Annotated in this window: 56 protein-coding genes (1 of these 56 cut by a window edge); 25 read left to right on the top strand and 31 right to left on the bottom strand. The window is 66.4% G+C overall.

The window, feature by feature from the left end; all coding sequences use genetic code 11:
• Window positions 1–166 carry the 3' end of an MFS transporter gene (locus tag MKW15_RS19335; protein ID WP_240860982.1) on the top strand. The gene continues 1328 nt to the left of window position 1, outside the view, so the window shows 166 of its 1494 coding nt (coding positions 1329–1494); its start codon lies off the left edge, out of view; the stop codon is at window positions 164–166.
• On the opposite strand, the gene MKW15_RS19330 is transcribed toward MKW15_RS19335, so the two are convergent.
• Complete coding sequence (locus MKW15_RS19330) at window positions 142–1053, bottom strand: oxygenase MpaB family protein (protein WP_240861008.1); 912 nt, start codon at window positions 1051–1053, stop codon at window positions 142–144. The two genes, MKW15_RS19335 and MKW15_RS19330, sit on opposite strands and share 25 nt — an antisense overlap.
• 84 nt (window positions 1054–1137) lie before the next feature.
• On the opposite strand from MKW15_RS19330, the gene MKW15_RS19325 reads away from it, so the two are divergent.
• Window positions 1138–1728 carry a TetR/AcrR family transcriptional regulator gene (locus tag MKW15_RS19325; protein WP_240860981.1) on the top strand — a complete coding sequence of 197 codons (591 nt, stop codon included), beginning with the start codon at window positions 1138–1140 and terminating at the stop codon, window positions 1726–1728.
• Between the two features lie 5 nt (window positions 1729–1733).
• On the opposite strand, the gene MKW15_RS19320 is transcribed toward MKW15_RS19325, so the two are convergent.
• Genes MKW15_RS19320 through MKW15_RS19310 form a run of 3 tightly spaced genes read right to left on the bottom strand, consistent with a single transcriptional unit; the run spans window position 1734 to window position 5007 of the window.
• A complete protein-coding gene (locus MKW15_RS19320) occupies window positions 1734–3071 on the bottom strand; it encodes a hydroxysqualene dehydroxylase (RefSeq protein WP_240860979.1) in 1338 nt (445 codons plus the stop codon).
• A 16-nt stretch (window positions 3072–3087) separates the two neighbouring features.
• Entirely contained in the window at window positions 3088–4080 is a 993-nt protein-coding gene (locus MKW15_RS19315; protein WP_240860977.1) for a Gfo/Idh/MocA family protein, read from the bottom strand.
• 30 nt (window positions 4081–4110) lie between these two features.
• The gene (locus MKW15_RS19310; RefSeq protein ID WP_240860975.1) at window positions 4111–5007 is read right to left on the bottom strand and encodes an extracellular catalytic domain type 1 short-chain-length polyhydroxyalkanoate depolymerase; all 897 of its coding nucleotides are present in this window, start codon (window positions 5005–5007) and stop codon (window positions 4111–4113) included.
• 249 nt (window positions 5008–5256) lie between these two features.
• On the opposite strand from MKW15_RS19310, the gene MKW15_RS19305 reads away from it, so the two are divergent.
• Window positions 5257–5685: a MarR family winged helix-turn-helix transcriptional regulator gene (locus MKW15_RS19305; protein ID WP_240860972.1), complete on the top strand. Its 429-nt coding sequence runs from the start codon at window positions 5257–5259 to the stop codon at window positions 5683–5685.
• Here the strand turns inward: MKW15_RS19305 and MKW15_RS19300 are convergent.
• The 11 genes from MKW15_RS19300 to MKW15_RS19250 all read right to left on the bottom strand — a co-directional run bounded on the left by MKW15_RS19300 (window position 5678) and on the right by MKW15_RS19250 (window position 17876).
• A complete protein-coding gene (locus MKW15_RS19300; RefSeq protein WP_240860970.1) occupies window positions 5678–6541 on the bottom strand; it encodes a hypothetical protein in 864 nt (287 codons plus the stop codon). The genes MKW15_RS19305 and MKW15_RS19300 overlap by 8 nt on opposite strands.
• Before the next feature lie 18 nt (window positions 6542–6559).
• Window positions 6560–7825 (bottom strand): glucarate dehydratase family protein, encoded by a 1266-nt coding sequence (locus tag MKW15_RS19295; protein WP_240860968.1) that lies wholly within the window; start codon window positions 7823–7825, stop codon window positions 6560–6562.
• 13 nt (window positions 7826–7838) lie between these two features.
• A complete protein-coding gene (locus tag MKW15_RS19290) occupies window positions 7839–8774 on the bottom strand; it encodes a 5-dehydro-4-deoxyglucarate dehydratase (RefSeq protein ID WP_240860966.1) in 936 nt (311 codons plus the stop codon).
• 28 nt (window positions 8775–8802) lie between these two features.
• Complete coding sequence (locus MKW15_RS19285) at window positions 8803–10398, bottom strand: aldehyde dehydrogenase (NADP(+)) (RefSeq protein WP_240860964.1); 1596 nt, start codon at window positions 10396–10398, stop codon at window positions 8803–8805.
• Between the two features lie 163 nt (window positions 10399–10561).
• Window positions 10562–11563 (bottom strand): 2-hydroxyacid dehydrogenase, encoded by a 1002-nt coding sequence (locus tag MKW15_RS19280; RefSeq protein ID WP_240860963.1) that lies wholly within the window; start codon window positions 11561–11563, stop codon window positions 10562–10564.
• Window positions 11560–12294, bottom strand: a complete 735-nt coding sequence (locus MKW15_RS19275; RefSeq protein WP_240860961.1) for a sulfite exporter TauE/SafE family protein — start codon at window positions 12292–12294, stop codon at window positions 11560–11562. The genes MKW15_RS19280 and MKW15_RS19275 overlap by 4 nt, the downstream gene beginning before the upstream one ends.
• Window positions 12291–13319 carry an ABC transporter ATP-binding protein gene (locus MKW15_RS19270; RefSeq protein WP_240860959.1) on the bottom strand — a complete coding sequence of 343 codons (1029 nt, stop codon included), beginning with the start codon at window positions 13317–13319 and terminating at the stop codon, window positions 12291–12293. The genes MKW15_RS19275 and MKW15_RS19270 overlap by 4 nt, the downstream gene beginning before the upstream one ends.
• Window positions 13312–14328, bottom strand: a complete 1017-nt coding sequence (locus MKW15_RS19265) for an ABC transporter ATP-binding protein (RefSeq protein ID WP_240860957.1) — start codon at window positions 14326–14328, stop codon at window positions 13312–13314. The genes MKW15_RS19270 and MKW15_RS19265 overlap by 8 nt, the downstream gene beginning before the upstream one ends.
• Complete coding sequence (locus MKW15_RS19260) at window positions 14325–15323, bottom strand: ABC transporter permease (protein WP_240860955.1); 999 nt, start codon at window positions 15321–15323, stop codon at window positions 14325–14327. Before MKW15_RS19260 ends, MKW15_RS19265 begins: the two co-directional genes overlap by 4 nt.
• Before the next feature lie 18 nt (window positions 15324–15341).
• The gene (locus MKW15_RS19255; protein ID WP_240860953.1) at window positions 15342–16268 is read right to left on the bottom strand and encodes an ABC transporter permease; all 927 of its coding nucleotides are present in this window, start codon (window positions 16266–16268) and stop codon (window positions 15342–15344) included.
• A 33-nt stretch (window positions 16269–16301) separates the two neighbouring features.
• Window positions 16302–17876 carry an ABC transporter substrate-binding protein gene (locus MKW15_RS19250; RefSeq protein ID WP_240860951.1) on the bottom strand — a complete coding sequence of 525 codons (1575 nt, stop codon included), beginning with the start codon at window positions 17874–17876 and terminating at the stop codon, window positions 16302–16304.
• Window positions 17877–18243: 367 nt separating this feature from the next.
• Between MKW15_RS19250 and MKW15_RS19245 the strand changes: the two genes are divergently transcribed.
• Window positions 18244–19284 (top strand): 2-hydroxyacid dehydrogenase, encoded by a 1041-nt coding sequence (locus tag MKW15_RS19245; protein ID WP_240860950.1) that lies wholly within the window; start codon window positions 18244–18246, stop codon window positions 19282–19284.
• On the top strand, window positions 19284–19679 hold the full coding sequence (locus MKW15_RS19240; RefSeq protein WP_240860948.1) for a universal stress protein: 396 nt from the start codon (window positions 19284–19286) through the stop codon (window positions 19677–19679). Before MKW15_RS19245 ends, MKW15_RS19240 begins: the two co-directional genes overlap by 1 nt.
• Before the next feature lie 12 nt (window positions 19680–19691).
• Here MKW15_RS19240 and MKW15_RS19235 read toward each other — a convergent pair whose 3' ends face one another.
• Together MKW15_RS19235 and gudD are read right to left on the bottom strand one after the other, a co-directional pair.
• Window positions 19692–20585 carry a LysR family transcriptional regulator gene (locus MKW15_RS19235; protein WP_240860946.1) on the bottom strand — a complete coding sequence of 298 codons (894 nt, stop codon included), beginning with the start codon at window positions 20583–20585 and terminating at the stop codon, window positions 19692–19694.
• Between the two features lie 171 nt (window positions 20586–20756).
• Window positions 20757–22106 (bottom strand): glucarate dehydratase, encoded by a 1350-nt coding sequence (gene gudD / locus MKW15_RS19230; RefSeq protein WP_240860943.1) that lies wholly within the window; start codon window positions 22104–22106, stop codon window positions 20757–20759.
• A gap of 244 nt (window positions 22107–22350) precedes the next feature.
• Here gudD and MKW15_RS19225 point away from each other — a divergent pair, with 244 nt between their 5' ends.
• Both MKW15_RS19225 and MKW15_RS19220 read left to right on the top strand, forming a co-directional pair.
• Window positions 22351–23025 carry a FadR/GntR family transcriptional regulator gene (locus MKW15_RS19225; protein ID WP_240860941.1) on the top strand — a complete coding sequence of 225 codons (675 nt, stop codon included), beginning with the start codon at window positions 22351–22353 and terminating at the stop codon, window positions 23023–23025.
• Window positions 23022–24227, top strand: coding sequence for a CynX/NimT family MFS transporter (locus tag MKW15_RS19220; protein WP_240860940.1), 1206 nt, complete (start codon window positions 23022–23024; stop codon window positions 24225–24227). Before MKW15_RS19225 ends, MKW15_RS19220 begins: the two co-directional genes overlap by 4 nt.
• Before the next feature lie 485 nt (window positions 24228–24712).
• Here the strand turns inward: MKW15_RS19220 and msrA are convergent, their stop codons facing one another.
• Both msrA and msrB read right to left on the bottom strand, forming a co-directional pair.
• Window positions 24713–25255 (bottom strand): peptide-methionine (S)-S-oxide reductase MsrA, encoded by a 543-nt coding sequence (msrA, locus tag MKW15_RS19215; RefSeq protein ID WP_240860938.1) that lies wholly within the window; start codon window positions 25253–25255, stop codon window positions 24713–24715.
• Window positions 25252–25737: a peptide-methionine (R)-S-oxide reductase MsrB gene (gene msrB, locus MKW15_RS19210; protein ID WP_240860936.1), complete on the bottom strand. Its 486-nt coding sequence runs from the start codon at window positions 25735–25737 to the stop codon at window positions 25252–25254. Before msrB ends, msrA begins: the two co-directional genes overlap by 4 nt.
• Window positions 25738–25858: 121 nt before the next feature.
• Between msrB and MKW15_RS19205 the strand changes: the two genes are divergently transcribed.
• From MKW15_RS19205 to MKW15_RS19195, 3 genes are all read left to right on the top strand, one after another.
• The gene (locus MKW15_RS19205) at window positions 25859–26494 is read left to right on the top strand and encodes a DUF1345 domain-containing protein (protein WP_240860934.1); all 636 of its coding nucleotides are present in this window, start codon (window positions 25859–25861) and stop codon (window positions 26492–26494) included.
• 66 nt (window positions 26495–26560) lie between these two features.
• The gene (locus MKW15_RS19200; RefSeq protein ID WP_240860932.1) at window positions 26561–27061 is read left to right on the top strand and encodes a DUF2231 domain-containing protein; all 501 of its coding nucleotides are present in this window, start codon (window positions 26561–26563) and stop codon (window positions 27059–27061) included.
• 3 nt (window positions 27062–27064) lie between these two features.
• Complete coding sequence (locus MKW15_RS19195) at window positions 27065–27754, top strand: response regulator transcription factor (protein WP_240860930.1); 690 nt, start codon at window positions 27065–27067, stop codon at window positions 27752–27754.
• Here the strand turns inward: MKW15_RS19195 and MKW15_RS19190 are convergent.
• Entirely contained in the window at window positions 27739–29196 is a 1458-nt protein-coding gene (locus tag MKW15_RS19190; protein WP_240860928.1) for a sensor histidine kinase, read from the bottom strand. The two genes, MKW15_RS19195 and MKW15_RS19190, sit on opposite strands and share 16 nt — an antisense overlap.
• A gap of 103 nt (window positions 29197–29299) precedes the next feature.
• Between MKW15_RS19190 and MKW15_RS19185 the strand changes: the two genes are divergently transcribed.
• Window positions 29300–30010: a phosphatase PAP2 family protein gene (locus MKW15_RS19185; RefSeq protein WP_240860926.1), complete on the top strand. Its 711-nt coding sequence runs from the start codon at window positions 29300–29302 to the stop codon at window positions 30008–30010.
• On the opposite strand, the gene MKW15_RS19180 is transcribed toward MKW15_RS19185, so the two are convergent.
• Complete coding sequence (locus tag MKW15_RS19180) at window positions 29937–30947, bottom strand: iron-containing redox enzyme family protein (protein ID WP_240860924.1); 1011 nt, start codon at window positions 30945–30947, stop codon at window positions 29937–29939. The genes MKW15_RS19185 and MKW15_RS19180 overlap by 74 nt on opposite strands.
• A gap of 83 nt (window positions 30948–31030) precedes the next feature.
• On the opposite strand from MKW15_RS19180, the gene MKW15_RS19175 reads away from it, so the two are divergent.
• Window positions 31031–31267 (top strand): CDGSH iron-sulfur domain-containing protein, encoded by a 237-nt coding sequence (locus tag MKW15_RS19175; RefSeq protein WP_240860922.1) that lies wholly within the window; start codon window positions 31031–31033, stop codon window positions 31265–31267.
• A gap of 26 nt (window positions 31268–31293) precedes the next feature.
• On the opposite strand, the gene MKW15_RS19170 is transcribed toward MKW15_RS19175, so the two are convergent.
• Together MKW15_RS19170 and MKW15_RS19165 are read right to left on the bottom strand one after the other, a co-directional pair.
• Window positions 31294–35550 (bottom strand): amino acid adenylation domain-containing protein, encoded by a 4257-nt coding sequence (locus MKW15_RS19170; RefSeq protein WP_240860921.1) that lies wholly within the window; start codon window positions 35548–35550, stop codon window positions 31294–31296.
• Window positions 35551–35649: 99 nt separating this feature from the next.
• The gene (locus MKW15_RS19165; protein ID WP_240860919.1) at window positions 35650–36702 is read right to left on the bottom strand and encodes an alpha/beta hydrolase; all 1053 of its coding nucleotides are present in this window, start codon (window positions 36700–36702) and stop codon (window positions 35650–35652) included.
• A 140-nt stretch (window positions 36703–36842) separates the two neighbouring features.
• On the opposite strand from MKW15_RS19165, the gene MKW15_RS19160 reads away from it, so the two are divergent.
• Window positions 36843–38018, top strand: a complete 1176-nt coding sequence (locus MKW15_RS19160; protein WP_240860917.1) for an MFS transporter — start codon at window positions 36843–36845, stop codon at window positions 38016–38018.
• Between the two features lie 8 nt (window positions 38019–38026).
• Here MKW15_RS19160 and MKW15_RS19155 read toward each other — a convergent pair whose 3' ends face one another.
• Both MKW15_RS19155 and MKW15_RS19150 read right to left on the bottom strand, forming a co-directional pair.
• Window positions 38027–38860: an SDR family NAD(P)-dependent oxidoreductase gene (locus MKW15_RS19155; RefSeq protein WP_240860915.1), complete on the bottom strand. Its 834-nt coding sequence runs from the start codon at window positions 38858–38860 to the stop codon at window positions 38027–38029.
• Between the two features lie 51 nt (window positions 38861–38911).
• Window positions 38912–39691, bottom strand: coding sequence for an alpha/beta fold hydrolase (locus MKW15_RS19150; RefSeq protein ID WP_240860913.1), 780 nt, complete (start codon window positions 39689–39691; stop codon window positions 38912–38914).
• A gap of 159 nt (window positions 39692–39850) precedes the next feature.
• Here MKW15_RS19150 and MKW15_RS24485 point away from each other — a divergent pair, with 159 nt between their 5' ends.
• Entirely contained in the window at window positions 39851–41284 is a 1434-nt protein-coding gene (locus MKW15_RS24485; RefSeq protein ID WP_276615182.1) for a fatty acid desaturase, read from the top strand.
• Here the strand turns inward: MKW15_RS24485 and MKW15_RS19135 are convergent.
• Window positions 41260–42450: a PucR family transcriptional regulator gene (locus tag MKW15_RS19135; protein WP_240860911.1), complete on the bottom strand. Its 1191-nt coding sequence runs from the start codon at window positions 42448–42450 to the stop codon at window positions 41260–41262. The genes MKW15_RS24485 and MKW15_RS19135 overlap by 25 nt on opposite strands.
• 141 nt (window positions 42451–42591) lie before the next feature.
• Here MKW15_RS19135 and MKW15_RS19130 point away from each other — a divergent pair, with 141 nt between their 5' ends.
• The 3 genes from MKW15_RS19130 (at window position 42592) to MKW15_RS19120 (ending at window position 44976) form a co-directional block, all read left to right on the top strand.
• Complete coding sequence (locus tag MKW15_RS19130; RefSeq protein ID WP_240860909.1) at window positions 42592–42786, top strand: ferredoxin; 195 nt, start codon at window positions 42592–42594, stop codon at window positions 42784–42786.
• The gene (locus tag MKW15_RS19125; protein ID WP_240860906.1) at window positions 42786–43970 is read left to right on the top strand and encodes an NAD(P)/FAD-dependent oxidoreductase; all 1185 of its coding nucleotides are present in this window, start codon (window positions 42786–42788) and stop codon (window positions 43968–43970) included. Before MKW15_RS19130 ends, MKW15_RS19125 begins: the two co-directional genes overlap by 1 nt.
• Before the next feature lie 91 nt (window positions 43971–44061).
• The gene (locus MKW15_RS19120; protein WP_240860904.1) at window positions 44062–44976 is read left to right on the top strand and encodes a hypothetical protein; all 915 of its coding nucleotides are present in this window, start codon (window positions 44062–44064) and stop codon (window positions 44974–44976) included.
• A gap of 7 nt (window positions 44977–44983) precedes the next feature.
• Here the strand turns inward: MKW15_RS19120 and MKW15_RS19115 are convergent, their stop codons facing one another.
• Both MKW15_RS19115 and MKW15_RS19110 read right to left on the bottom strand, forming a co-directional pair.
• Window positions 44984–45421 carry a PPOX class F420-dependent oxidoreductase gene (locus MKW15_RS19115; protein WP_240860902.1) on the bottom strand — a complete coding sequence of 146 codons (438 nt, stop codon included), beginning with the start codon at window positions 45419–45421 and terminating at the stop codon, window positions 44984–44986.
• Window positions 45422–45645: 224 nt separating this feature from the next.
• Entirely contained in the window at window positions 45646–47433 is a 1788-nt protein-coding gene (locus tag MKW15_RS19110; protein ID WP_240860900.1) for a sugar phosphate isomerase/epimerase and 4-hydroxyphenylpyruvate domain-containing protein, read from the bottom strand.
• 78 nt (window positions 47434–47511) lie between these two features.
• On the opposite strand from MKW15_RS19110, the gene MKW15_RS19105 reads away from it, so the two are divergent.
• The 7 genes from MKW15_RS19105 (at window position 47512) to pcaC (ending at window position 53647) form a co-directional block, all read left to right on the top strand.
• Entirely contained in the window at window positions 47512–48156 is a 645-nt protein-coding gene (locus tag MKW15_RS19105; RefSeq protein ID WP_240860898.1) for a TetR/AcrR family transcriptional regulator, read from the top strand.
• A 289-nt stretch (window positions 48157–48445) separates the two neighbouring features.
• Complete coding sequence (locus MKW15_RS19100; RefSeq protein WP_240860895.1) at window positions 48446–49315, top strand: shikimate dehydrogenase; 870 nt, start codon at window positions 48446–48448, stop codon at window positions 49313–49315.
• A gap of 34 nt (window positions 49316–49349) precedes the next feature.
• Window positions 49350–50696: an MFS transporter gene (locus MKW15_RS19095; protein ID WP_240860893.1), complete on the top strand. Its 1347-nt coding sequence runs from the start codon at window positions 49350–49352 to the stop codon at window positions 50694–50696.
• A gap of 36 nt (window positions 50697–50732) precedes the next feature.
• Window positions 50733–51512 carry a protocatechuate 3,4-dioxygenase subunit beta gene (pcaH, locus tag MKW15_RS19090; protein WP_240860892.1) on the top strand — a complete coding sequence of 260 codons (780 nt, stop codon included), beginning with the start codon at window positions 50733–50735 and terminating at the stop codon, window positions 51510–51512.
• Window positions 51513–51519: 7 nt separating this feature from the next.
• Window positions 51520–52074 carry a protocatechuate 3,4-dioxygenase subunit alpha gene (pcaG, locus tag MKW15_RS19085; RefSeq protein WP_240860891.1) on the top strand — a complete coding sequence of 185 codons (555 nt, stop codon included), beginning with the start codon at window positions 51520–51522 and terminating at the stop codon, window positions 52072–52074.
• A complete protein-coding gene (pcaB, locus tag MKW15_RS19080; RefSeq protein ID WP_240860890.1) occupies window positions 52071–53273 on the top strand; it encodes a 3-carboxy-cis,cis-muconate cycloisomerase in 1203 nt (400 codons plus the stop codon). The genes pcaG and pcaB overlap by 4 nt, the downstream gene beginning before the upstream one ends.
• Entirely contained in the window at window positions 53270–53647 is a 378-nt protein-coding gene (gene pcaC, locus MKW15_RS19075; protein WP_308221073.1) for a 4-carboxymuconolactone decarboxylase, read from the top strand. Before pcaB ends, pcaC begins: the two co-directional genes overlap by 4 nt.
• A 5-nt stretch (window positions 53648–53652) precedes the next feature.
• Here pcaC and MKW15_RS19070 read toward each other — a convergent pair whose 3' ends face one another.
• The gene (locus MKW15_RS19070) at window positions 53653–54522 is read right to left on the bottom strand and encodes a universal stress protein (RefSeq protein WP_240860889.1); all 870 of its coding nucleotides are present in this window, start codon (window positions 54520–54522) and stop codon (window positions 53653–53655) included.
• A gap of 123 nt (window positions 54523–54645) precedes the next feature.
• Here MKW15_RS19070 and MKW15_RS19065 point away from each other — a divergent pair, with 123 nt between their 5' ends.
• Entirely contained in the window at window positions 54646–54819 is a 174-nt protein-coding gene (locus MKW15_RS19065) for a hypothetical protein (protein WP_240860888.1), read from the top strand.
• 88 nt (window positions 54820–54907) lie between these two features.
• Here MKW15_RS19065 and MKW15_RS19060 read toward each other — a convergent pair whose 3' ends face one another.
• Window positions 54908–56215: an MFS transporter gene (locus MKW15_RS19060; RefSeq protein WP_240860887.1), complete on the bottom strand. Its 1308-nt coding sequence runs from the start codon at window positions 56213–56215 to the stop codon at window positions 54908–54910.
• Window positions 56216–56245: 30 nt separating this feature from the next.
• Window positions 56246–56641: a tautomerase family protein gene (locus MKW15_RS19055; RefSeq protein WP_240860886.1), complete on the bottom strand. Its 396-nt coding sequence runs from the start codon at window positions 56639–56641 to the stop codon at window positions 56246–56248.
• Between the last annotated feature and the right edge of the window lie 207 nt (window positions 56642–56848).

Here is a 56848-nt window from a genome sequence, read left to right as displayed (position 1 = left end):
CCGCGACTTCCCCGACCAGTCAACCTTCCACTGGTGCTTCGTGATCGCCGCCGCGGCAGCGTTCATCGGTGTCGCGATCACCCTGTGCATCCCGACCGCACGTCCGACAGCCGGCCCCCAAGCCGTGCGCCTCGCAGGCGATCAGCGCGTCGCAGCCGAGGCCTGAGATTCGACGGCCGTCTCCGACGGGGTGTGCTGCACGGGGCAGCCTTTCGCAAAGGTGCCCATCTTGTCGATCTGGAAACCGTTGGGGTAGCTCCGGATTCGCGGCATGTCGTGCACGTACTGCGGCTTGCGGCGGGACGGCAGGAACGACAGCAGCCGCGCCCTGGCCTTCAGTGCGCCACGCGACACCTTCCGTGCGATCTCGCCGGGTTCCCGATAACCGAACGCCTCGATCAGGGGTTCGTCCATCAACGACCGGCTAAACACGTCGACGCCGCGTGCGGCGAAGCCGGGATAGAACGACGCCATCAGCTCCATCGTCGCATCCGCCACCCGCCGCGCGCCGGCGTCGAAGGCGAAGTGTTGCGCCTCGTAGGTGTCCATGAAATCGGCGAAGTCGTCGTAGGTGGTCGGGATGTCCTTGATGCCCATGTGCTTTCCCAGCGACTGGTAGTAGCGCACGGATGCCAAGATCTCGCCGTCGGTGAGGTCGCGCCAACCGAAATCGGCCAGCCACCTGCGCGGTACGACCACGAATGTGGACAGGACGTAACGGAAGTCGTCGTTGGAGATGTCGTACATGTGGTGCATCTGGTTGATCCGACGGATGGCGCTCTTTCCGCGCGCACTGTCGAATCCCTCGATCAGCGGCACCTCGAGCAGGATGCTCGTGTCGTCGTAGCGCTTCTGGGTGGACTCGGTGAAGGCGGCGGTCTCGTCGAGCAGTCGGCCGATGCTCGGTACGGCGTAGGTCCGGAAGAGCGCAAAGCTGAGTGCCTGGTTGATGTCCCACGGGAACTCGAGCGTCGACAGGTTGCGATAGATCTCGGTGTAGTCGGTCTCGGGATTCAACCCGGCATTCGGATGATTCTTGCGGGGATTCACCATGCGCACTGCGGTCTCCTTCGTCGCGTCCACAAAGCGTAAGTGAACTTATTGTTTTGTGCAACAGGTCACATCTACACTGAGTGGGTGGAATCGACGGAACGGCGGCGGACGACGCCCTCGCACACTGCCAAGGTTCGCTACCTCGAGGCCGGGCTGCTGATCCTCGCCGAACAGGGGCATGCCGGGCTCAAGCTCGCGACGGTCTGCGGTTCGGTGGGCGCAACGACCGGGTCGTTCTATCACGCTTTTCCCAGCTGGGGCACGTACACCGCGGCTCTGATCCGATACTGGCGCGCCGAGAAGAGCCAACGATTGATCGCCGACGCGACCTCCGTCGCCGACCCGCTGGAACGTCTCACCTTCCTCACCGGCATCGCGTTGCGATTGCCCCACGACACCGAGGCCGCCATCCGCGTCTGGGCCGACCGCGACCCCGAGGTGCGCGCGATCCAGGCCGAGGTCGACGAGGAACGCCGCAGCTACATCGCCGACACCCTGGCCGCCGTCACCGGCGATCGGGAGCAGGCCGAACTGCACTCGAGAGCCGCCATGTACCTGCTCGTCGGCTACGAGAACGGCTCGCAACGATCCCTCCGGGCACTCGACTGGGCCCTGCAGAGCCTGCTCTCCCAGGTGCTCGCCGAATCCGGACTGACTGCGGCCCCACCCCAATAGGTCGCCTATCGCCCGAGGATCACGTCGACCGCGCGGGCGGCGCTCTGGCACGCGCCCTCCATGGTCGTGGTCCAGTCGGTCCGGGTCCAGTCACCGGCCAGAGCGAGACCGCGTACCGCGGTGCGTTGGTCGGGACGAATGCCCGCGGTGCCGGGTCGTTGCGCGAATGTCGATTTCGGCATGCGCACCACATGGCTGTGAATCACCTTGGCGCCCTTGGCACCCGGATAGTATTTGCGCAGCATGTCCATCTGGATGTCGGTGATCTCGACATTGGACTTCTGTGTCAGCTCGTAGGCGGCCGACACCGTCGTCGAATAGAAGTGGTTCTCCGTGGCGTCGCGGCCATGCATCCGCTGGCGGTCCCAAACCTGTTCCAGGACAACCTCTCCCCCGTAGAGGATCTCGCCCCAGTCCGACATCCCGATCGAGCGGTCGAGGTAAAGATTGACACTCACGATCGGCACCGGAGTCAGGGCTTGCGCTGCGGCATAGATCTTTTCGTGACCGGGCACCTGGTCCAGCAGACCGGCGATGTTCCAGACCGGGACCGCGCAGACGACGGCATCGGCAGCGATGTGTTCGCCGCCGACCAGCGTCACACCGGTCACGGCCCCGTCGGCGACATCGACGGACGAGACGACGGCCCGGTGTCGGACGTCGACACCCGCGTCGGCAAACTTCTTCTCCGCGCCATCGATGAACAGGGTGTCGAGATCGACTGTGGGATAACCGATCGAGATCGGCGTCTTGGTTGCACGGGCCCGTCGCATGCCGGTCACCAACAGGTCTGCGGGCACCTTGGCCGAGGAGATGTCGGGCTTGTCGCCGGTCAGTCCGATCACGATGCCGTCCCACAGCGCGTCGCGTGCCGATTGGGGCATACCGATGCGGCGGAACCATTCGTCGGCGGTGACGTCGTCGAGCCACGCCGGTTGTCGTAGTGCCTGCCGGATCAGTGTCGCCTGCGCCCGCGCGGTCCGCAGTTTGTCCAACCCCTTCACACCCGGCAGGTCACCGAGCGCCGTCCGCAGGCCGGACACTCCCGAGAACGACGACGTGCGGGTTTCCCCGCCGGGCATCCGCATCGTCATGTGACCCGGAAACGCCACATGCTTGCGGGTGCCGACACTGTCCAGATACCGCATCAGGTGCTCGTAGCCGCTGGCGAAGACGTGTTGCCCGTTGTCGGGTACGTCGTCGACCGCGGCCAGCGGCATCGAGATGGTTCGACCACCGAGCGATCCCCGACGCTCCAGCAACGTCACCCGATGACCGGCTTCGGCGAGCCACACCGCCGACGCCAGACCCGCCAGTCCTCCACCCACGACCACACAATGCATGGACCGAGGGTAACCGTCAGGCGTGACCGAAGCGAGACGAACCGGTATGAATCGTCTCAACCACTCGAAGGGTCGCCCTGGTCCCGGCATGATCGCGTTCCGGGGTGTCGGCGCCGGAGATCAGATCGGCGAATCGTCGTATCTCGTGCTCCATGTTGTTGTGCGGCACGTCGAGCTCGTAGTCGCGCTGCACACCGTCGAGGCTGGTCACCGTGGCTGTTCGCGGTTCGGCGACGTGGTCGAAGGTGATGGTGCCGCGCTCTCCCTGAATCTCGTTGACGCGGTTCGACGCGGTGATCTTCGAGTAGGACAGATCCACGATGAAGCCGTCGTAGATTGCGAGCGCGGCCCCTGCTCCATCTGCACCACCGGGAATGGGGATCGCTGCACCGAGCACCCGGTCGGGTTCGCCGAAAAGGTGGATCATCGCGGCGATCGGATACACCCCGAGGTCGTATAGCGCACCGCCGGCCAGCGCGGGGTCGAAGATGTTGACGCGCTCACCGGCGAGTACTTTGTCGTAGCGCGCCGACCGCTGGCAGTAGGCAAACGATGCTCGACGCAACACGCCGATCTCGGGAAGCAGTTCGGCCAGCGCAGCCATTGCCGGGTCGTACACATTGCGGATCGCCTCCAGCACGATGACGTCTGCCGCCGACGCCGCCGCCGCCAGCTCGTCGAACTCTGCGACGGTCGGAAATGCGGGCTTCTCGACGAGGACGTGCTTGCCCGCACCGATCGCCTGGAGCGCCTGGTCGTGATGAATGCCGTTGGGAGAGGCGATGTACACGGCGTCGACGTCGGCCGACGCGAGCAATCCGTCGAGATCGGCACTCGACTGCGCAATCCCCGTCTCGGCGGCGAACTGCGCTGCGTGTTCGGAGTTGCGCGAGTAGGCGGTCGCGACCTGCACTGCCGGCACCTGCGCAGCAGCGTCGAGGAAGGTACGGGTGATGGTCGACGTCCCGATGGTGGCGATGCGGATCATGTGGTCAATTGTTGCCCTCACGAGGCCGACACTCACCGACGTTCTCCGAATTCAGCGCACGCCCAGCCCGAAGAAGTCGGCGATCGCGGCGGTGGCGTCGAGTGCAGCGGGCTGCGATGCCGATCGAGAACCCGGCCATTCGTGCCCACCACCGGCAACGGTGATGAGCTCGACCGTACGTCCGGCACGGCATCGCGCCGTCGAGATCGTCAGACGTCCCGACCTGCCGATCCTCGGGGGCGCGCACCGATCGGCGTTGCGCCACAACGCATTGTCGGCAGCCACGGACAGTCCGTTCACCCGAGCCCCGCCACCTCCGAAGGGCAGTCCCGGTCCGCCGCGATACGGGACCCGTGGGTCGGCATCGCCATGGATGTGCAGAACGGATGTCGGGGCGGGTGACGAGCACCGGCTGACGATGGTGCCGGCCACGACAGCCACGGCCGCAAACAGATTGGTCTGGCACGCAAGGCGATAGGTCATCATGGCACCGTTGGACATGCCGGTCACGTAGATGCGCCGCGGGTCGATCGAGGTCCTCTTGGACACGTCCGCGACGACCGCACGAATGAATCCCACGTCGTCGACGTTGCGCTGTTGCGCAGGACCACAACAGGTTCCGGCATTCCACGACCGTCGGAATCCGTCGGGATAGGCAACCACGAATCCCCGACGCTGCGCCTGTGAGTCCCACCCATAGGCCCGCTGCGCCTGGCGGGCCGAACCGTATCCGCCATGCAGCACCACGACGAGCGGTGCGGCACCTGGGCGCGATCGGGGCACGAACAGCTGATACTGACGCTCGAGCCCACCATGATTCAGCTGGTGCGACGAGCGGCCGGTCGGGGCGGCAGCCGCGTTCGACGGAACCATCAGGAGTGCCGCAAGCACGGCGAGGCAGACCACGGCGCAAGCATGGCGAGATCGGGTGAGGACCATACGAACCATTTTGACAAGATACTTGCCTAAATGCAACGCCTCTCCTGAGCCGAGGTGCCCCTACCGCTCCCGGAGGTGCGAGGAGCGAAAGCGACGAGCCTCGAAGGGCTGGTGAGACAACAATGTCGTCTCACCAGAGGCTTCGAGGCTCGCAGGCTCGCACCTCAGCCATCGGGACGGCCCTGCTCAGCCAGCGGGAGGGCGCGGATGCATCTAGGAGGCGGCGGAGACCTCTTCCCGATTTGAAAGACTGATCGCATGCAGTTGCCCCCGCGTACGACACCGGCGCTCGTCCAGGCGCTGGCGCGTCGTGCCGGGCCACGGGTTGCGGCGGCATTCGCCGAAGCGGGACTCGACGGCGTCACCCCTGCGCAAGCGGTCGCGCTGGTTCCGCTGGTGGAGTCGCCGCGTCATGCGTCGGATCTGGCCGAGATCAACGGGGTCAGCCGGCAAGCCGTCGCCCAAGCACTCACCGCACTCGAGAAGGGCGGCTACGTCCGGCGGATCACCGACCCGGACGACGCGCGCGCAAAGCTCATCGAACTCACCGAACGGGGATGGCTGGCTCTGCGCACCATGCGTCGAACGGCATTGGAAGTGGAGCGGGAGTGGGAGGCGACGCTCGGAGCCGAGGACGCAGCCACGTTCCGGGCCCTCCTGAGTCGCTTGCTCGACACGTCTACGTGAAATACGACGCGTACTGCGCATACGGGACCTGCCCAGTGGCGCTCGCCTTGATCGCACGGGCCACGGCCGGCGGGATCGGGGCCCAGTACGCGGGCATCGCCGCTGCGATGTCGGGCTTCACGATGTAGAGCAACACGAAGTTGACCAGCCACAGTGGCGGCGCCATCGACATGCCGACGGTCGCGGTGCGAACGTTCTTGGTGTTGGCGACCAGCTGCGCCTCACCCGAGATCTGCTGTGCGACAAACCCGAACGGTAGTTCTGCCGTGTAGGCCGACCGATAGAGCGCTTCCAGGGAGCGCCGCGCACCATTCGCCCGCATCCAGTTCCCGACATAGCCGCCGGGCGCGATGAGCGTGTTCACCTGGCGAGTCGGAGCACTGGCATTCGCCGGACTCTGCAACATGCCGCTCTTGGTGACGTAGAGGCCGTAGCTGCCCAGGATGGAACCGCCGAAACCGGGGCGCCCGTTGGTGTTCGTCAGGATACCCAGACAGGCATCGATGATCTTGGCAGACTGCTTCGACCCACCCACGCCGCTGCCCGTGACGAAATCGCGATACTGTTTCTCGCTCAACGCGTCGGCCGGCGTCAATCCCAGGCCGCGTGCGATCCGTTCCGCGGCCTGACGACCCACGGGTCGGTTCAGCTGACCGGGCGACGTCAACTTCGCCGGCGCGTAGGGAAGGTAGCGCTCCGGCCCGGCGAATGGTTGCGCAAAACCTGTGTCCTGCGTCTGCGCACGAGGCGGTGCCCCGTGCGCCGACGGAGAGATCACGAGGGGAATCGCGCACATCGTCATGATGAGCGGGACGATGATGACACTGCGAAGTCTGCGCGACGGGCGAACTGGCATGGCGAACCATACCAACGCTCACCAACGCGGACAGGTGTTCTCGAAACTCGGGTCGATCGACTTCATGTAACCGGTGTCGTCGCGATCGCGCACACCGCAATCCAGGTACTGCTGATGCAGCCGCTCCAGCGCGGCCTCGTCGACCTCGACACCGAGCCCAGGGCCGGTCGGCACCGGCACCGCCCCGTCGACAAAACCGAGCACACCCGGCTTCACCACATCCTCGGTCTTCCACGGCCAGTGGGTGTCACACGCATAGGTGAGATTCGGTGTGGCGGCGGCCAGATGGGTCATCGCGGCCAGGCTGATGCCGAGATGGGAGTTGGAGTGCATCGACAGGCCCATCCCGAAGGTGTCGCAGATTCCGGCGAGCAGTCGCGATCGCTGCAGACCACCCCAATAGTGATGATCGGACAGCACCACCGACACCGAATTCTTGCGCATGGCCGGCTCGAGATGATCGAAGGCGACGACGCACATGTTGGTCGCGAGCGGCATCTTGGCCTCGGCGGCCACCTCGGCCATCCCGTCGAGTCCCGGTGTGGGGTCTTCGAGATACTCGACCACGCCGTCGAGTTCGGCGGCCACCCGGATCGACGTGTCGACGGTCCAGGCCGCATTGGGGTCGAGTCGCAGCGGCACATCGGGGAATTCAGCGGCCAGGGCCTTGATCGCCGCAACTTCCTCATCCGGCGGGAACACGCCGCCCTTGAGTTTGATTGCGGTGAAGCCGTACTCGTCGATCATGCGATGCGCTTGGCGGATCAGCCCACCGGGCTCGATTGCCTCACCCCAGCTGTCCTCGACTCCGCCGGGATGCCCCGCCCACTTGTAGAACAGGTAGGCGCTGAACGGAACCCGATCGCGCACCGCACCTCCGAGCAGGTCGCTGACCGGACGGCCGAGGCTCTTGCCCTGGACGTCGAGGCAGGCCACCTCGAACGGCGAGAACACACGATCCGTCGTGCTGGCGGTGGTGATCATGCCGGCGACGCCGTCACCGCCGGTCACCGACAACTGTCCGATCCGCTCGTCGATCGTGGTGCGGATCAGGTTGAGGGAGAACACATCCAAGCCGACGATGGCCTCGGCGGCGGCTTCCATCCGGGTGATGTGCGCAGTATCGGCATACGTCTCGCCGACTCCCTGCAGACCGCCGGCGGTATCGATTCGGATGATCGCCCGCAACGCATACGGCTGGTGCACACCAACGGTGTTCAGCAATGGCGGGTCGACGAATGCCACGGGTGTGACGGTGACGCCGGTGATGACTGTCGGTTGCATGGGACCGGCTGCCTCAGACGGCCGCGCTGGTGGCCAGCGAACCGGCCAGGACGGCACGACCAGCGGCGGTGATTCGTTCGAGTTCCGCGCGATGCTCGTCGGTGAGTCCGACGAGAGGTGCGCGTACTGGTCCGGCGTCGATACCTTCCATGGTCACGCCCTCCTTCACCAGCGACACCGCATACCCGGGAACCTTGTTGCGCAGGCGCACGAGTGGGTGGAAGAAGTCCCGCAGCAACGCCTCGGTGAGTTCGGTGTTGCCGGTTTCCAGCGAGTTGTAGAACGCGAGGGCCAGTTCCGGCGCGAAGGCGAAGGTCGCCGACGAGTACAGGGTCACGCCGATGGCGCGGTAGGCCTGCTGGGTGATCTCGGCGGTCGGCAGGCCGTTGAAGAACAGGAACTCCTTGCCGGAATCTGCCAAGGCAGCCTTCACGGCGATCACGATCCGCGACACGTTGTCGAGATCGCCTGTGCCGTCCTTGAATCCGATGACGGTGGGCAGCTGGGCGACCTTGATCGCGGCGGCTTCGTCGAAGACCGCGTTGCCACGGTTGTAGACGATGACCGGCAGGTCGGTGGTCGATGCGACGGCGCGCGTGTACTCGACGAGTCCGGCCGGCGGCATGGTGACGAGATACGGTGGGAGCAAAAGGATTCCGTCGGCACCATTCGCCTTGGCACTGGCCGCGAATTCCTTGGCCTGGACCAGCGAACCGCCGGCACCGGCGAACACCGGCACCCGACCGCCGACGGTCTCGACGGTGCGGCGCACGATCTCGCCGAACTCGCGCAGGCCGAGCGCATGGAATTCGCCGGTGCCGCAGGCGACGAAGACGCCGCCGGGGCCGGCTGCGACACCGCGGTCGATGTGCTCGACGAGACGGTCGTAGTCGACCTCGCCGTCGGGGCCGAAGGGTGTGACGGGGAAGAACAGTACGCCGTCAAGCATGGTGAGCTCCTTGAATTTCTGTGTGTGGTCAGTCGCGGGTGAGTTCGCCGTCGATGCGGCGCCAGATGTGTTCGGGGTTGCCGTCGGCGATGGCGGCAGGCCGCAGGGCGTCGGGGACGTCCTGATAGGCAACGGGTCGCAGGAATCGTTCGATCGCCAGCGATCCGACGGAGGTGGTCCGGCTGTCGGAGGTGGACGGATAGGGTCCGCCGTGCACCATCGCGTGCCCCACCTCGACACCGGTGGGCCAGCCGTTGAACAGGATTCGACCCGCCTTGAGTTCCAGATCGCCGACCAACTCGGCGGCGTCGTCGTGATCGGTGTCAGCGGCGTGAACCGTAGCGGTCAGTTGTCCCTCGAGCTTCGCGGTGACCTCGCGAACCTGCTGCTGGTCACGGCATTTGACGATCAGGCTCGACGCCCCGAAGATCTCCTGTTGCAGCTCCGTCGACGCGAGGAAGGTGTCGGCGTCGGTGGCGAACAACGCCGCACGGCACGCGTTGGGCCCCTCGGGACGCTCACCTCGCGCCACCACCGTTGCCGCCTTCTCGAATTCGTCGACACCTCCGGTGTAGGAGCGCGCGATGTTGGGAGTCAGCATCGGGGTCGGGGTGCTGCCGGACACGGCTTGGGAGGCGGATTCGATGAAGGTGTCGAGGTCGGGGCCGTCGACGGCGATCACCAGCCCGGGGTTGGTGCAGAACTGTCCCGAGCCCATCGTCAGCGAGCCGACGAAGGCGCGTCCGAGTCCGGCCGCGTCGGCGCGGAGTGCGCCCGCAAGTGGATACACCGGATTGATCGAACTCATCTCGGCGTAGACGGGAATCGGCTCCGGGCGGGCGGCTGCCGCACGAACAAGAGCCGTGCCACCTGAGCGGGAGCCGGTGAAGCCGACGGCCTTGATGTTCGGATCGGTCACCAGGGCAACGCCGAGTTCCGAACCCGCGCCGTACAGCAGGGAGAAGGTGCCCGCGGGCATGCCGCTGGCCACGATGGCGGCGGTGATGGCCTTCCCCACCAGCTCCGAGGTACCCGGATGCGCGTCATGTGCCTTCACCACGACAGGGCATCCGGCCGCCAGGGCCGAGGCGGTGTCGCCGCCGGCGACGGAGAAGGCGAGCGGAAAGTTGCTGGCGCCGAACACCGCCACCGGCCCGAGGGGGATGCGGCGCTGGCGGATGTCGGGACGGGGCAACGGCGTCCGGTCCGGCAGCGCCGGGTCGATACGTGCGCCGTGCCAGCTGCCCTCCCGCAGCACGCTCGCGAAGAGCCGCAACTGCCCGCTGGTGCGGCCGACCTCACCGGTGATCCGGGCGGCGGGGAGTCCGGTCTCGGCGGTTGCCCGCTCGACCAGCTCGTCGCGTGCCGCGTCGACGTTGTCGGCGATGGTGTCCAGGAAGTGCGCACGGTCGGCCGAGGTGGTGTTGCGGTACGGGCCGAACGCCTGCCACGCGGCCGCGGTCGCGCGTTCGACGTCGGCGGCATCGCCATGCCCGTACGCGGGCGTCAGCAGTTTGTCGGTTGCCGGATTCACGGCCTGGATCGCCCGGCCGGTTCCGGTGACGTACTCACCGGCGATGATCATCTGCCCGGTCAGTGTCCCGGTCCGTTCTGCGGTCGTCATCTGTGTCTTCCTTCGCCGATTCGTCGACTGTGCGGTGGTGGAGTGGCGCCGATCGCGGTGGGGATCGCTCGCCGCGATCGGTGCCATGTTCTGACGGTAAGTCCGGTTATCCATTCATGTCCAAGTCAAATTCAGTGCCCATCGATGCTTACACCGTATCGACCTAGGTCGCAGGGTTACTACCCGCCGGCGGCCACACAATTCGATCCAGCGGCCGGCCGTCGACGAGGCGTCGGATGTTGTCGGCGACATCGTGTACCCGCCCGACGAACGTCTCGGCACTCACTCCCGAAGTGTGCGGCGTCATCAACAGATTCGGCAGCTGCGCGAAGGGCAGGTCCGACGGTTCGGCGCGATCGCCACCGGCGGGGTATCGATACCAGACGTCGATCGCCGCGCCTCCGATGACGTTGTCTCGCAACGATTCGTACAGATCTCGTTCAGCGATGAGGGGCCCGCGACCGACATTGATCAGAATCCCGTCGGACCCGAGACAGGACAGTTCCTCGGCGCCGATCATGCCCTCGGTGCGTTCGTTCAGCGGCGCCGAGACCACCACCACGTCCGACTCGTGCATGAGCCGCTTGAGCTCGTCGGTGTTCGAATACCATTCCAGGCCAGCAGGTTCGGTGATACGACCGGACCCGGTGACTGCACAACCACGGGCAGCGAAGGCAGCGAACAACTCCGCGCTGCGCCGGCCGATGTGACCAAAGCCCACATAACCGATCATCGCGTTGCGCAGCGTGTGTGGCTGCGCCAGACCGTCGCGGTAGACCGAGGTCGCCCAGTTGTTCCTGCGCAGTTCTGCATCCTGGCGCAGGAGGCCGCGTCGCAGCATCACCGCGGACGAGACCACGTACTCGGCGATCGCATCCTCGTGATGAAACGTGTTGGCCACCATGGTGCCGGCCGGCAAGTCCGCGGTACTCACCTTGTCGGTGCCCGCCCCGACCGCATGCACGAGTCGCAGTCCCGTACCGGCTCTCGCCATGGCCGGAGTCACCCGCCCGCCGATGTACACATCTGCGTCGCCGATGTCGTCGACCAGACGGCTCTCGTCAAAACTCTCGTGCCAGGAGAACTCTAGATCTGCCGTGTCGAGCAGAGACAGAAAGAGTTCCTTGTGTGGCAGTACGTTTCGTTCACCAATGACGACCTTCACGGCAACTCCTTGAAGAATAGGATCTGCTGCCCGATGAGCAGCAACGCACCGATCGTCGACACCACGATGGACACGGTGCGCAACCGCTTGGCGTCGAGCAGGCGATTCACGTAGCGGGATGCGAAGTAGCCGACCACGACTGCCGGAATGAGTACGACAAACGCCACCGCGATCTCCCGATGGAGGTGACCCGCAGCCGCCAAGGCACCCAGCGACATGAGACTGCCCACCAGGAAGAACGCGCTCATATTGCTGCGCACGCGGGCACCTTCGGAGCCCGACATCACCAAGGCCATCGGCGGTCCGCCGATCGAGGTGGCGGTACCGAGCAAGCCCGACGCGGCCCCCGCGGTGGCCAGCGCACGCCGACGCGGACGCGGTTGCCAGCCCAGCGCGGCAAGGACCACACCGCCGAGCACCACACCGGCAAGCATCAGCGCCAGTCCGCGCTCGGGAAGCCAAACCAGCAGCAGTGCACCGGCGATGGTGCCCGGGATTCGTCCGACCAACGCCCATCCCGTGCCACGCAGGTCGAGCGCTTCCCGCTCTTTCACCACCACCATCAGCGTGACCACGGTGGCCGACGCGATGAGCGTGCCCGGCAACAACTCTGGCGCCACCAGGGCCACCACCGGCGCTGCGAGCATGCCCATGCCGAAGCCGATCGACGCCTGCATACACGCGGCGAGGCACACCGTCACGGTCACCACGGCCAGGATGGCCACGGTCATGCGACCGCGGGCGTCCCGAGGGCGACGCGACCACGCGGGTGATAGCACTCGGCGACGTGGCCGGCGTCGGCCAGATCGTCCACGATCGGCGGCAACTGCGTCGCGCAGATGTCGGTGGCATGCGCGCATCGGGTCCGGAATCGGCAGCCCGACGGCGGGTTCAGCGGCGACGGAACCTCACCCGACAACAGGATCCGTTCGCGACGGTGCGTCGCATCCAGTGACGGCGCCGCCGACATCAGGGCTTCGGTGTACGGGTGCGCCGGATGATCGAAAACCGATTCGGTGCTGCCGGTTTCGACGATCCTACCGAGGTACATCACAGCGACGCGGTCGGCGACGTGCCGCACCACCGACAGGTCGTGCGAGATGAAGATATAGGAGATGTCGAGTTCATGTTGAAGGTCGTTGAGCAGGTTGAGAACCTGCGCCTGTACCGACAGATCGAGTGCCGAGACCGGCTCGTCGCAGATGATCACCTCGGGGTTGAGCGCGAGCGCGCGCGCAATCCCGAGTCGCTGACGCTGGCCGCCGGAGAACTCCTGGGGGCTACGGTGTTCGTCGCTGGGTCGCAGACCGACCAGATGCAGCAGCTCGCGAACGCGGGCTGCGCGATCCCGCTTGCGCGGGTACAGATCTCGATGCGTACGCCACGGTTCGGAGATGATCTCGGCCGCGTTCATGCGCGCGTTCAGTGATGCGTACGGGTCTTGGAAGACCATCTGCACCTTGCGTCGTAGAGCAAGCAGGTCCTTGCCCTTGAGCCGGTACGGATCGGTGCCGTCCCAGCGCACGGTACCGCCGTCGGGCCGCTCGAGCATCATCAGAGTGCGTGCGAGTGTGGACTTGCCGCAGCCGGATTCACCGACCAGACCGAGGGTCTCCCCCTTGCGCAGGTCGAGGTTGATGCCGTCGAGCGCGCGGAGCTGCTTGCGCCCAGACTTTCCCGACACCGTGAATGTCTTGCCGACGTCACGGACTTCGAGGACCTGGGCTGGGTCGCGTTCAGACTGTTGTTCAGGCATTGCTGGTCTCCTCCGGGAAATGGCAGGCTGCTTTGCGGCCTTCACCTACCGATTGCAGAGTCGGTCGCTCTTGGACGCATCGTCCACGCGCCAGTGGGCAGCGCGCCTGGTAGACGCAGCCGGTCGGGATCGAGTGCAGGTCCGGCGGTGTCCCGCCGATGGACTTGAGATCGGCACCGCGCTCGGCGCTCACCGGGACCGAGTCGAGCAGCCCCTTCGTGTAGGGATGCTTGGGATTGCCGAACACCTCGGCAACCGTGCCGGTTTCGACGACGTTGCCGGCGTACATGATCGCCACCCGGTCGGCCTGTTCGGCCACCAGGGCCAGGTCGTGGGTGATGAGTACCACCGCCATGTCGTGTTCGGTGCGCAGCCGCGCGAGCAGCGCCATGATCTGCGCCTGGACGGTGACGTCGAGCGCGGTCGTCGGCTCGTCGGCGAGAAGTACCTTGGGGCTCAGGGCAACCGCCATCGCGATCAGCAGCCGCTGCCGCATACCGCCGGAGAACTGATGGGGGTAAGAGTCGATGCGCGTCTCCGGTTCCGGAATCCCGACGTGGCGCATCAGTTCGATGGCCTCATGGCGCGCCTGCTTGCGGCACATCTTGCGGTGGATGCGAAACGGTTCGGCCAGTTGGGTTCCCACCGTGTAGACGGGATTCAGTGCCGTGAGCGCGTCCTGGAAGACGATGGCCAGTTCGGTGCCGGCCATGTCGCGGCGTTTGCCGGCTGACGCGGTCACCAGGTCGACGTCGTCGAGGTTGATGGAGCCGTCGGAGATCTCCGCGATGGGGTCGAGCAGACCGACCAGCGCTTGCGCGGTCATCGACTTGCCGCAGCCCGATTCTCCGAGGAGAGCGAGGGTCTCGCCGCGTCGGGCCAGGAAAGAGACGTGGTCGACGGCCCGCACGGTCCCGGTCGGCGTGCGCAGATCGACGGTCAGGTCGGAAACCTCAAGGGCGACAAGTTCGTCCGTGCGCGATTTCCGGTCAAGGGTGGGTGCACTCATCGCACGGCCTTTCGTGAGGAGAAGAAGCGCTTACGGGCTTTGGGGGTGGTCAGGCGCCAGCGCTGACCGGGATCGGTGGCAATGCGAGCCCATGCCGCGAGGATCGTCGCCGAGACCGTCGTGACGACGATGGCCAGACCGGGGAAGAACGAGAGCCACCACGCGGTCTGTAGGTACGTCCGGCCCTGCGACACCATCAGACCCCAGCTCACCTCGGGCGGCTGGATGCCGATGCCCAGGAACGACAGTGACGATTCGGCGAGCATCACGTAGCAGAAGTCGAGCGTAGCCACGGTCAACAAGGTCGGCAGCAGGATGGGAAGCACGTGACCGCGCAGGATGCGCCCACTACTGGCGCCGAATGTTCGTGCGGCGTCGACGAAGACGCGGCTCTGCAGTTCGGCGGATTCGGCGCGGGCGGTGCGCAGGTAGATCGGGATGCGGGTGATGGCCAGGACCGCAACGATGTTGGCCGCGCTCGGCGAGAACACGTAGAGGATGACCACTGCCAGCAGCAACGACGGGAAGCTCATGATGACGTCTGCGACGCGCATGGCGAAGGTTTCCCGCCAGCCCCGGTGATAGCCGGCCCACATGCCGATCGCCGAGCCGATGACGCACGAGATCACCACCGCGGGAACGGACACCATCAGCGTGGTCTGGCAGGCCACCACCAACCGCGCGAACATGCTGCGGCCGAGGGGGTCGGTGCCGAGGAAGTTCATCGCGCCGGTGTCGAGGTTGAACGGCGGCAGATTCGACTCGTCGAGGTTCTGCTCGGTCGCGGCGTCGCCCACCAGCCATGGGCCGAAGATCGCCGTGAACAGGACGATCCCGAGGATCACCGCGGCCACGGTGGCGAGCTTGTCCCGCAAGAGAAGTCGCCACAACGGCAACTTGCTCGACGGCACCTTCTTGGCGGCGACCGAGTCGCCCATCGGGTCGGTCGACGCGACAGGGCTGGTCGGGTCGAGGGGTTCGGTGACGATCGACATCTGGGTCCTCCTAGACCTTTAGACCGTGGCCTTGTCACGAACACGCGGGTCGAGAAGCGCCAACCCGGCGTCGATGGCGATGTTCAGGATGAAAATGCTGACGGCAGTGAGCAGTACGGCCGCCTGCAGGACTGCGAAGTCGCGCTGCAAGATGGAGTCGATCATCAGCTTGCCGATGCCGGGCCACCCGAAGATGGCTTCCACCACCACGGCACCGTTGATCAGTCCGACGGCGAGGTCGCCGGCGACGGTCAGCGCGGGTGCGGCGGCGTTGCGCAGGGCGTGGTGGGTGACGACCCGTAGGTCGCCGGCGCCTTTACTGCGCGCCACCTTCACGTAGGGGGCCGACAGCGCCGACACCATGGCCCCGCGCACCACCTGCGTCAGCACGCCGAGCGGCCGGATCATCAGGGTCGCGATGGGCAGTACCCAGGCGAGCATCCCACCGGTGCCCGACGTCGGCAGCCATCCCAGCACGACCGCGAAGATCCAGATGCCGGTGATCGCGAACCAGAAATCGGGGACGCTCGCCGCGGTCATCGACAGCAGACTCGAGAAGCGGTCGGCCAACGAGTTGGGTCGGTAGGCGGCCCAGCATCCGATGATGACCGAACCGAGGATCGACAGCACCAGCGTCATGAAGGCCAGCTGCAGGGTCGCCGGAAATGCCTTGAGCGCCATGGCCGCGGCATCCTGGCCGGTCTTGAGGGACTCGCCGAAGTCGAGATGGAGGACGCCGGAGAAGTAGTCGACCATCTGTTGCCACATGGGTTTGTCGAGCCCATTGGCGGCCGCGAACTCGGCGCGCTGCTCGTCGGTCGCGGAGACCGGCAGGTAGAGATTGGTGGGATCGCCGGTCAGTCGCGCCATGAAGAACACGCCGAACAGGACGATGATCAGCGGGATGAGGCTGGTGAACATCCGGCGTCGGAGGAAGGTGAACATCGTGGGCCTTATCTTGTTCGTGACTGTCGCTGATCAGTCGTTGTCGGAATCGGCGTGGGTCATCTCGGCCAGACGCATCTCGTCACCGGTCGCCGAATTCGGCTTGTAGGAAACCTTTTTCGACTTGGCGAGGACCGCTTGCATGTGCGCGATGTAGGCGTACTGGCGGATCTGGATCGGTTCGTTGGCGAGGACCTGCGCCAGCGCGGCCTGTCGGGGCGGGCCGGTGAGTGCCTCCGCAGCGCGGATCTCCCGGTCGTAGGCGGCGGTGCCGAAGGTGCTCTGATACCCGTCGGACAGCATGTACTGATCGAGGGTGAACTGTGTGTCACCGGCCTGATTGCCGTGCATGATCATGAGCAGGACGGGTCCTGAGCCGGCAACGAACGGCCTTGTCTGGTACTGCATCTGACCGGAGGTGTCCATCATCTCGATCTTCACGTCGAGCCCGATCTTGGAGAGGGTGTATTGAATGTTCTCAATGGTCTCGTTGATCTTGGGGAACTGACCCGTGCGCCCGATCAGACGGATCTGCCGGTCGACGGGGACGCCGGCGGCACGCGCGTCGTCGATGAGACTCTTCGCCCTGTCGAGGTCGTATGGCGTCGGTGTCAACGTGTCGTTGTAACCGACGATGCCCTTGCCGACGAGTTGGGCGGCGGGCGTACCAAGATTCTGGAACAGCGCCTTGACGATCCCGGCGCGATTGATCGAGAGGTCGATGGCCTCGCGGACGCGGAAGTCGTTGAGCGGGGCGTCGGTGCCCTGCATGCGCAGTGCGGTGGTCTCGTTGTTGGTGTAGGCGATACCGAGGTCGCCCGCGCCGTCCTCGGGACCCAACTGGGTCGCGATGTCGGCCTCGTCGTTGGCGACCATCGCGGCACGCACGCTGCCCTCGGTACGCCACTGGTACACGGCCCGCGTGTATTGCGGCGCCTGTCCGTGGTAGTTCGGATTGGCCTTCAAAACGATTCGCTGGCCGGAATCCCAGAAGTCCACCATGTACGGCCCGGTGCCGACGGGTTCGCGGACCTTGTCACCGGCATCGGTGGTGCGCGGAACCATCTCGATGAACGAAACGCGCAGCGGCAGAATGGGGTCCGGCGCTTCTGTGCGGAGTTCGACGGTCTTGGCGTCCGGGGTGGTGACCTCGATCTTGCTGTCGTCGAACACATATCCATTGACGTCGCAGCCGATCGCACCGTTGAACGTCCGCTTGATCGAGAACGCCGCGTCCTCGGCGGTGAACGGAGCACCGTTGCTGAACTTCACCCCGTCGACCATGGTGAACCGCCACACATTGGGTTCGACCTGCTTCCAGGAACTCGCCAGCTTCGGCAGCAGCGTTCCGCTGTTGGGATCGCGCTCGATCAGCGGTTCGGTGATGTTGGACCGCACCACCACACCGGTCGCGGTGAGCGAGGCGTCGCACGGCTCCAGCGTCGGCGGCTCCTGCGGGAGCACGATGCGCAGCGTGTTGGGGCTCGCGCTCTCGCTCTGGGTCGTGTTGGCGACGCTGCAGCCACTGACGGCCAACAGCGCGACGGCTGCTGCCGCGGCGAGCACGCCGGCCTGGCGTCGCGAGGAGCGCTTGGACGCCATCTGCATGAGAACCTCCGATGAAGAGCTGTCGAGTGATTCGTGGGGGCTGAGGCCACGTTGTGTGACGGTAGACACACGCTAAGAGCGGTCGAACGGAACCGTCAACAGCACAAAACCCCTGCACATGGCCATTTCGGGGGTTACCGGGCGGTTCGGCGGACTCGACGTAGAGCATGATTCGGACCCCGAAAACCGGCCTGACCTGTTGGTTTCCCGACACGCCGATCGAGTCGCTGAATCGTCGCGGCCGAGTCAATGCCGTTTGGGCATCGATCCATGTTATTTGCGTGTTGGACAGGTATTCCCAGGCAGTCCTACCGTGGATTCATCAGCCCAGGACACCCATATGTCCGCAACCGGTCGAGGAGGACCGATGAGCAGCAGCCTCGCCAGTACGGACACATCCGAAGAAGTCGTTGCACGACAGCACTTTTCGTCGGACTCCGGCACCGTGCTGCGGGTCGGCCCGCTCAAGCCTTCATTGGAGGCGACGCTCTCTGAGCACTACGACGCGGATCTGCTGCCCGATGGGCCCATGCGGGCGCAGTTCCTGGCCGCACACGCCGACAAGATCACCGCAGTGGTCACCTCCGGCCGGACCGGCGTCGACGCCGAGTTGATGGCCGCACTGCCCAACCTGGGCGCGATCATCCACTTCGGCGTCGGCTACGACACCACCGACGTGGGCCGGGCCACGGAGCTGGGAATCGGGGTGAGCAACACCCCCGACGTCCTCAACGACTGCGTCGCCGACACCGCCGTGGGCCTGGTCCTCGACACAATGCGCAGATTCACCGCCGCCGACCGCTATGTCCGGGCGGGCCGCTGGCCGGTGGAGGGCAACGTGCCGTTGGCCCGCAAGGTGTCGGGCGCCCGCGTCGGCATCATCGGTCTGGGTCGCATCGGTTCGGCAATCGCCAAGCGGCTCAGCGCATTCGATTGCGTCATTGCCTACCACAACCGCCGCGAGGTCAGCGGTTCTCCGTACCGCTACGTCGGCTCGGCAATGGACCTGGCCCGCGACGTGGACGTGTTGATCGTGGCCGCCGCCGGCGGGTCCGGCACTCGGCATCTGGTCGGTCGTGAGGTTCTGAAAGCACTCGGCCCCAACGGTTTTCTCGTCAACGTCGCACGCGGGAGCGTCGTCGACGAAGACGCACTCATCGACCTTCTCCAGTCCGGGCAGCTGGCCGGCGCGGGCCTCGACGTCTTCGCGCGGGAACCACACGTGCCGGCCGCCCTGATCAACATGGACAACGTGGTGCTACTGCCCCACCTCGCAAGCGGGACGGTCGAGACCCGCGCCGCGATGGAAGCCCTGACCTTGCAGAATCTCGACACCTATCTGGAGATCGGCGACCTCGTGACCCCCGTCGTCGAACCGCGTCGTCCGACTGCCCGAAAGGACGCATGATGAGCGTCGTACTGAGTTACATGCCGACCGTCGAAGGTCGTGGCGCGCTGCCGTTCGGCTTCGCCGAGGCCCGCATGCGCAACACCGACGTGGTGGTGGTCGCCGACGGCGACAGCTCGTCCTCGACCGACTTCGTGGTCGACCTGGAAACCGCACGCAGTACCGCCGGTGCCGACGACGTCAACTACCGTGTCGCCGACAAGGACAACGGGTTGTCGCACGCCGACGCCCTCATCGACGCGTCCTACGACGACGACGTCGAACTCCTGGTGATCGGACAACGCCGCCGCTCCCCCGTCGGAAAGCTACTGACCGGCAGCGTGGTGCAGCGCGTCCTCCTCGACGCCCAGTGCCCCGTGGTCGCCGTCAAACCACCTGTGCGCGCTGCTGTTTGAGACACCCTCTCGTCAGATCCACTCCCGTTCCGGCAGAACATCTCTCATCAGTCGATGCAGTGCCGGGTTGGTGTTGTCGGCCCGCCAGGCCACGTTCATCTGAACCGGACGGTCGCGCACGGCTCGGACTTCCTTGAACACAACACCGTCAGGATGCATGGTCATCGCCGATTCGGGCACCAGCGCCAACCCCAAGCCGGAGTGCACCAGGACCAGCATCGTGTGCACCTGCGTGACGAACTGGACGTAGCGCGGCGACGCGCCCACCGCGGTGAAGGTACTGATCAACAGTTCGTTGAAATACCTTGCGTCCGTTGGTGAATACATGATGACCGGCTGAGCGTCGAAGTCCTCGATGGTCAGGTGCTCGACGTTTGCGAGGGGATGGTCGGCGGGCACGGCAGCGACCAGCCGTTCGTGATGCAACGGCCGCGTCAGGATGCCGGGCCGGGAGACGGGGGGTCGAACGATGCCGAGGTCGAGGTCGCCCCCGGCGAGACCCTCGATCTGGGCCGCGGTGACCATTTCCCGCAGCACGAGTCGGACGTCGGGGAGCTTCTCGCGCGCGTGCTGCATGAGTCGGGGCAGGACTGCACGTGCCGACGCGCCGGTGAACCCGATCGTCACCGTGCCCAGGTCGCCGGCGGGTACACGCTGGACGGTGAGCGCCGCACTCTCGGCGAGGGCGACGATGCGTCGGGCGTCGGGGAGAAAGGCCGATCCCGCGGCCGTCAGCGACACCGCGCGGCTGCTGCGCTCGATCAGCTGCACTCCGAGCTCGTGCTCGAGTTGCTGGATCTGTCGGGACAGCGGCGGTTGGGTCATGTGCAGACGTTCGGCGGCCCGGCCGAAGTGCAGTTCCTCGGCTACGGCGATGAAGCAACTCAGGCGCGACAGTGAGAACATCGATCCACTTCCGGCATCGTGACACCGCACGTCACGATGCCCGTTGGATCACACTAACGCAGCCGCGTCGGGAATCTGTACCGCTGCGCCAGACCAAGCGCAATGCGCACTTGGCCGGCCTCCCAGGTACAGACTTCCGCAGGGTCAGCCGGGTCGGCCACCGAACTCGGATCAACTCCGGTAGAGCGCGGGCTTCTTGCTGTCGAAGGTCCACCCGGGGATGAGGAACTGCATGCCCACGGCGTCGTCACGCGCTCCGAGGCCTTCACGCTGGTACAGCTCGTGCGCTTCGTGCACTCGTTCCATGTCGAGTTCGACGCCGAGCCCGGGCTTGTCGGGCACTGCCAGGTAGCCGTCGACGATCTCGTATGGCTCGACCGTCAGACGCTGGCCGTCCTGCCAAATCCAGTGCGTGTCGATTGCGGTCACGTCGCCGGGTGCAGCCGCTGCAACGTGCGTGAACATGGCCAGCGAGACGTCGAAGTGGTTATTGGAATGCGAACCCCAGGTGAGTCCCCACGCGTCACACAGCTGGGCGACGCGCACCGAGCCGACCATCGTCCAGAAGTGCGGATCGGCGAGCGGGATGTCGACGGCGTTGGCCCGGATGGCATGACCCATTTCGCGCCAGTCGGTGGCGATCATGTTGGTCGCCGTGGGCAGCCCGGTGGCCCGTTTGAACTCGGCCATCACCTCGCGGCCGGAGAACGCGCCCTCGGGTCCGACCGGGTCTTCGGCATAGGCCAGAACGTCTTTGAGCCCTCGGCCGATCTCGATCGCCTCGCTCAGCAACCAGCCGCCGTTGGGGTCGAGCGTGACGCGCGCCGACGGGAACCGTTCGGCGAGCGCGCGTACCGCGGCCGCCTCCTCCGCGGGCGCGAGCACGCCGCCCTTGAGCTTGAAATCCTGGAATCCGTAACGCTTCTGGGCTGCCTCCGCCAGCGCGACCACGCCTTCGGGTGTCAACGCCTCCTCGTGCCGGACGCGCATCCAGTCGTCGGCGTCGGTCGCCTCGTCGTCGGCGGACCGGTAGGCGAGGTCGGTCTTGGTGCGATCCGCGACGAAGAACAGATATCCCAGCGCTTGGACCCGATCCCGCTGTTGCCCGTCGCCCAGCAGCGCCGCCACCGGGACATCGAGGAACTGACCGAGCAGATCGAGAAGCGCGGATTCGACGGCCGTGACCGCGTGGACGGTGATGCGGAGGTCGAAGGTCTGCGCACCTCGACCGCCGGAATCGCGGCCCGCGAACGTCTTCCGAATGTCGCCGAGGATGGCGTGGTACGTGCCGACCGAACGGCCCACGATCAGCGAACGCGCATCTTCCAGCGTGGTGCGAATCGCCTCGCCGCCGGGCACCTCACCGACACCGGTCCGACCGTCGGAATCGGTCAGCACGACGAGATTTCGCGTGAAGAACGGCGCGTGCGCACCGCTCAGGTTGAGCAGCATGCTGTCGTGTCCGGCGACCGGGTACACGGCCATGTCGGCGATGACGGGCGATGTGGAGGTGATGGTCATGAGCTTCCGGATCGTCGAAGGATGAATACGGTCTACCCGTCCGACGCTACGTCCTGGGACGATGCGCGTCTAACACCAATTCCGCATGGATTGATACGGATGCGGCATGCATGCGTCGATGACATGCACCGGGTGTGTGCCGTAGATCGGAGTCACTGGGTGGCACAGATCTACGGCACTAATCGCCTGCGCTTCACCGCCTTCAGACACCGGAGACGTAAACATGGGATGTTAGGCTCTTTCAATGTCCCTGATCACACCGCCACCGCGCACGAGTTCGCTGGTCTACGACCGCATGCGCGAGCTCATCCGGAGCGGCGCCTGGGCGGTCGGGTCGCGGATACCGCCGGAGGGCGATCTCGTCCGCGACTTCGGCGTCGGACGCAACACGATCCGTGAGGCGGTTCGAGCACTCGAACACGCCGGGCTGCTGGTTCCCCGACGCGGCGACGGCACCTATGTGCGCAGCCGCAACCCACTGACCGCAGCCATCGAGCAATGCGCGCCGACCGTCGAACTGTCCGACCTGCTCGCCACACGACGCGCCCTCGAATCGGAAGCAGCAGCCGCCGCGGCTGTTCGTGCCACCACCGACGAGGTCGACGCCATTCGTGCCCATCTCACCGGAGCGCAGCAGGCACTGGATGACGGCGACCTCGACCGCCACGTCGCCGCCGACCTGCGGTTCCACACCGCGATCGTGGCTGCGTCGGGTAATGCGCTGCTGATCGAGTTGTACGACGGCATCGGTGAAGCGATGCGACGCAGCCACCCTTCGCTGGCCGCAGCGACGTCGGCACACGACGACTATCCGGAAGGCCACGCCGCCGTTCTCGATGCGATCGCCGACGGTGACGCGAATGCCGCCCGCGCAGCGGTGTTCCGCTATGTCGACGACGCGTTGGCGGCGATCGAATGACCACCCAGATCACCGCCACGGACGATCGGCAGACACGCGGATTCCTCACCGTCATCACGGCTGTCGGCGTCATGCTGGTGGCGGCCAATCTCCGTCCCGCCGTGGTCACCGTCGCGCCGCTGATCGACGACATTGCTGCCGAACAGCACTTCAGCAGTGCCGCAGCGGGTTTGCTCACCACACTGCCCGTGCTGTTCTTCGGTCTGAGCGCCCCCGTCGCCCCGCGTTTGGCAGCCCGATTCGGTATCGAGCGCACCATCTTCGGCTCGCTGCTACTGCTCGTCGCAGCCATGCTCCTGCGTTTTGTCCCCAACACGACTGCACTGTTCGTCGGCTCCGCCCTCATCGGGGCGGCCATCGGTGTGTGCAACGTGGTGCTGCCCGCGCTGATCAAGCGTGACTTCGCGCACCGCTCCGGATTGATGACCGGCCTGTACTCGATGACGCTGTCGGGTGGAGCGGCGCTGGCTGCCGGACTGACCGTGCCGATCTACGACGGGTTCGACGGAAACTGGCGACTCACCATCACCTCGTGGGTTGTGCTGGCATTCATCGCGATTGCGGTGTGGGTACCTCAGATGAGCCGCATACATCTCGAGACGCCGGCGGGCACCGGTCGCGTATGGCGCGACAAGGTCGCCTGGATGGTCACGGTTTTCATGGGCGCGCAGTCGTTGATCTTCTACACGTTCACCGCGTGGCTGCCGACTTTCCTGATGGACCAAGGCTATTCACGCGCGGACGCCGGCGGGCTCCTCGCACTCGGGCAGGTGGTGGCGCTGACCTGTTCGCTCGTCGTCCCGATCATCGCCGGACGCTTCGCCGATCAGCGCGCACTGACCTTCGCCGTGCTCGTCACGTGCGGCGTGGGGATGGCGGGACTGCTCACCACCGACGCCTGGACCGCGCTCTGGATCATCCTGGTGATGTCGGGACCCGGGTCGTCGATCGGACTTGCGTTGCTGTTCATGGTGTTGCGCAGCAACAACGCAGCGCAGACCGGTCAGGTGTCGGGGATGGCGCAGTTCCTCGGCTACATCTTGGCGGCATTCGGCCCGATCGCCGTCGGCGGCCTGCACGACCTCACCGGATCGTGGACCGTCGCCTTTTCCGTTCTCGCCATAGCCCTTGCCGCACAGATCTTCTCGACGACGGTCGCGGCCCGGGACGTGAAGATGGCCCTACGCCCTTCCGCTCCCTGAACCGAGGTGCGAACCTGCGCGCCGCGTACGGAGGTCGTCGGCGATCCGTCGAGCCCGGAAGTGTTGATCGGTCGCGGCGCAGGGTCGCCGCGATGGATGTGCTGTCCCAGATGACACCGTGGGGCATCGATACGCAGATATCCGCATCTGGGGGCTCAGCGGTGTCATCTGGGACAACGGATCTGGTCTCGATCGCTCCTGCCGGCGGTCGGGCGCTTGCGGGTCGACCGGTGAGAACCTCAGGCGTCATCACCGGCCGCCGTTCTCTGGCCGACGTACCAGTGCTGTCGAGCGACGCCGGCCCATCGGGCACAAAAAGTAGGGGAAGAAACTCTTCCCCTACCCTTGGTGTCCTCCCCGCAAATTATCTAGGGGACGACTCCGAACATCGGGGAAGAAACTTCCTCCCCTAGATTTAGTGGGACGGTCGCGGCCGGGTCCTAGCATTTCCGCAGGTCAGCGGGGCGGTCACCGAACTCTTCGAGTCAGCGAGCGGAGGGACTGCGCTTGGGCAACACCCAACCGGCCCTCGGGAAGTGGCACGTGTAGCCGTTCGGATACCGCACCAGGTAGTCCTGATGCTCCGGCTCGGCCTCCCAGAACGGCCCGACCGGCTCGATCGTCGTCACCGCCGGACCGGGCCACAGGCCCGACGCGTCGACGTCGGCGATGGTGTCACGCGCAACCTTCTCCTGCTCGTCGGTCAGCGGGAAGATCGCCGACCGATAGCTGGATCCGACGTCGTTCCCCTGCCGATCCCGCGTGCTCGGATCGTGGATCTGGAAGAAGAACGCGAGGATGTCGCGATACGACGTCTGCGTCGGGTCGAAGACGATCTCGACAGCCTCGGCGTGCCCCGGATGGTGGCGGTAGGTGGCGTGGTCGTTGCGTCCACCCGTGTACCCGACGCGGGTGTCGAGCACGCCGGGCTGACGTCGGATGAGGTCCTCGACGCCCCAGAAGCAGCCGCCCGCGAGGACGGCGGTCTCGGTGTCGGGGCGGCGGGTGATCTGTCCGGTGTCGGTCATGAGTTCTCCTCGGTGTCGGTGGTGTCGAAAAGCTGACGGAAGTCGCCGTATCCTTCGGCGTCGAGTTCGTCGACCGGGATGAAGCGAAGTGCCGCCGAGTTCATGCAGTAGCGCTGCCCGCCCGCGTCGCGTGGCCCGTCGTCGAAGACGTGCCCGAGGTGGCTGTCGGCGCCGGAAGAACGCACCTCGGTGCGACGCATCCAGAGCGTGCGATCGGACTTGGTGGTGACCGCGTCCGCGTCGATCGGTCGGGTGAAACTGGGCCATCCGGTTCCGCTGTCGTACTTGTCGGTGGACGAGAACAGGGGCTGTCCGGACACGACGTCGACGTAGATGCCGGCGTCATGGTTGTCCCAGTACTCATTGCGGAAGGCTGGTTCGGTGCCGTCCTGTTGCGTGACCCGGTACTGCGCACCGGTGAGACGCCCGACGGCGTCGGCGGTCTTGCGATACTCGGTTGACCTGCTGTTGTGGGAGCTCACGATTCCTCCTGTCAACGCCGCCGGCTGCGGCGTCATCACCATCAACGTCGGGGCTCCCCGATTTGGTCCCGGCCCACTACATCGGTCGATCGACACCGATTTCGGGGCGCACACTGTCCCCATGCCATGGATCCTGACCTCTCACCCGCGACTGCTCATCGCTCTCGTCGGCGGCACCCTCGCCGGCACCACCACCGGGTTTCTCGGAGCCGACGTCAAGTTCGGATTCCTGGTGGCGATCGCCACCACCGGAGCGGTGTTCGTCGTACTCGGGTGGAGTGTGCTCTGGCCGATGAGCGCAACACAAACCCGCCGAATGGCCCGGCGGGAAGACTTTCGCCCACTGGCCGACGAGATCATCATCGCCGTCGCGGCGGTGGCAGCGGTCGGCGGGATCGTCGCATTGTTGATGGAGGGCGGGACCCACGCACAGTGGCTGCCCGCAACGCTCGCTTTCGGGGGAGTCCTGATGGCATGGGCCAGCCTGCACCTCATGTATGCCGCCCGGTACGCCAACCGCTACTACGGACATGAGACCTCGGGCGGCATCGACTTCAATTCCGATGAGCCACCAGCGTTCCGCGACTTCTTCTACTTCAGCTACAACCTGGGCATGACCTACCAGGTCTCCGACACCAGCGTCTCCGACCCGACGATCCGGGCGATGGCGCTGCGGCACTGCCTCATCTCCTACGTCTTCGGCGCGGTCATCCTCGCCACCACCATCAACCTGGTCGCCGGCATCGTCAGCGGCTGAACCGATCTCGGTGTCGGCATGATCGTCTCAGCAGTGCTTCAGCTTGAAACCGATAGCGTCGCAGTCGTGGACACCATCAACGGCTTGCCGGTACATCCCCTGCTCGTGCACGTGGTCGTCGTCCTCGTCCCGCTGACCGCGCTGATGGCGATTGCCGTGGTGGTCTGGCCCGCGGCACGGCCTCGACTCGGAATCCTGGTGCCGCTCATGGCACTCGCGACCCTCATCGCCATACCCTTGACGACGTCCGCGGGCGAGGCGCTGGAGAAGAAGATCCCACACTCCGACGCCGTCGAACATCACGCCGAACTGGGCGAGACGATGATCTACTGGATGGGCCCGCTGTTCGCGCTGACCGTCATCTGGTGGGCGCTGCACAACGAGCGCATCGCGGCGGCGGCGGCGAGCAGGGCGCCCGTCCTGTCCGGGGATGGCGGTCGCTGGATCGGCATCGTCCTCGGCGTCGCCATCGTGGTGGTCGCCATCGGGTCGGTGGTGACGGTGATACTGATCGGCGAGAGCGGGGCACGCGCGGTGTGGGGCCCTCCCACGGATACCGCCCGCTGACTCATGCGCGTGTTGGTGATCGAAGACGATCCGCGTGCCGCCGAAACCCTGCGACGAACCCTCACCGCGGAGGGCTGGACCGTCGACAGCGCAGCCGACGGTGCCGAAGGCCTCGAAAGCGCCAGCATCAGAAGGTACGACGCGATCGTGTGCGACATCATGATGCCCGTTCTCAACGGCTACGAGACCGTGCGTGAGCTGCGCCGCCGAGAGGTGTGGACCCCGGTGCTCATGCTGACCGCCAAGGACGGCGAATACGACCAGGCCGACGCCTTCGATCTCGGTGCCGACGACTATCTGGTGAAACCGTTCTCCTTCGTCGTGCTGTCCGCACGGTTGCGGGCCCTCGTTCGGCGCGGCGCTCCGCAACGCCCGACGATCCTACGGGCCGGCACCCTGTCCCTGGACCCGGCAAAACGAGAAGTCCGGCGCTCCGATGAACTGATCCGGCTGACCGCTCGCGAGTTCGCCGTTCTCGAGTGCCTGATGCGACACCGAGGCGCTGTGGTGAGCAAGGCAGAGATCCTCGAACAGGTGTGGGACGCGCATTATCGAGGCGACGACAACATCGTCGAGGTCTATGTGGGCTACCTGCGCAAACGGATCGACGCACCGTTCGGCTGCCAGACGATCGAGACCATCCGCGGCGCCGGTTACCGACTGATCGACGACACAACTCACGCGGATTCGTGATCGGCGGGTGGCTTCGGCAGCGACACCATCATCGTGGCGCCACCGCCGTCGGAGTCGGCCACGGTGACGGTGCCTCGGTGGGCCCGGACGATCTCATCCACGATCGACAACCCGAGTCCGGTGCCCCCTGCTCCCGTGCCTCCTTCTCCTGTTCCCCCCGCGGATCGAGAGCGAGTGGGATCAAGGCGGACAAAACGATCGAAGACATGGGACCGGTCCGCATCGGGAATGCCGGGACCGTCGTCGGCCACCGCGACCGTGGCCACCTGCGGGTCGGACGTCATCGTGAGGTCGACGCTGGTGCGCGCGTGCCGGGCCGCGTTGTCGCACAGATTGCGCAGCACACGCGCCAGCTGATTGCGATCACCGAGCAGCCGCGCGGGCACGATGGTCGCGGTGATCGTGAGATCCGTCGTGAGGTCGAGACGTGCGACCTCGTCGTTGACCAGGTCGTCCAGATCCACCTCCTCGATGTCCGGGGTGAGTCCGTGCTCGTCGGCCCGGGCGAGCAGCAACATGTCGTCCACGAGGTCGCGTAGGCGAAACGCCTCCGGTAGCAGCAACGTCGACACGGTGTTGGCGTCGATCGGCTCACCGGTCCGGCGGGACAGCTCGAGCAGGCCGAGGATCGTCACCAGGGGGCTGCGCAGTTCGTGCGACGAGTCACCGACGAAGCGCAGCTGCTGTTCGCGCGCGAAGGCGAGTGCGTCGAGCATCTCGTTCATCGTCGTCGCGAGGGTGGCGATCTCGTCCTCGGTGGAGGGCACGTGGACCCGGCGTGCCTGGCCCGAGCGGGAGATGTCGGCAACCTCCGCACGGATCGATTCCACCGGGCGAAGTGTGCGGCCGACCAACTGGTTGGTGGCGACCACGGCCGCGACCATGATGATCGGGAACACCACGCTGAGCACCGCGAACACCGTCCACACCGTCGCGTGGATCGGCCCCTCGGCGGCACCCGCCACGATGGTCAGAGTCCTACCGTCGGGCGTCGCGACCCCTTGAACGGTGACGCGATACTCGGTTGGGCTGCCCGGGAACGCCGCGTCGACCTCGGTGCGGCGCTCGCCCGCCGTCAGTGGCGCGACGAGAGCCTCCTCATGGCGGTCGCCCGAGCTCGCCGCGACGACGGCCCCGGTCGAGTCGATGACCTGCACTACGTCGATGCTCTCGGTGTGTGACATCAGGGCCGGTTCGATGCCGGCCGCAGCCGACACCGCCTCGGCAACCTCGGCGACCCGCGTGGACGTCGCCGCATCGGCCGAGGAGGTCAACGCGCGGTATAGGACCAGTAGCACCACCGCCCCGGCGATCGCCAGAGCAACAGTCAGCAGGCCCGCACCCACAATGGTCAGCCGCGTACGCACACTCGTGCCGTGCCAGCGCGGCGAACCGACACCCATCCGGCGCCGACGCGTATGCCGGCAGCGGGAATCGCCCATGCCACGAATGTACGGCGCCCGGCGTCGACGCCCATACGTGTTCTTCAGCGGGGATTCAGCTCGACACAGCCCTGCCACAGCCGCACCGGTCCACGCTGTCGCCATGAAGCACGTTCCGTATGCGACGGCGGCCGCCCTGCTGGCGGTGATCGCACTCTTCGGGCTTGCCCTGGGCACCGGCCACAACCCACTCGGGCAGATCGACGAATCTGCGTTGCGCACCATGGTCGCGCACCGCCACGCCGCGCTCGATTCCGTCGTGGTCACCACAACCGCCCTGTTCGGGCCCGTATGGATCGCTGCGATGACGTTCGCCACGGCGGGTGTCGCCTACGTCGTCGACCGTTCGGTGCAGCGCCCGCTGATCGTCCTGTGCACGGTTGGTGCCGCCGGCGCGGTGTGCGAACTGTTGAAACTCGCGGTCGCGCGTGCACGCCCCCCGGCCGTCCTGCAGATCTCGACCGTGGAGACCACCGGCTCCTATCCCTCGGGACATGTCGCGGGAACCGCGGCGCTGCTGCTGGTGATCGCCGTCCTCACCACCAGGTCGCGGCGCGCGCGTGCCCTGACCATCACGGCCGCCCTGGTGGTGACCGCGTTGGTCGCCGCCACTCGCCTGTACATGGCAGTCCACTGGCTCACCGACGTCGGTGCGGCCGTCGCGCTGGGAGCCGCAGCGGTCCTGGTGGTCCCACCTCTGGTCCGGGCCGGGGTCGCCGATACCACCGAGCGCGCCAGAGTCACACCGCCCAGGACCGAAGCAGATGCCGTCCGACATCGGCATCGAGCATCAGCGCCGCACGAAATCCGATGAGCAGGTCGACGGAGAGGTCCGGTTCTTCGACCAGGAGGGGAACCGCCATGTCGTGCATCGCGATCTGCTCGTGCACGGCGTCGGCCTCTACGTGCTCGTCGAAGAAGCGGGTCGCACCGTCGCCGTAGCCGAGTCGGCTCAGCCCCTGTGAGTACTTCTTGTTGGGTATCGACGAGGTGCACTCAAGCGCGAGGAGATGACCGACGACCGCCGCCCGCCATTGCCGACGGGAGGCGAAGAGTGTCAACGCGTTCGACCACGCCAAGGTGACCGCGGGCAGGTCCGCGGCATATGCCGCGTATTCGGCGGACAGCCCGAGCGCCCGCAAGGTGCCGGCGAAGAGTGTCGAGTGCATCCGCTCGACGCGGCCCGCGCCGTACTCGTCGCTCTGGATCTCCACGAGCCCGGCTTTGGCGCGACCGGTCAACCGCGGAATCGCCGTCGTGTGCGGATCGGCCTCGCGCAGGTGATAGATCGAACGATGCCGAAGGAAGTCACGATACTGTTCGACGGTCCCGTCGACGGCGAGGTGACCGGCGAGCGAAGGCGCGTCGAGCGAGTCGAGTTCGGCTCGCACCCGGTCCGGCAACCCGGCTGCCGAGCACCCAGCGACCGGCCCCACGCGATCCCGAATTGCCTCGGCAAGCGCGTCACCCATCGATCGGCGCAGCGTCGCGACCGCAGGATGCTCGTTCCACCGGTCGTCAACCCCACAGACGCCGTGACCGTCGAGTTCGGCCAGGACAAACCAGGCGCGCTGCATGTCGAGGTCGTCGAGCAGGTCGACCCCCGCCGACCTCGGGACCACCCGCTCGACCGGCGGGCCCGGTGTCGGGTCACACGGGTCGCCGGACAACAGTTCCACCACAATCGAACTCAGCTCACCACAGGGTTCGGGCATCGGGCAGCGAGCCGAATGCGTTGCCGAGCGGCTCATCATCACGTCGATCCTCTCGCTCGCCCCGGCGCGTCGCGGACGGGGTGGTCGCGCCGGCGGCATCCGACGAGCACCATGGAGGAATGGACACGCCTGACGCTCACCCGCCACCGACAGGCCGACGCACCCCGGCGCACATCACCGTGACCCCCGGCGGTCCCCTGGTGGTGCGCGGCGACGTCGAGATCGTGGACATCAACGGGAACCCGATACCGCGCCACCGTTCGACCTTCGCCTTGTGCCGCTGCGGACGGTCGGCGATCCAACCCTTCTGCGACGGCAGCCATCGGTTGGGCCGGTCGCCCATCAACGGCGAGTGAACTCGGCCGTGTGTGTGTCGTCGCTGTCATGACGCCTCCAGACCGCCGAGCACTGCCCGCAGGAGGCTCTCGGCTCTATCGTCGCCGAACACTTCTCGGCATCCGGTCACCCGCACGCCGAGTTCCCCGGTGGGATGCGGCTCGCCCTGGATCTGAAGCATCCAGCGGGTGTACGACGGCCCGAACACATACGCCCTGCCCGCGGGCATGGTGGCCGCAATCGGCGGGGACCAGCCGACGAGAACCGGTACGGGAAAGAGGCTTTCGGCCACGGCGGGGTGGCCGATGAGATCGAGAACGGTTTCGGCCGGCAGGGTCGCGGCGGCACGATACTCACGCGCCATCTCCGCGGCCCGCCGGGGCGCGATGTCCGCGTCGAGCGGTAGCAGCGCGCTGAGCACGTAGTTGCCGACGACGCCCTCGTCGTCAGCGGGTCGAATCGAGTGCGGGGTTGCCGAGATCACCCGCCGGTCGCCGGTGGTGTCCGCGAGAGCCGTCGCGACGACCGTGCGGAAGGCCTCAAACGGGGTCATCCCCAGCCGCGCGGCGCGGGATTGGAAGCGACGGAACGTCTGCGCGGTGACCAGCGCCGAGCGGCGCACCGCACGGCCCGGTGCGACGGTCGTGGGCGAGATTCCGGCCAGGGTCCACGACGAGTCCGGCTCGCGACCCAGGTGATCGATCCAGAAGCGGTGGTCTCGAGCATCGTGGCGACTCTCGCCCGGTGATCGCGTGGGCGCCGGGGTCAGCGGTTGGCCGCGCGACAGCGCGGCCGCGTCGGATGCGAGGATCGCGAGCGAATGACCATCGACCGCAACGTGGTGTACGACAACGACGACCGCCCGGACCGTATCGTCGTCGGTGACAACAGCAACGCCGACCGGCGGCGACTTCCGCACGTCGAGGCGCGCCGCCAGCCGATCGGCGAGCGATCCCAGCGCGTTGCGGTCGGGAGCGATCGCGTGGACAGATATCACCGATTCCTCCGGCCTAGCCTGTCCCACAAGCTGGATCGCCCCTCCCGGTACGTCCGGATAGGTGGATCGCAAGGCGGGGTGCCGATCGAGGAGCGTGCCGACCATCGCGCGCACATCCCCGACCGACGGGGCGCTACCAGGTTCGGGAACCCACGCGAAGCGCATCAGTTGCGCTCCCGGATCGCCGGGCGTGCGCGAAACCGTCAGCTCCGCGGGCGCGAGCCTGCGTGCTGCGTCATCGTTGCCTGTCGCTGGGAGCGCCGGCGGGATGTCCAGGTTGTCGCTCATCGTCATCGAAGCCGCGATGTCGGCCGGCGACGTTGCGGCGAGCACGTCGCCAGGTCCGATCTCCGGATGCCCGGCCGCGGCGAACAGATGTGCCGCGCGCACGACCGCGAGCGAATCTCCACCGTTTTCCACGAAGCTCGCGTCCGGATCGATGGTCACGTTGCCCAGCACCTCGCCGAGCACTCGGAGCACCAGTGCCTCAGCGGGTCCCGTCGGCCCGCGCACCTGTCCCGGACCCGGCAGGGCATGGGATTTGAGCGCACGCACGTCCAGCTTGTCGTTGGCGGTGCGCGGCAGCTCGTCCAGAAACACGATCGCCGACGGGATCATGTACGTGGGCAGGCGGATCGCGAGCTGTCTGCGCAATTCGGCAGCGGATGCCACAGAACCCTCATCGAGCACAACAAAGGACACGAGTCCTGTTCGCCCACCGAAGGTCTCGCGCAGCAGTGTCGCCGACGTCCGGACTCCTGCAGCGTCGCCGAGTGCGGCATCGACCTCGCCGAGTTCGATGCGCAGTCCGCGGAGTTTGACCTGCTGATCGCGCCTGCCGAGGATACGCACCTCACCGTCGGGGGTCCACGTCGCGAGGTCACCGGTGCGATACATCCGCGCGTCGTCGGCGAAGGTGCAGTCGCCGAAGACCTCGGCGGTGAGGTCGGGTGCGTCGAGATAGCCGTCGGCGACTTGTGGCCCGGCACAGTACAAGATGCCGAGTGCGCCCGGCGGCTGGGCACGACCGTGCCGATCGAGGATGGCCTCGGTGACACCGATCATCGGTGGACCGACGGTCAGCGGGCGTCCGGGGCGGAGCGGCCCGGAGAAGTTGATGCTGCATCGTGTCTCGGTGGGGCCGTACGCGGTTCGCAATGGCACGCGGTTTCCCCAGTGGGCGACGAGTCGCGGACCGACCGGCTCGCCACCGAGCACCACCTGCCGCAACCGGTCCGCGAGGTCGATCGGGAGGGTGTCGAGCACCGACGGGGTCACGATGATGTGGGTCACGCGATGCGCCTCGATCACCTCGGCAAGCCGATCTCCGCTGTGCGCCGCCACCGGTGCGACGACGAGCGCCGCGCCGGTGGCGACGGCAGAGAGCAACTCGACGATCCCGGTGTCGAAGGTCGGCGACGACGCGTGCAGCATGCGGGCATCCGCGTCGAGGGCGTAGGACTCGCGGATCTCGGCGACGAGCGCCGGGATCCCCCGGTGCGGCATGTCGACACCTTTGGGGTGACCGGTCGAACCGGAGGTGAACAAGATGTACGCGCGGTCATCGGGGCCGCGGGACAACCCGGGTGGCCACCAATCATCTTGCTGCCCGGGCAGATCGGTTGGACGCCCCGCAGCGGTGGGCCCCGTCTCGACCCACCGCACGACCGGCGGCCCCGGCTTGCCCGGCGCGCAGAGCCCCACCTTGGCATTCGTGCGCTCGATGATCTCGACCGTCCGCCCTTCCGGCGAGAACTGGTCGCCGACCGGCACCCAGACGGCACCCGCACGCATCACCGACCAGAACGCGACGACCGATGCCGCCGACCGTTCGATGCAGACCGCGACGGGGTCGCCTGGAGTCACCCCGGCGTCGGTCAGCATGCGCGCGCCCCGATCGGCCCACCGGACCAACTCGGCGCGGGAAAGCGACAATTCTCCGTCGATGACTGCCTCGGCGTCCGGATCGGTGGCTCGGTAGTCATCCAGAAGTGCTGCGGTAGTGGAGAATCGGGGTGCCGGTGGACCGGATCGACATCGGAAGCGTTCTGTTTCGCCGGACAGGAACACCGCGCCGTCGGGAACGGGCTTCCCGTTGTCGAGTTCGTCGAGGGTGGCGTCGAGATACCGCTGGAATCGTGTGGCCCAACGCGTCAGCTCTTCCGTGTGGACACTGCTCGCGGGTGCCTCCCAGGTGATCGCCCCGCGGCCGTCGTCGTCGTCGGGGTGCAGCGTCACGGCCAGATCGGTGACCGGTCCGGTCCGAAGCACTTCGACATGCCAATGCACTCCGTCGACGGTCGGGAGCGACACGGTGGGCAGCAGGTTGACGACTGCTCCGAAATCGGTGAGATCGTCACGCGTGTTCAGCATCTCCTCCCGGCGGTACAGCTGGTGGCGCAGGGCACCGACGACCGCGGTCTCCAATTGCTCGAGGGCACCCGCCGCGGTGGCGTCGCCGATACCCTCGAGGGTCAACGGCACCACGTTGGACAGCGGCTGCACCGCGTCGCGCCGCAACCTGGACGTACGGGCCGCTACGGGTAACGCCAAACCCACATCGGGGGTGTCGAGCATGCGAGCACAGAATGTGGCGATCGCGCTCACCGCCTCTGTGGACGATGAGCGCCGAATTCCGCACAGCGGTCTCGTGATCCGGGTGATGTCCGAGGTCGGTTCGGGCGAGCCACCCGTCATCAGGGACGGCTCGTGACGGTCGAGCATCTCTTCCCAGTACACCGCGTCGGTCCGGTGCCGCGGCGAGTCGAGATACGCCTGCTCGGCCGACACGAGGTCGGCATCGCTCGTGACGACGAGATCCGCCGGCAGCGCACCCGACCGGTAGACGTCCCCGATGTGCCGCATCACCCGCAGCGCACCGGCCCCGTCGGTCAGCACGTGGTGCACACGCACGATCCACCGGTGCCGGTCCGGTCCGAGTCTGTGCAATTCGCTGCGCCACAGCGGGGCGTCCAGATCGGATCCGGCGGGCGACGAGATGAAGGCAGCCGCGCGCCGGTCGCTGTCCAGGCGCGGATCGGGATTCGCGGACAGGTCGACGAGATCCACCGCGGCACAACCCGTCCGGCCCGGTCGGAACGGATCGAGGCACGAGGGATCGGCCGGGGAACACGCTGCCGGGATGTGGATGTCGCGCCAGCCGACGTGGTCGAGGACATCGCCGGCCGCGTCGATCAGGCGCGAAACATCAAGGGGCCCAGCCATGGTCACGCCAAACGCGATCACGTAAGATACGTCGGGCCGCAACAGCTGGGCCAGCCACAGAGCCCGCCGTGCGAGAGTCATCGGCAGACGGTCCCAGCCACGGCCCACGGTACGTTCTGATCGCCCCACACGATGTCAGACGGTATCGGCCGCCAGTTGAATCCCCGCTGAAAAACCTGGTCAGCGCCCAAAAGCCCGAGCAAACATCGGCCACGACCGGTGCATCTGATCCTGCCAGTAGCCCCACGAGTGGGTTCCGGTGGCGGGCAGTCGCACGGTGGCGGGTATGTGCAGGGCCGACAGTCGTCGAGCCAAGTTGACGGTGCAGTAGCGCGCCGCCGCCTCGTCGAGCCCGCCGATGGTCACCTGTTCGGCGAGTCGACCGGCATTGCCGGCGATGGTGCGGTCACCGAGGTTGTCGTGCGCGCCGGGCAACCCGGTGGCGGCGCTGATCCACAGCGCAGGAGTGCGGCGGGCGAGCTTGTACGCGTTGATCACCGGGTCCTGTGCCACCCACTGGGGATCTCCCGGCGGGCCGTACAGATTGCTCGCGTCGGCACCACCGGGCACGAAGGCGACGGTGCGCAGGATCAGCTGCCCCTGCGGCGACGCGGTCTCCGCGCACCCCGAGTAGGCGCCCACCGCGCGGTAGAAGCCGGGGTGATTCTCGGCGAGCCGGATGACGGACTGACCCGACATCGAGATCCCGGCGATGCCACGGGGTCCCGAGTTGCCATGTGCCCGCGCGAAGGCAGCCGGGAGTTCGCCGGTCAGAAAGGTTTCCCAGCGCAGCGGACGCGACGTGCGCACACCGAAGCGGAAGTTCGCGGCCGGGTCGACATGCCGCCAGTTCGCGTAGTAGCTCGCCGCACCGCCCACCGGGGTGAGCGTCCAGACATTCTTACCGGCGTAGAACGCGTTGGCGTCGGTCGCATGCGTCCAGTCGTCGTTGTCCTCGCCACCCGTCGACCCGCTGAGCAGGTACATCACCGGAGTCGACGGGCCGGGCCGGGCCGGACGCCCGATCAGCACGGGCACCTGCGTCTGCATCGACGCCGACCACACGGACGCGAGAACGATGCGGCCTCCGATCGGTGTCTCACGGTAAGGGACACCCGCGGTGGCGTGGGCATATCGGATGCCGTGCAGGGTGTCTGCGCCGGCTTGTGCGCCACTGTCGGCGAGTACCGACCCGGCGACGACCACCAGCGCCGCACAGAGTGCGGTGATCAAACGATTTCCTGAGCGATGTCGAGAGTTCACGACGGCCTTCCGGTTCGGCACGCGCCCCATGTCCCCCGCCGGGCTCTGCCATAGTAAGCACACGAATCGTCCGCGGCGAAAGGCATTGTGGCCGCATGCCAGGAGGTGACATGACGACGTCCGGCGGATCGACGGGACACCGAACGCCGAGAGTCGCGGTGCTCGTACTGGCATTCACCCAGTTCGTCATCATCGTCGACGAGACCGTCGTGTCGCTGCTCGGCCCCGCCGTGGCCGACGAGCTCGGGCTCGGCGGCGAAGCCCGGCACGTCCTCGTGACACCCTTCGCCGCGGCGTTCGTCTGCACGCTCCCACTGGCCGGTGTGTTGCTGCGGTGGGCGGACCCTCGTATCGTCGTGGCACCCGCGACACTCGCGTTCGCAGTCACAGCGGGATCGGCCGCTCGCGCACAAACCCTCACCGAACTCGTCGCCTCCCGCGCAGCCCAGGGGGTGGCGGGTGCCGTCGTCACCACCGGCGTACTCGCGTCGCTCCACCTCGTGACACGCGGGTATCGGCGCAGAGTTCGCGCGTTCGCGGTCTTCTCGCTGATCTCCGGCTCGGGTTCTGTCACAGCGCTTCTCGTGGTCGCCCCGTTGGCGACCCACTCGTGGCGCTGGTGCTATTGGGCCATCGCCGCCGCCGCACTCGTCTGCGCGGGCGGGTGGGTGATGGCCGCGCGACGCACGGTTCGGAGCGAGCCCGAACAACATGTGGAACCTCATCGAGACCACGTCGATCCGCTGACCGCCTGGACGTTCTCCGCGACCGTCGGCGGCAATGCGGTGTTGGCGGCCACGGTGATCACGGCGAGTTTCGTACTGCAGCAGGATTTCGGTTGGACGCCGACCAGCGCGGGTCTCGGCTTCCTTCCGCTCAACGGCGCGGCAGCACTGGGTGCGGCCGTGGTCGGCGCCGTGAGCCCGGCTCGGGCAGTCGGCCGTCTACTGGCGGTGGGGACCGTACTCCTTGCCGCGGGCTGTGTCCTGTTCGCGGTCGTCACACTGACGCCTATTACGTTGCTGGCCATCACGATTCCGGTTGGTCTCGGCATCGGCGTAGTCTTCCCGCTCGCCAATCACGCAACGCTGGCGACGGCAACCGAACGACCCGTCGCCCGCGCCGCCGCGCTCGGGACGGCGCAGCAGGCGGGGCTCGCGGGCGGTGCACTCATTGCGGCCACCCGTTCGGCCGTCGTGTTCGCCGCCATGGGAGCCGTGCTGGTGGCCGCTCTGGCGCTGGCCGCTCTGTCGTCGACCGCGACTCCGCCACGCGACGGGCAGTGACGGTCTCCTCAGGCGACTCCCACCAACTCGGCAGAGCGCTGCCACAGACCATCGATCAGGGATTCGTTGCGGGCCTGCGGATTCTGCAGCCCGTTGGCCTTGTGCCGACTGAAGTACACCCCGTTGATCGTCGGGTCGGCGCCACGCTGTGCGAGTTCGATCAGCGGTGCCGCGCCCTGGTCGGGAGTGATCGTCACGAATCGCGTCAGCGGTGAACGATAGGCGAGGCCGATGAACTTCGAGTCGCGGCCGAAGCTGGTTGCTGCGGGGCCGGGATGTACTGCAGCCGAATAGATCTTGTCGTCGGACCACCGGTTGGCGATGCCGCGCGTGAACAGTATGTTCATCAGCTTCGCCGTGCCGTAGGCACGCAACCCGAAGGCACGTCGCTTCTCGAAGTCGAGGTCGTCGAGGTCGATGCTGCCGGCGAGATTGCCGACACTCGAGGTGTTCAGCACCAACGACGATCCCGCAGCGGCCAGCCGCTCGCGGAGCAGGTTCGTCAGCAGAAACGGTGCCAGATGGTCGATCTGGAAGTTGGGTTCGTGCCCGTCGGCGGTGCGGTTCTTCGGATCGAACGTGCCACCGGCGTTGTTCATCAGCACGTCGATCGAGTCGACTGCCGACGCGATACTGTCGGCCAACTCACGCACCTGCGCGAGTTCCGAGAAGTCCGCGGTGAACGATCGCGCACCGGTTTCCGATGCGATGGGCGCCAGCTTGTCCGCCGACCGTCCCACGAGGATCAGGTCGGTTTCGGGTCCGGCGAGCTTGCGTGCCGCCACCGCCCCGATTCCGTCGCTCGCACCGGTGAGGACGATGGTTCTTGTGGTTTCGGGCACGCGGTCTCCTGGTCCGTTCGTCGTTGACTTCCCCTCCGCTACGCTACGCCGTCAACCGTGAGTAGCAGCCGGGTCGCCGAGAAAGTCCAGGATGGCCGCGTTGACCTGCAGCGCAGCCTCGATCGGGATGAGATGCGATCCGGGGATCACGCACAGCCGCGCGTCGGGGATCGCAGCAGCGACCTCACGGCCGTGGTCGAGGGTGGCCTCGTCCTTGTCGCCCTGCATCACCAGCGTCGGGCAGGCGATCGCCGCGAACTCGCCGAGGTCGATCTCCGGCTCGGCGGTGATCATCGCCATGGTCTTGTCGAAGACGACCTCGAAATGGTCTGCGCCGTCGGGGGATTCATCGGCGTACTCGGCCTTGAAGAAGGCCAGCAGATCGGGATCGCCGGATTGCAGGGCATCCAGGATTCCCCCAGGCGCACGGCCCGCGCTGTTGTAGTACTGACCGACGAGCACCAGGCCGCGCACCAGGTCGGGACGCGCCAGGGCGACGAGCGCTCCCACCACGGCCCCATCGCTCCAACCAACGATCTGCGCCGGACCACCGACCACCTCGTCGAGATAGGCGATGGTCTCGGTGGCCATGTCGGCATAGTGGAACTCTTCGGTCACGTCGGGGCTGTGTCCGTGGCCGTGGCGCTCCGGACAGAACACCTGCCACCCCGCGTCGACCAGCGCGGGAACCTGCGCTCCCCACGACGACGCACCGGAGAACGCGCCGTGCAGCAAGACGACCGGCGGCCCTTCTCCGTGGACCTCATGCCAGACGCGCGTGTCGGGTTCGGGATGGGAAATGGTCGTGTACTCCGCGACGGTCGCACTCATCGGCCCAGCGTATGCGTCGCAGCCCCGCCAGTTCGAGGCGATTGTGAATATTCACAATCCACGATCGATCTTCGGTGCACGACCACGGTGTCGAGGGCTCCAGATGGGGTCATTCTGACAACACACTTCGATTCCAGCCCGATTCAGGAGGTACCCACCATGGCATTGGAGGCCACCGGCACCGTAGCCGATACTTCGACCGCGCGATGGCGCGACAGGAAGCGCTATCTCTGGCTCATCGGCCTGATCGTGCCGTCATTCGCGTTCATGGCCATCGGGGGATACGAACTGACCGGATGGAGCGTGTTCCTCTGGGTCGGCCCGATCATGGTGCTCGTCATCGTCCCGACCATCGACTTCCTCACCGGCTTCGATCCCACCAACCCACCCGATGACGTGATCGAGGAACTCGAGAACGACAAGTACTACCGCTACATCACCTTCGCGTTCCTGCCGATCCAGTACGCCGGCTTCATCGTGTCGATGTACCTCATCGCCACCCAGGGGTGGCCCGTCATCGACAAGGTCGGGCTGGCAATGACTCTCGGCTTCATCGGCGGTATCGGTATCAACACCGCGCACGAACTCGGCCACAAGAAGGAGAGCCACGAGCGCTGGTTGTCGAAGATCGCTCTGGCCCAGAGCTTCTACGGCCACTTCTACATCGAGCACAATCGTGGCCACCACGTCCGGGTGGCCACCCCGGAGGATCCGGCGTCGTCGCGGCTCGGCGAAAACCTGTACCGCTTCTGGCTCCGTACCGTCACCGGATCGCTGCGCAGCGCGTGGGAGATCGAGGCAAAGCGATACCGACGCAAAGGAACCCATCCTTTTCACATCGGCAACGACGTGCTCAACGCGTGGTTGATGACCCTGGTGCTCTGGGGTGCGCTGATCGCCTGGCTGGGCGTCGGCATTCTTCCCTACATCCTGTTGCAGGCCGTGGTCGGTTTCTCGCTGCTGGAGATCGTCAACTACCTCGAGCACTACGGAATGCTCCGGCAGCGCACCGACAGTGGACGCTACGAGCGTGTGCTGCCGATGCACTCGTGGAACTCGAACAACATCGCCACCAACGTCCTGCTCTACCACCTGCAGCGCCACAGTGACCACCACGCCAACCCGACGCGTCGCTATCAGACGTTGCGCGACTACAAGGAGTCACCCACGCTGCCGACCGGCTATGCGGGGATGATCGTGCTCGCACTGTTCCCGCCGCTATGGCGACGGGTGATGGACAAGCGCGTCGCAGCGCACTTCGACGGCGACATCCGGCTCGCCAATGTCGCACCGGGCAAGCTCGACCGGCTTCTCCGACAATTCCCCACCCCGACAACCGAAACCGTGATCGACGTCATCGACTCGACCCGCAACACCTTCGACGACGGCGTGCGCGCGGCCCGCTGCCCTGGCTGCAACTACGTGTACGACGTCGCCTCCGGCAACGAACTCGAAGGCTTCGCGGCCGGGACCGCGTGGCGTGACATCCCGGACGACTGGTGCTGCCCGGACTGCGGAGTGCGGGAGAAGGTCGACTTCGTCCCGATGACGCATTCGGACGAGGAGGCTCACCTGAGGAAGGCGTCGAAGTAGTCCAGCGCGAGAAGAAGATCGCCTGCTCGTTCGGTCAGTGGCCGTCCGAGCAGGCGTTCGGCTTGCTGAGTCCGGTAGCGCACGGTGTTCTTGTGCACTCCAAGATCTTTCGCCACGAGATCGGCGGTCTTGGACGACGTCAACACCTCCCTGATGGTCTCATGCAGGTGTTCGTTGCCGGATTCCGCGAGCTCGCCGAGGACTGATCGCGAGAATCGTTCGGCGGCAGGGTGATCGAGTGCCAACATGGTGAGCGCCGCAACATCGGAGTATCGGGTGACGCCCTCATCGCGGTGCGGCGCAAGTGCGACGCGCTGGGCCGTCCGGGCGTCACGGTGCGCCCAGATGAATCCGTCGTAGCCCAGAGCCGGACCCCCCACGGTGACCCGCATGACGCGCGGATCGATGAGTCCCTCGTCGAGCGGTGGTTGAGCGTCACCGCGGATCGTGAACCAGGCCCACAGCTCCCGCCCGCCCGGACGCACGACGACCGTGCGGGCGCCCCGCCGTCCGGCTGCCAGTGCGGTCACCGCCGGCTCGAGCCGCTCGATAGAGTCGGCGTCCACCGCATGGGCGATGACCGCCACGTGAGCGACACCGTTGACGGGGTGTCCCCCGAGTTCCGCGGAGAGTTCGGCGGGTCCCACGCTGCGGCCCGCCAGGACTTCGGCGACCAGTTCATATCGGCGGGCGTCGCCACGACGTCGAATCCGCTCCACCTCGTCGGAGAACACCGCCACCGACAACTCGACCGACGATCCGAACCACCTCGTCGCCTTGCTCCAGAACCACACCAGTAGGGCTTCGTGATCGAGTTCCGCCGGGGCACCGCGAACCACCTCGACGGCGAAATCCCACGCCGCCTCCTGTGCGGCCTGGTAGATCTTCAGCAACACCGGGAGTCCGAGGTGACCTCGCGCGACCCGCACCGCCAGGGTGTGCGCGGCCGGCACGAGATCATCGGTTCCGGCCGCGCTGACGGTGATTCCGCCGAGGAAGGCCAACCAGTGCTCCGCAATGGCCTGACGCACCACATCGTGCAGGTCTTCCGGAAGATCGACGCCGGCGAAGATGACGTCGGCGGTACGGGTGACCCACTCCTCGACCGCTGCGGGGTCACGCTGCGTCGCTTCGAACTCTTCAAGCCATCCACCCAGTTCCGACATGGTGGAAGCCTTGCACAACAGCTTGTGATTTTTCACAAGAACCAGCGGGCCGATTCGCGCGAAAGGCCAGTGAAACCCTCTCTCAGGCCAGTCAGAATGACAGTCACACACAGTTCACAGCCCAATTCGGAGGAGAGCACCATGAGCACCGTCCACGTCGATCGACCGGCCTGCGAGGGCATCGGTATGTGCGAAACGCAGGCCCACGAGTACTTCCAGATCGGCGACGACGGTCTCGTCGACCTGGTGACGCCGGAGGTCCCCGACGGCGATCGCGACTACGTCCGGGCCGCCGTCGACTCGTGCCCGATGTCGGCGCTGCGGATCGTCGACTGATGCGCCGACTGGCCATCGTCGGCGCTTCACTGGCCGGTGTTCGCGCAGCGGAGGGTGCACGCGCACACGGATGGACCGGCGAGATCGTCATGATCGGCGACGAGGTCCACGCACCATACGACCGTCCGCCGCTGTCCAAGGCCGTCCTGAACTCCGACGACCTGCCCGAGCCGCAGCGACTTCGCAGCACGCAGACCTGGGATGCCCTGGGCATCGATCTGCGGACCGGTTGTGCGGCAACCGGAATCGGCATCGGCGATAGAGTCCTCCGAACCGACCACGGAGACGTCGACTACGACGCGCTCGTCATCGCGACCGGATCGACTCCCCGAGTACTCCGCGATCCGACCTCCGGACTCGACGTCGGCACCTTGGACAATGCCCGTCACCTCCGCACCTACGACGACGCGATCCGGGTGCGCACCACACTGGACTCCGTTCGGCAGTTGGTGGTGTTCGGGGCGGGATTCATCGGCGCCGAGATCGCCTCGGCAGCGGTGTCCCGCGGTACGGACGTGACGATCGTGAATGCCTCGCACCGCCCACTCGCGCGGTGCACTGGTCCACTGGCGGCCGCTGCGCTCGTCGAATTGCACCGCAGTGCCGGTGTCCGCACGGTTCTCGGTACCGAGATCACGCAGATGGATATGCAGGACAACGTCATTCGTTCCGTCTCGCTGACCTCCGGTGAACGGTTGGAGACCGATGCCGTCATCGTCGCCGTCGGGTCCACCCCCACCACCGACTGGCTCGGTGGCGCCGAGATCGACCTGGACCCGGCCGGGCGGGGCGTGCGATGCGGCCGCGACATGTCCACGTCGGCATCGGGCGTCTTCGCGGCGGGCGACGTCGCGTCTCTGGCCGGCCACCCCGCCGGACACTGGACGACCGCCGTCGACACCGGTTACATCGCTGGGGCCAATGCCGCTGGGGCACAGGAGATCTACTCCGGTGTTCCGTTCGCATGGTCCACCTGGTACGGCCACCGCATCCAGATGGTCGGACGGACCGGTTCGACGGCCGAGGACTCGATCGAGGAGATCGCCGTCGACGACGGGTACTTCGAGTACCGGGACGGGTCCGAAGTTGTCGGTGCAGTCGGAATCGACAGTCCAGGCCAGATCGCGCGACTGCGTCGTCACCTCGCCACACAGGTGAGGACCAAGGTCCCGACTTTCGGATGACATCCAAACACGGTGCAATTCAACATCTTTGAGGATCATCGGGCATTCATCTGATCTGCGTCGTCCGGTCGCCTCGCGTAAAATGGACAACATGGCCAAATTGAGCACCGAGATTCCCGCACTACGGGCCACGCACTGGCGACAGCGTCTGGCTCCCCACCTCGTCGACGGCGAACGCATCGTCGCGCTGGCTTCGGCCCGTCGCCTGCGGCCCACGACCGAGGGTGTCGCGATCACCAACGCGCGTGTCCTGGGCTTCAACACCGCCGCCGAACCCGGCGAGGATGTGATCGCCGTGTCAGTGTGCGCCGATGAGATCGAAGGGTACGACCTCACCTCCGATCGGCTGGTGCCGACCCTGACGGTCCACACGCCGCACGGTCCCGAGGTGTTCGGCACGTTCGAGAAGACAGAGGCGAAGTTCCTCGCCTATTTCCTCGACACCCTCCGCGACAACGGCATCGATCCCGCGGCAGCCGCCGGAATCGACGGACTACGGCGCGCGGCAGAACTCGCCCGACAGGCCGAGTCGCAGCGCCTCGTCGACCGGCAGCATGTCGCCGTCTTCGGCGAGCCGGTCACCGATGCCCAATGGACCGCGATCGAAGCCCACGCACCGGGCGACGAGCATCCGTGGCTGCTGCTCAACTGTGGCCGGTCCGGCCAGTTGGCAGCGTACGACGACCGTGTCGTCGTACTGAAGAAGGACCGCAACATCTCGTCGTCGGACGTTCAGGTCGGCGAGTTCCCGCTCGGCGAGATCACCGGCATCGACTACCGGTGCGGCGCTCTCACCGGTCTGCTCCAGGTACATACCGCCGAGGATGCCGAGCCGGAGCACGATGGGTTCTGGCCGGCAGCGCGCTACGCACCAGACCACAACCCGTGGACCCGCACCGACACGCTGCCGCTGCCCAAGCCCTACTACCAGGGCGCAAAGGCACAGCTCGACGAACTGCGCGGGCTGATCCGGGACGCGCGCTCGCAGGAACCGTCCCGGTCCTGACGCTCGATCAGCGCGACATTCCGTAGATGCGTTCGACGCGGATCCGCAGCAATTGCCGCTGGTCGCGGACCATCGCCTGCCGGTAGTCGTCCCAGTCGGGATGCTCGCCGCTGAGCGATCGATAGAGGTCTACGAGGGCGTCGACCGTGGCGTCGTGCGGGTCGGCCGCAGCCGGCGTGAGTTCACCGAGTCCCTCGGCAACCGCGTAGCCGGCGAAGAATCCGTCGCCGAGAACGTGCAGGCTGACACGTGGATCGCGTTCGACGTTGCGGGATTTTGCGCGTGTCGCGGTCACCGACACCAGCGCCGACGCCGACTCGTCATCCCAGGCGTGAATCACGTTCGACGACTGCGGCCGACCGTCGCGTCGAAGCGTGATCAAGATGGATTCGCGGTGGTCGGCGACGATGCGGACAAGTGCGGGGTCGAACTCGGCTGTGGTCATGATCGGTGCAACGTCACGCGCGGTAAATTGCTTTCCACCGCACTCGTCGCCAGAAACCGCATCTGCGGTCGGAAACCTCTGGTGCGCATCGGGTTTCTGACCAGACACGCGGCTTCTGGGTTCGCGACACGCCGACGAGCACTCGGACGAGGGTCGCCGTCCGTTCTGGTCCGCACAAAAAGTAGGGGAACTACCGACCCAGGTCACCTTCCACGGACATCGGCTCAGTTCCGGCTGCCCTGCTGCGCCGCAAGACGCACCGGCGCGTTGTCGACGCCGTAGCCGTCGTAGTGGTCGAATCGCTGGACGAACTCGAAGAATACGGAACCGATTGTGCGCGTGTAGAAGTGGATGAAGTGGCCACCACACGGCCCCGGTCCGCGATCGTAGAGCAGATCCAGCGATTGCAGTTCGTCGACGATGCCGTCCTCGAGACCGAATCGCCCACGGAGGTAGTCGTAGTAGTTGTCGGGAACCGGCAAGAACTCCAACCCGGCAGACCGGGCAGCGCGAGCAAGTCCGACGACGTCGCGGCACCCGAACGCGACGTGCTGCGGCATCACGGCGCCGTCGAGCACATGAGGTGCGACGTTGAGCGGAAGCCGGACCCCACCGTCGAGGGTGCGCAACACCTGGCTGCGCACCAATCCGGTGGGCCCGGGCACTTCGGTGGGCGAGTCGGCCGTCAGCCCGAAGACGCTACTCAGGAACAGCGTGGTGTCCTGCGCAGTCTGCCAGGTCTGGGTGAGGTTCACGTGGTCGATGGAGGTGACCTCTCCGGGCAGCTCGGTGCGGCCGTCGCGGAATTCGTCGACCCAGGACGGCACGCCTGTCGGCGGTTGGTCGACCCAGAAGAACTCCGTGCCGTCGGGCGCCCGGGTTGCGCCGAAACTCTGCTCCGAGGCGTAGGTGCGCCGGTACGCAGTCGGCGCCATCAGGCCGGCGGCACGCTCCGACAGCGCCTCGGCGTCGGGCACCTGAAGTCCGATCGCCGCCACATGCGGCTGTTCGTCGCGCGCCTGCTGTTCGTTGAGCACCACCCGCGCGTCGCCGGCGGTCCACAGGGAGACCGGCTTGCTACGGTGTCGGCCGCGGGCGGTGAACCCGAGTTGGCCGAGCAGCACCTCCACCTCGCTGGTGTCCTCGGCCTTGATCTCGACGAAGTCGAACCCGCTGGGCGGCTTGGTATCCGCGATGTCGAGGAGATTCAGCTCGTCCTGCAACCAGAGCAGCGATCGCAGCGCGTGGATCGCGGTGCGCGCCGGATCGGTCTGGCGGAAGGTGTCGTTGAAGACCTCCAGCGAGAGCGGACCGTCGTAGCCGGCGGTCAGCACGTGCCCGACGAAGCGCGCGAGATCGAACGCACCCTCGCCCGGGAACAGCCGATGATGGCGACTCCACGAGAGCACATCCATCGACAGCGCGGGTGCGTCGGCGAGCTGGAGGAAGAAGATCTTGTCACCGGGGATCGTCGCGATCGCCGCGGGGTCGTGGCCGCGGGACAGCACATGGAAGCTGTCGAGGCAGAGTCCGACGCTGCGGTGATCGGCGAGTTCGACGACCCGCCAACTACGGCGATAGTCGTCGATGTACCTGCCCCACGCGAGCGCCTCGAATGCGATGCGGATGCCGTATCCCGCGGCAAGATCGCCGAGGCGTCGGAGTTGGGACGCGGAGACGTCGTCGGAGTCGATGGTCGCGGTCGCGACGTTGCTGCACACCAGGATGGTGTCGATGCCGAGGCGCTGCGCCGTCACGAAGGTCGCCTCGGCGCGTCGGAGGTTGTCGGCGAAGACGTCGTCGTCGACTCCTTCGAGGTCACGAAGCGGCTGGTAGAGGTACAGGGTGAGTCCGAGGCGCGCCGCGAGCGCGCGGATCTCCTCGGGCGAGTGGTCGCTGGAGATCAGGTCGGGTTCGAAGATCTCCACACCGTCGAAGCCGGCCGACGCGCACGCGTGCAGCTTCTCGACCAGTGATCCGGAGATCGAAACGGTGGCGATCGAGGTCTTCATCACACGAATGTACCAATTGGTTCATTACCGAAGAAGGGTTGCGCAGGTTTTCGCACCGGGCTGGGTAAGCTGCCGATCGTGGCAGCCAAGCCGAAAGCCGAACTCCAGCGCGACGCCGAACGGACGCGTGCGGAGCTGCTGACCGTTGCCACCGAGGTGTTCGCCGAATCCGGCTACTCCGGCGCCCGCGTCGACGAGATCGCCGAACGCACCCGCACCACCAAGCGGATGATCTACTACTATTTCGGCGGCAAAGAGGGCCTCTACCTGGCCGTTCTCGAGAACGCCTACCGCGGTATCCGGTCGGCCGAACAGAAGCTCACCGTCGACCACCGCGACCCCGTCGAAGCGATCCGACGCCTGGCCGAGGTCACCTTCGACCACCACATCGCGCACGACGCGTTCATCCGACTGGTGTCGATCGAGAACATCCATCGCGGCGAATTCATCCGCAAACTCGCCGACCTCCCCGGACTCTCCGCGCCGGCGACATCACTGCTCGACGAGATCCTCATCGACGGCCGCAAGACCGGCGTCTTCCGCGACGACGCCACCGCCCTCGACGTTCACCTCGTGATCAGCTCGTATTGCGTATTCCAGGTCGCCAACCAGTACACCTTCGGCTACCTCTTCGACGTCGACCTCACCGAGGTCTCGCAACGCGCCCACCTGCGCCGCATGATCGGCGACGTCGTGGTTGGCTGGCTGACCAGCAAGAACTGACCCGAGTACGACCACGCTCCCTCGGTGAACCCACCGCTTCCCGAGGCGATCCCCACCGCTCCCTGAGGTGCGAGCCTGCGAGCCTCGAAGGGCGCCGGTGAGACAACAATGTCGTCTCACCAGGGGCTTCGAGGCTCGTCGCTTGCGCTCCTCACACCTCAGCCGGCGGGAGGCGGACCCCAGCCGGCGGTGAACGCGATACCGATCACACCAAAGTCTTGACGCGACCCGGGTCACAATGCTCTACTCAATTGCGAACGTACTAGTTCGTACATTACGGAGAGTCACCATGAACCACCGCCCAAGCTTCCTCGTCGGCCTCATCGGCACCGGCGTCGGGCCGTCCCTGACCCCGGCGATGCACATGGTCGAGGGTCGGGCCCAGGGGTTCGACTACGTCTACCGCACCATCGACCTCGACACCCTCGGGATCGAGCCCACCCGGGTCGGCGAGGTCCTCGCCTGGGCACGGACGCTCGGGTTCGACGCCGTGAACGTCACGCATCCCTGCAAGCAGCTCGTGCTGGAGCACCTCGACGAGATCGATCCGGTCGCCGCCACCCTCGGCGCGGTCAACACGGTCCGCTTCACCGACCACGGCACCATCGGATACAACACCGACACAACCGGATTCGCACACGGATTCACCGAGGGGCTGCCCGGCGCCGACCTCGCCGACGTTGTCCTCGTGGGCGCGGGCGGCGCCGGAACCGCCGTCGCCGACGCCCTCGCCCGACTCGGGGCCGCCCACCTCACCATCGTTGACATGAACGTCGACCGCGCCAGCGAGCTGGCCCACGAACTGGGCACGCGCTACCCGACCGCCCGCATCGAGGCATCCTCGTTCGACAAGCTCTCGGTTCTCCTCCCCGAGTCGACCGGCGTCGTGCACGCCACCCCCACCGGCATGGCCGAGCATCCCGGCATCGCCTTCGACGCCGCGCTGCTGCACCCCGGACTGTGGGTCGCCGACATCGTCTACCGACCCCTCGACACCGCACTTCTGCAGGCAGCCCGTAGGGCCGGCTGCCGCACTCTCGACGGAGGCCATATGGCCGTTCACCAGGCCGTCGACGCCTTTGCCCTGATCACCGGGACAGCCCCGGACGCCGCCCGCATGTCCCGCCACTTCCGCGAACTCGTCGCAAACCCGTCCTGAACCAGAGCAGAATCACCCCCAAGGAGTTCACCTCATGACCACCATCGACCACGCACACACGGAAGACATTCCTGTGCGCACTCCCAAGCGCGCCGCGCTGGCCAGTTTCATGGGCAGCGCCGTCGAGTACTACGACTTCTTCCTCTTCGGCTCCGCCGCGGCGCTCATCTTCCCGCACGTCTTCTTCCCGTCGGACAACGACGCCGCCCTGGTCATGTCGTTCATGACGTTCGGCTTCGCCTACATCGCCCGACCGATCGGCGCGGTAGTGCTCGGCCACTTCGGTGACCGCATCGGACGGCAGCGCGTCCTCATGTTCACCCTGGTCCTGATGGGTCTGTCGACCTTCATCATCGGCTGCCTGCCGACCTTCGGCACCATCGGATGGCTCGCACCCGGACTCCTGGTCCTGTGTCGGCTGATGCAGGGCTTCTCCGCCGCAGGCGAGCAGGCCGGCGCCAGTTCTCTGACCCTGGAACACTCCCCCGACCATCAGCGCGCGTTCTTCACCTCGTGGACCCTCACCGGAACCCAGGGTGGCCTGATCCTCGCCTCGCTGATCCTCATCCCGTTCATGGCCCTGCCCGACGACGCGAAGTACTCCTGGGGCTGGCGTGTCCCGTTCTGGCTGTCCGCCGTGGTCGTCGTGGTCGCCTACTTCATCCGTCGCCAGTTGCACGAAACCCCGCAGTTCACCGAGGCAAAGGAAGCCGGCACCATCGCCAAGATGCCGCTCGTCCCGCTGATGCGTGAACAGTGGCGCAGCGTCCTGCGCGTCATCCTGTGCGCCTTCATCGCCGCTGTCTCAACAGTTTTCGCGAATCTGGCCCTCGCCTATGGCAAGAAGGTCGGACTCGACGCCGACCTCACCCTGTGGCTGATCGTCGTCGCCAACATCGGCGCCCTGTTCACTCAGCCCGCTTTCGGCAAGCTCGCCGACCGCATCGGACGCAAGCCGGTCTTCATCTACGGCGCCGTCGCCTCGGCCGTCCTGATGCCCTTCTACATGCTGTCGATGAGCCAGGACAACCACGTCATAACCTTCGCCCTGGCGATCGCGACCTTCTCCTTCGGATACGCCGCCGCGAACGCCGTGTGGCCGTCGTTCTACGGCGAGATGTTCTCCACCGAGGTGCGCTTCTCCGGTATGGCGATCGGCACCCAGCTCGGTTTCCTGATGGCCGGTTTCGCGCCGACGATCGTGACCGCCCTCGGCGGTGTTCGCGAAGGCGGCTGGACCGTCATCAGCATCTTCACCGCCGTGATCTGCGCGATCGCTGCCGGCGCCGCGCTGACCGCCCGGGAGACCAAGGACGTGCCCACCGAACAGCTCGGCCGTACCCCCTCGTCGGATAACACCAAAGAGCTTGTCCATCACTGACATTCACTCGCACAGCCACTCAGGAGTGACACCCTCATGACCACGATCATCAACACCGATCCCGACAGCGCGTCGGCCACCCAGAATCAGATCAACGCGGAGATCGCCGCGATCGAGACCGCCTACCAGCACGGTGGGATCGAGGAGACCCAGCCCCGGCTCGACTATCCGCCCTACCGCAGCAGCCTGCTGCGCCATCCCACCAAGGATCTGCACCACGCCGATCCCGAGGACGTCGAACTGTGGACCCCGGCGTTCGGCGCCCGCGACGTGCACCCGCTCGAGGCGGACCTGACGATCCAGCACAACGGCGATCCGATCGGCGAGCGACTCATCGTGACCGGACGTGTGCTCGACGGCAACGGCCGCCCGGTGCGCAACCAGCTCGTCGAGGTGTGGCAGGCCAACGCTGCCGGCCGGTATGTCCACAAGCGCGACCAGCACCACGCCCCCATCGATCCCAACTTCACCGGTGTCGGCCGCTGCCTCACCGACGACGACGGCTGGTACAAGTTCACGACCATCAAGCCCGGGCCTTACCCATGGAAGAATCACAACAACGCCTGGCGGCCCGCGCACATCCACTTCTCGTTGTTCGGAACGGAATTCACGCAGCGGATGATCACCCAGATGTACTTTCCGGGCGATCCGCTGTTCGCACTCGACCCGATCTATCAGTCGATCACCGACCAGAAGGCACGCGACCGCCTCGTCGCGACCTACGACCACGACGTCGCCACCCACGAGTGGAGCACCGGATACCGCTGGGACATCGCCCTTTCCGGTACCAACCGGACCGTTTTCGAGGACGAGTGAGGAAACGATGAGCACCCTGTTGACCCCGACCCCCGGCCAGACGATCGGCCCCTTCTACGGCTACGCCCTACCCTTCGACGGCGGTGACGAGCTGGTGCCGCCACGCTCGCCCGGCGCCATTCGCTTCCACGGCTCCGTCACCGACGGCGACGGAGCGCCCGTCCCCGACGTGATGCTCGAGATCTGGCAGGCCGACGCCGAAGGGACCATCTCCCGCGAACCGGGATCGCTCAAACGAGACGGCTGGACCTTCACCGGCTGGGGACGCGGACCCACCGACGACGCGGGCGACTTCTCCTTCACCACAGTCGAACCCGGCCCCGTACAGTCCGGCCACGCGGCGTTCATCATGGTCACCGTCTTCGGCCGCGGGTTGCTGAACCGACTGTTCACCCGCGCCTACGTTCCAGGTTCCGCGTTGGAGACCGACCGGCTGCTGCAATCCGTCCCAGCCGATCGGCGCCACACTCTCATCGCCGAGCGCGACGAGCAGGGCCTCCTCTTCGACATCCGACTCCAGGGCGACGACGAGACCGTCTTCCTCGCCTACCCGGGAATATGACCGACCTCTTCTGGCCCGGCGACCATCGTGCCGGCAGCCTCATGTCCGACGCGGCGTTCGTGGATGCTCTTGTCGCCGTGGAGGATGCGTGGCTGGGCTGCCTGGTCGACGGCGGTGTCGCGCCCGATGACGCTGCGACCGACATGACGGGCTTCGTCACAGCCGAGGATCCCGAGCGACTCGCGGCAGGAGCCGAACGCGAAGGGAATCCGGTGACCGGCCTCGTCGCACTGCTGAGGGAACGCACGCAAGGTGCTGCCGCACAATGGATTCACCGCGGACTCACCAGCCAGGACGTCGTCGATACCGCAGTGATGCTGTGTCTGCAGGATGCCGTCGCCCGGGTTGCCCGGGACGTCGACGAACAGATTCGCGTCCTGGTCGGGCTCGTCGAGAAGTATCGCGATGCGCCGATGCTCGCCCACACCCTCACCCAGCCCGCGCTCCCGAGTACCGCCGGGAAGAAGTTCGCGGTGTGGTTGTCGGGGGTGCTCGACGCGGCGTCGACACTGGATTCCGTTCCGGCGTTCGCCGTGCAGATGGGCGGTGCGGCAGGCACATTGGCCGCCACCACCGAGCTGACCGGATCCCCCGACGCGGCGGTCGCGATGTCCGACGCCCTCGCCGACCGACTCGGTCTGGCGCGCGCACTGCCCTGGCACACCACGCGCGCGCCGATCACCCGCGTCGCCGACGCCCTCGTCGGATGCACCGACACCTGGGGTCACATCGCCAACGACGTTCTCGTCGGGAGTCGCGGCGAAATAAGCGAATTGACGGAAGCGGCGGGCGGTGGATCGTCGACCATGCCGCACAAGTCCAACCCCATGCTCTCCGTACTGATCCGGCGCAGCGCCCTCGCAGCACCCGCACTGGGCGCGACGCTGCACACCGCGTCGGCGAGTAGCGTCGATGAGCGCTCCGACGGCGGCTGGCATGTCGAGTGGTCCACGGTACGCACCCTGGCCCGACGTACCGTCGTCGCTGCCGGGCAGACCACAGACCTCCTCGTCGGGCTGCGCGTCGGCACCGACCGATCTCGATCCAATCTCGAAGCAGCACAGGGTATTCTCGCCGAGCAGTCCACGATGGCCGAGCTCGCGGATCGCACGCCCGCGTCGACCTATCTCGGCGCCGTCGACCATCAGATCGACACCATCCTCGAACGTGCCCGCCACCACCTGAAGGAGTCGTCGTGACCACAACCGAATCCACTTACGACGCCGGCATGTCGGTTCGCCGGGAAGTGCTCGGCGACAACCACGTCGACCGCGCCGTGGCCGGTACGACGGAGTTCACCGAGGACTTCCAGAACCTCATCACGCGCTACGCGTGGGGCGAGATCTGGACGCGTCCCGGGCTGGATCGCAAATCGCGGTCGATGATCACCCTCACGGCGCTCATCGCCCGCGGTCACCATGAGGAGTTCGCGATGCACGTGCGCGCAGCGCTTCGCAATGGACTGACTCCGGACGAGATCAAGGAGGTCATCCTGCAGAGCGCCATCTATTGCGGTGTGCCCGACGCGAACTCGGCATTCCGGATCGCATCGGGAGTGCTGGCCGAGGGCTGAGCCGACTACGTAGCCTGCACGACCATCACCGGACACTGCGCGACGTGCAGCACCGCTTGGCTGGTCGAGCCCAGCATCAGTCCGCGGAAGCCTCCGTAACCACGGCTGCCGACGACCACGAGCTGGGCGTCCTTCGACAGTTCGGTGATGCGGTTCGACGGGGCGTCGGAGGTGACGACGGTCTCGACCTCGACGTCGGGAAAGTCCTGGCCATACCCCGCCAGCTGCGTACCGAGGGTTTCGCGGGCCTCGTCGTCCATCTCGCGCTTGACCTCTTCGCTTGCCTCGAAGAACGCAGCTCCCGAGTACCCGCCGTAGGCGTGCACCGCGACCAGCGAGGTGCCGAGGAACCCTGCCTGAGCGAATGCCTGCGCGATCGCGTCGGTCGACGTCGGCGAACCGTCGACGCCCACCACCACAGGCCCGCTCGACGGCAGTTGATCCGACACCACCACGACCGGACACTCGGCATGGGACGCCACATGGGTGCTGACCGAACCCAGAAGCAGGCCACTGACACCGCCCAGACCGCGGCGGCCGACCACCAGGATGTGGGCGCGACTGGAAATGTCACGGAGCGCAAGGCCCGGCCTGCCCTCGATGACCTCGCCGCTCACGGCGACACCTTCGGCCGTGTCCTCAGCCAGGCCTTTCGCCAGCTCGACGGCCGCTTCAGCGAAGGAACGTCCGGCGCTCGCCGAGGCCTCGACTGCGGACACCGCGGCAAGGGTGAACGCCGGGGCCGGCGGCGCGGCGACGCTCACGATGTGCAACGGGCGGTTCTCCCGCACCGCGGCACGTGATCCCCACCGCACCGCATTCGATGCCTGTTCCGACCCGTCCACCGCCACCACGATCGGCGCGTTGACCGGCATTGTCACCACTTCCTCTCACCTGGCACACCGTCGACTCTCGCAATCCACACTGCCAGACAAAGGCACCACAAACGCCGTGTTCGCCGGACCACGACCGTTGACGGCTGTGTGAGAATGCCAGACGTGATCGCCCTCGCCTCCGTCTACGTGCCGCACCACTCCGGTGGTCGTGACAGCAGCCTCACGGAATGGCTTGTCGTTGTGGGCATTCTCCTTGCCATCGTCGTCGGCGGCGTCATCCTGGCCTACCGCACTCGGGTCCAGAATCGGAACAAGAGGAACGACGGCAGCGACTAGTCGTGAGTGTTCATCCGACCGCGGCGAACTGACGAGCCGCACCCAGAACAAGCGGACCTGATACCTCGAGATCGTTGTCGCGGAGCCGTCACCGGTCCGGCACCGGCCGCCCCGACTGCTGCGACCACAACACCGGGTCTTCGCGGAGCAGCCGATTGCGCCCCTTTCGGCGATAGCGCCAGATCTGCAACGCACCGAACCCCCACAGCACGAACTGTGTCGACATCGCCCAGGTGAACGCGTCCGCCGAGTAGCCCGATCCACCGTCGGGCGTACGCCAGTCCAGCACAAGCCCGATCATGGCCACCGTGAGCAGGCTGGCGAGGAAACCGGCCTGGTTGATGATGCCCGTCGCGGTGCCAACGCGGACAACGGGATTCGACGTCCGGCCGAGGTCGAACCCGATCATCGACGCGGGTCCACCCATGCCGCAGACCACCACCAACACCACGAGCACCCCGAACGGCGCCGACCCCGGCCAGGCCAGCACGAGCGCCCACATCGACGCGATCGAGGCAACCACCAGAAGCACGAGGGTCGAGCGGTGCCACGGCCAACGCGTGATCAGCCACGCGAAGATCGGCCCGAAGGCCATGATCGACAGCACCATCACGGTCAGCAGCACGCCGGCCGACGCGGAGCTCTGGCCCTGCCCTTGGACGAGAAACGGGTAACCCCAGAGAAGTCCGAGCACCGTCGCGCTGAACTGGGTCGAGAAATGCATCCAGAACCCGAGGCGCGTTCCCGGGTGCTCCCACGACGCCTTGAGCCCATCCCAGATTTCCGTCAGACCCATCGACGGCCGCGACGCCGATCGCGCGTCGGGGGTGTCTCGCACCATGAACAGCGCCACGACGAACAGCACCGCGCCGATCGATGCGATGACCACGTAGGCGCGCGTCCAGCCCAGCGTCGAGAACGCCCACGTCATCGGTACCGCGGCCGCGACGGCACCCAGTTGCCCCAGCACGCCGGTCAACTGGGTCATCAGCGGGATGCGCCGGGTCGGGAACCACGCGGTCACCAGGCGCAGGACGCAGATGAAGGTCATGGCGTCGCCGATACCGACGAAGGTGCGCGACAGTAGGGCCCCGGTGTAGCTGTCGGCGAAGGCGAAGCTCAGCTGGGCGACGGTCAGAATGGCGGTACCCGTGAGCAATACGCGGCGCGGACCGAAACGATCGACCATGATGCCGACCGGGATCTGCATGAGTGCGTAGACGAGCAATTGCAGGACCACGAACGTCGACAGCTGTGATGCGGAGATGTCGAATCGTTCCGCGGCAAGCAACCCCGCGACCGCCAACGACGACCGGTGCAGCACCGCGACAAAGTAGATCGCCAGGCCGACAAGCCAGATGGCCATGGCCTGACGGGAGCGAACGGCGACGGTCACGGTCTCATTGTCCACCCGGCGCCAGAAGCGTCACGCAAGAGCGCCGTCGACAAACTGTGCGACGCCCTCACCGAAGGACCAGTCCTCGCGCGTGTTCGCCGACACCGAGATCACCAAGTCGGCTGGACGCAAACCGGTTTCGGCTTCCAGACGCTCGGCGAGCGCCTTGAATGCGGCGCGCTTGTGCTCCATCGTCCGGCCCTGCTGGAAGATCTGGATGACCACCGCATCGTCGGTGCGGTCGAAACCCAGCCCGGTGTCTTCGAGGATGATGCGGCCCGGCTTGTGTTCCGTGATGACCTGATAGCGGTCCCGATCGGGCGCGGCGAAGTGCTCGAGCATCACGTCCTGCACGACGTCGGCGAATCTTCTCAACTCGGCATCGGTACGACGACCCTCGGTCACATGGATGTGGACCAGCGGCATGGCTGCACTCCTCTCGTTGCCACTAGTATGTCCGGACATACTGACAAATGCAACCTCTCGCTCACCGGTGGGGCGTCTTCGGATCGGCGACCCACCCGCCGACGTCGTCAAGGCGATCGTGGAAGCGGGCAGAGGGCCGCCGTCGAGGGCGGGTGTCGCGGCCGCATTGATCCGGCACAAAAAGTGGGGGAAGAAACTTCTTCCCCC

Source organism: Gordonia gummivorans, from assembly GCF_022513585.1.
Lineage (GTDB): Bacteria > Actinomycetota > Actinomycetes > Mycobacteriales > Mycobacteriaceae > Gordonia.
Note: the sequence above shows the minus strand (reverse complement) of the source record. Positions and strands in the feature narration are given on the sequence as shown.

Coding starts and splice junctions, on each gene's coding strand:
- MKW15_RS19330 (WP_240861008.1), bottom strand. CDS start 1,053: ATGGTGAATCCCCGCAAGAATCATCCGAATGCCGGGTTGAATCCCGAG.
- MKW15_RS19320 (WP_240860979.1), bottom strand. CDS start 3,071: ATGCATTGTGTGGTCGTGGGTGGAGGACTGGCGGGTCTGGCGTCGGCG.
- MKW15_RS19310 (WP_240860975.1), bottom strand. CDS start 5,007: ATGGTTCGTATGGTCCTCACCCGATCTCGCCATGCTTGCGCCGTGGTC.
- MKW15_RS19305 (WP_240860972.1), top strand. CDS start 5,257: ATGCAGTTGCCCCCGCGTACGACACCGGCGCTCGTCCAGGCGCTGGCG.
- MKW15_RS19300 (WP_240860970.1), bottom strand. CDS start 6,541: ATGCCAGTTCGCCCGTCGCGCAGACTTCGCAGTGTCATCATCGTCCCG.
- MKW15_RS19295 (WP_240860968.1), bottom strand. CDS start 7,825: ATGCAACCGACAGTCATCACCGGCGTCACCGTCACACCCGTGGCATTC.
- MKW15_RS19290 (WP_240860966.1), bottom strand. CDS start 8,774: ATGCTTGACGGCGTACTGTTCTTCCCCGTCACACCCTTCGGCCCCGAC.
- MKW15_RS19285 (WP_240860964.1), bottom strand. CDS start 10,398: ATGACGACCGCAGAACGGACCGGGACACTGACCGGGCAGATGATCATC.
- MKW15_RS19275 (WP_240860961.1), bottom strand. CDS start 12,294: ATGACCGTGGCCATCCTGGCCGTGGTGACCGTGACGGTGTGCCTCGCC.
- MKW15_RS19270 (WP_240860959.1), bottom strand. CDS start 13,319: ATGCCTGAACAACAGTCTGAACGCGACCCAGCCCAGGTCCTCGAAGTC.
- MKW15_RS19265 (WP_240860957.1), bottom strand. CDS start 14,328: ATGAGTGCACCCACCCTTGACCGGAAATCGCGCACGGACGAACTTGTC.
- MKW15_RS19260 (WP_240860955.1), bottom strand. CDS start 15,323: ATGTCGATCGTCACCGAACCCCTCGACCCGACCAGCCCTGTCGCGTCG.
- MKW15_RS19255 (WP_240860953.1), bottom strand. CDS start 16,268: ATGTTCACCTTCCTCCGACGCCGGATGTTCACCAGCCTCATCCCGCTG.
- MKW15_RS19250 (WP_240860951.1), bottom strand. CDS start 17,876: ATGCAGATGGCGTCCAAGCGCTCCTCGCGACGCCAGGCCGGCGTGCTC.
- MKW15_RS19245 (WP_240860950.1), top strand. CDS start 18,244: ATGAGCAGCAGCCTCGCCAGTACGGACACATCCGAAGAAGTCGTTGCA.
- MKW15_RS19240 (WP_240860948.1), top strand. CDS start 19,284: ATGAGCGTCGTACTGAGTTACATGCCGACCGTCGAAGGTCGTGGCGCG.
- MKW15_RS19235 (WP_240860946.1), bottom strand. CDS start 20,585: ATGTTCTCACTGTCGCGCCTGAGTTGCTTCATCGCCGTAGCCGAGGAA.
- gudD (WP_240860943.1), bottom strand. CDS start 22,106: ATGACCATCACCTCCACATCGCCCGTCATCGCCGACATGGCCGTGTAC.
- MKW15_RS19225 (WP_240860941.1), top strand. CDS start 22,351: ATGTCCCTGATCACACCGCCACCGCGCACGAGTTCGCTGGTCTACGAC.
- MKW15_RS19220 (WP_240860940.1), top strand. CDS start 23,022: ATGACCACCCAGATCACCGCCACGGACGATCGGCAGACACGCGGATTC.
- msrA (WP_240860938.1), bottom strand. CDS start 25,255: ATGACCGACACCGGACAGATCACCCGCCGCCCCGACACCGAGACCGCC.
- MKW15_RS19205 (WP_240860934.1), top strand. CDS start 25,859: ATGCCATGGATCCTGACCTCTCACCCGCGACTGCTCATCGCTCTCGTC.
- MKW15_RS19195 (WP_240860930.1), top strand. CDS start 27,065: ATGCGCGTGTTGGTGATCGAAGACGATCCGCGTGCCGCCGAAACCCTG.
- MKW15_RS19190 (WP_240860928.1), bottom strand. CDS start 29,196: ATGGGCGATTCCCGCTGCCGGCATACGCGTCGGCGCCGGATGGGTGTC.
- MKW15_RS19185 (WP_240860926.1), top strand. CDS start 29,300: ATGAAGCACGTTCCGTATGCGACGGCGGCCGCCCTGCTGGCGGTGATC.
- MKW15_RS19180 (WP_240860924.1), bottom strand. CDS start 30,947: ATGAGCCGCTCGGCAACGCATTCGGCTCGCTGCCCGATGCCCGAACCC.
- MKW15_RS19175 (WP_240860922.1), top strand. CDS start 31,031: ATGGACACGCCTGACGCTCACCCGCCACCGACAGGCCGACGCACCCCG.
- MKW15_RS19170 (WP_240860921.1), bottom strand. CDS start 35,550: ATGACTCTCGCACGGCGGGCTCTGTGGCTGGCCCAGCTGTTGCGGCCC.
- MKW15_RS19160 (WP_240860917.1), top strand. CDS start 36,843: ATGACGACGTCCGGCGGATCGACGGGACACCGAACGCCGAGAGTCGCG.
- MKW15_RS19150 (WP_240860913.1), bottom strand. CDS start 39,691: ATGAGTGCGACCGTCGCGGAGTACACGACCATTTCCCATCCCGAACCC.
- MKW15_RS24485 (WP_276615182.1), top strand. CDS start 39,851: ATGGCATTGGAGGCCACCGGCACCGTAGCCGATACTTCGACCGCGCGA.
- MKW15_RS19135 (WP_240860911.1), bottom strand. CDS start 42,450: ATGTCGGAACTGGGTGGATGGCTTGAAGAGTTCGAAGCGACGCAGCGT.
- MKW15_RS19130 (WP_240860909.1), top strand. CDS start 42,592: ATGAGCACCGTCCACGTCGATCGACCGGCCTGCGAGGGCATCGGTATG.
- MKW15_RS19125 (WP_240860906.1), top strand. CDS start 42,786: ATGCGCCGACTGGCCATCGTCGGCGCTTCACTGGCCGGTGTTCGCGCA.
- MKW15_RS19120 (WP_240860904.1), top strand. CDS start 44,062: ATGGCCAAATTGAGCACCGAGATTCCCGCACTACGGGCCACGCACTGG.
- MKW15_RS19115 (WP_240860902.1), bottom strand. CDS start 45,421: ATGACCACAGCCGAGTTCGACCCCGCACTTGTCCGCATCGTCGCCGAC.
- MKW15_RS19110 (WP_240860900.1), bottom strand. CDS start 47,433: ATGAAGACCTCGATCGCCACCGTTTCGATCTCCGGATCACTGGTCGAG.
- MKW15_RS19100 (WP_240860895.1), top strand. CDS start 48,446: ATGAACCACCGCCCAAGCTTCCTCGTCGGCCTCATCGGCACCGGCGTC.
- MKW15_RS19095 (WP_240860893.1), top strand. CDS start 49,350: ATGACCACCATCGACCACGCACACACGGAAGACATTCCTGTGCGCACT.
- pcaH (WP_240860892.1), top strand. CDS start 50,733: ATGACCACGATCATCAACACCGATCCCGACAGCGCGTCGGCCACCCAG.
- pcaG (WP_240860891.1), top strand. CDS start 51,520: ATGAGCACCCTGTTGACCCCGACCCCCGGCCAGACGATCGGCCCCTTC.
- pcaB (WP_240860890.1), top strand. CDS start 52,071: ATGACCGACCTCTTCTGGCCCGGCGACCATCGTGCCGGCAGCCTCATG.
- MKW15_RS19070 (WP_240860889.1), bottom strand. CDS start 54,522: ATGCCGGTCAACGCGCCGATCGTGGTGGCGGTGGACGGGTCGGAACAG.
- MKW15_RS19055 (WP_240860886.1), bottom strand. CDS start 56,641: ATGCCGCTGGTCCACATCCATGTGACCGAGGGTCGTCGTACCGATGCC.